This is a genomic window from Streptomyces sp. NPDC047917 (assembly GCF_043204345.1).
Classification (GTDB): domain Bacteria; phylum Actinomycetota; class Actinomycetes; order Streptomycetales; family Streptomycetaceae; genus Streptomyces; species Streptomyces sanglieri.
Genome location: NZ_JBIDCA010000001.1, coordinates 173,014 through 230,412, shown reverse-complemented (window position 1 = coordinate 230,412; position 57,399 = coordinate 173,014). Strand labels below are relative to the sequence as shown.

Below are 57,399 nucleotides of genomic sequence, written 5' to 3'. Positions count from 1 at the left end.
TGTCGTCCTCGATCCGGACGCCGATGCCCCGATACTCCTCCGGCACGGTCAGATCGTCGGTCTGGAAGTACAGACCGGGCTCGACCGTGAGGCAGACGCCCGGCTCCAGCGTGCCGTTGACGTACGCCTCGGTGCGCGCGGCGGCGCAGTCGTGGACGTCCATGCCGAGCATGTGGCCGGTGCCGTGCAGCGTCCAGCGGCGCTGGAGGCCCAGCTCCAGGACCTCGTCCACGGTCAGGTCGCCCAGCAGGCCCCACTCGACGAGCTTCTCGGTGAGCACCCGCTGCGCGGCGTCGTGGAAGTCGCGGAAGCCGGCGCCGGGCTTGACGGCGGCGATGCCCGCCTCCTGCGCCTCGTACACCGCGTCGTAGATCTTCCGCTGCAGCGGCGTGAACGTGCCGTTGATCGGAAGGGTGCGGGTCACATCGGCGGTGTAGAGGTCGTCGGTCTCCACGCCGGCGTCGAGCAGCAGCAGCTCGCCGGAGCGCACCGGTCCGTCGTTGCGCACCCAGTGCAGGGTGGTGGCGTGCGGGCCGGCCGCGCAGATCGAGCCGTAGCCGATGTCGTTGCCCTCGATGCGGGCACGCAGGAAGAAGGTGCCCTCGATGTAGCGCTCGCTGGTCGCCTCGGCCCGGTCGAGGACCTTGACGACGTCCTCGAAGCCGCGCGCGGTGGCGTCGCAGGCCTTCTCCAGCTCGGAGATCTCGAAGGCGTCCTTGACCAGCCGGGCCTCGGACAGGTGGACGCGCAGTTCCTCGTCGCGCTCCGCGGTGACCTTGTCGGTCAGCGCGGCCTCGATGCCGGCGTCGTGACCGCGGACGTTGCGGACCGGGCCGGTGGCCTCGGTCAGCGCGGCGGGGAGCTCGCGCACGTCCTTCGCGGGGATGCCCAGCAGCTGCTCGGCCTCGGCGAGGGAGTGGCGGCGGCCGACCCACAGCTCGCCCTGGCCGTCGAGCCAGAACTCACCGTTCTCGCGGTTGGAGCGCGGCAGCAGGTGGACGGTCGCCTCGTGACCGTTCTCGGTCGGCTCCAGGACGAGGACGCCGTCCTGGGTCTGGTCACCGGTGAGGTACGCGTACTCGGTGGAGGCGCGGAAGGCGTACTCGGTGTCATTGGAGCGGGTCTTCAGGTTGCCCGCGGGAATGACCAGTCGCTCACCGGGGAAACGCGCGGAGAGCGCGGCGCGGCGGGCGGCCGTGTGTGCGGCCTGGGCGATCGGTTCGAGGCCGTGCAGCTCGGTATCGGCCCAACCGGACTTCATGTTCGCGGCGAGTTCATCGGAGACGCCCGGGTACAGGCCGTTCTTCCGCTGCTTGACCGTCTCTTCTTCCTCGGTCTCCGGGTTCTCCGGGGTGAGCTCCTCAGCCACGATTTGTCTCTCCTTGATACGACACTGGACCCCGACCATCGTACGGGCGTACGGAAGGGGGCACAGGGCCGGAAGACCTGTTACACGGCTGGAGCGTGCGGGGAGCGGGACCCGGTGGCGCTCAGTCGAACCGCGCGGCCAGTACGACCACGTCCTCGGAGCCGCCGTTCCGGTCGCGAGCGCCGCCGCTCCGGTCGGGCCCGTCCGGCAGCACGGTGTGCAGCACATGGTCGGCGACGGCTGAGGCGTCGTGGCGCATCGCCTTGGGTACGGACGCGGCGGCCGAGTGGAGCCGCGCGAACGCCCGGTCCGTCGAGTCGCCGGTGCGGCGCAGCAGCCCGTCGGTGTAGAACAGCACGGTCTCGCCGGGCGCCGGGGTGATCTGCACGCTGGGCGCCTCCCAGCAGGCGAGCATGCCCAGCGGCGCGGAGACCGAGGTCTCGACGAATTCGGTGCGCCGGTCACTGATCACGAGCGGTGGGGCGTGGCCCGCGCCGGCCAGCAGGATCTTGCGCTCGGTCGGCTCGCAGTAGGCGAACAGCGCGGTCGCGGTACGGGCCGGTTCGGTCAGCCGCAGCAGCAGCTCCAGATCGGAGAGCACGGCGACGGGATCCTCGCCCTCCATCACCGCGTACGCCCGCAGACCGGACCGCAGCCGCCCCATGGCGGCCAGCGCGCTCGGCCCGGAGCCGCTCACCGAGCCCACGGCGAGACCGAGCGCCCCCTCGGGCAGGGCGAGCGCGTCGTACCAGTCGCCGCCGCCCCGCGCCGCCCTGCGATGGCGGGCGGCCAGCTGCACGCCGGGGACCCGGGGCAGCCGGCTGGGCAGCAGCTCCTCCGTGAGGGTGGCGACATCGGCCCTGGCCCGCTCCAGTTCCAGCAGCCGGGCCAGGTGCTCGCCGGCGTATCCGGCGTAGAGGCCGACGAGATGGCGCCGGCGTTCCAGGGGTTCGGCGGGTTCGTCGTACAGCCAGACGGCGGCACCGAGCCTGCCGGTCGCCCCGGCGGTGATCGGTACGGCGTAACTGGCGGCGTATCCGAGCCGCGCGGCGACGTCGCGGCGGCGGGCGTCCAGGCCGGGGTCGCCCAGCAGATCGGGGGTGGTCAGCGTGTCCTCGGCGTCCGGGAGCCCTTCCAGGATCCGGCCGTAGGAGGTGGCGGTGCGCGGAACGGTCTCGATCTGTCCGAGCTCGGCGTGGGCGAGGCCGAGGCCGATGGTGCTCACGGGGCCGCGGCGGTCGGACGGTTCGAAGACGACCAGGCCGCGGCGGGCGCCGACCAGGGCGGCTCCGGCGTCCAGCAGTTCGTGGAGGGCGTCGTCGAGCGTGCCGGTTCCGGCCAGCCGCTCGGTGAGTTCGTGCAGCGTGGTGAGGTCGGAGATCCAGCCGGCGAGCCGGTCCTGGATGAAGGCTCCGGGTGCGGAGGTCGCTTCGGACAGAGGCCCGGCAGTGTGCGTTGAAACCGGAACTGTGGGATCGATTCCAGCCACTTTCGGCAGGTGTGGGGCGCTCATGGATTCCGGCTTTCCGACCAGTGCTTTCTGTCGAATAGCATCGCAAACCCCCATGTCATTCTGCGCCGCTATCAGTGCATCCGCATGTACACGTAGCACCACATGTACACGCACAAGTGAGGCGATGTCCAGCATTGTCCCCACGGGATTTATGGTGTCCGGACGGCTGTAAAGTTGGCCAAAAAATGCACCCGAAGGCAACTATTTGCGGTCGACTGGGCGTGCTCGAACAGGGGGTGTTCTCGGGGTGAAGTCCCGGAGGGAGCGTCATTTCGGGCATGCTGGGTACGTAATCGATGAAGGCCAGGGGCAGTTCTGACCGCCCCGGAACCCGGCAGCGGGCCCGGACGTCCTCTCCAGTGACGGCCACGCCCCCACCCCCGAGTGGCGGGGTTTGCACCTCGGCACGGCAGGCGCGATGTGCGCGCCGTTCCTCGCCGCGCTTGTCCGGACCGATCCGTCCGGACCCGTCTCGCACCTGCTCGACTCGGCTCGGCCATGCTCGGTACCGACGTCCCACCCGTACCGCAGATTTGAAGAGCATGTACGCACAGTGAAGTGATGTACACGTACGGCAACTCACACGTGGTGTGATGTGGACCCTCGGCGTTCAACGGAAAGGAACGAGCGCTCATGCGCGAGATCCTCGGAAGGCGACGCAGGCTCCGGCTCCGGCGCAGGGGAAGGCCTGCCCGGCTCGACGCGGCCCTGACCTGTGCCACGGCATGGCGGTGGCCCGTGCTCCCCGGAGTGGGACTGGAGGCGGCCGGCGGTCGCGGTGACCGTGGCCGCGGCTGCGCCTGTCCCGATCCCGAGTGCGCCGTGCCCGGCGCACACCCCTTCGACCCCGGTCTCCTCGCGGCGACCACCGACGAGCGCATGGTGCGCTGGTGGTGGACCAACCGGCCCACCGCCCCGATCCTCCTGGCCACCGGCGGACGTGCCCCGTGCGCGCTGAGCCTGCCGGCCGTGGCCGCCGCCCGGGCGCTGGTCGAGCTGGACCGGATGGGGGTGCGGCTGGGGCCCGTGGTGGCGACGCCGACGCGGTGGTCGCTGATGGTCGCCCCGTACAGCCTGGAACGGCTCGGTGAGCTGCTGCACGCCCAGGACTGGGTGCCCAGCTCGCTGCGTTTCCACGGCGAGGGCGGCTACCTCGTCGTCCCGCCGTCCGAGGTGGGGGCGGGGCAGGTGCGCTGGGAGCGGGCCCCGGCATCGGACGAGCCGTGGCTGCCGGACGTGGGGACGGTGCTGGACGCGCTGGTCGAGGCGAGCAGCGGCGCCCCGGACGGCGGCAGCCGGCTCGCGTACTGACGGGGCGGGGCGCCGGGCATCGAGGTGCCGGGGTATCGGGCGCCGAGGCGTCGGGGTGCCGAGCTGCCAGGGCGTCGGGGTGCCGGGGCGTCGGGGTGAGTCGCGTCGGCCCCGGCTTTCCGTCCGGATATCCGGCGGGCCGTCAGATACTCATGTGAAGCCGACGGATGAGGCCCGGCGATATCCGGGTGGCCGGATTCCTGGTGATGTATGCGGCCGGCCAGGTCTATGCCACGCAATTGCAAAGTCCGCGGGGCCCGCCGTCGCAAAGACCGACGGCGGAAGGCTTTCTGATGGCCTTTCCGGAACGCCCCGGACCGGAAAGCTCGAATATTCATTCGAGTGTTTCTGGTGTGACCGGAGGTGACAGTGGTATTTGTGGAGATCGTCCGCCCCTGGAATCCACCGCCGGTATCCGTCTCCGGTATTCGGCGCCGGTGCCCGGCATCTGTCCGAGACCGATCGGTCCTCGCGGGGGCTCGTCCCTCCCGTGCCGCCGGTCCGTACGTGCGCAGACCCGTGGCCGGCAAGGCGGGGCGTGGGGGTGCGTCGGCGTGGGAGCGGCCGCAGGCGCGGGGCGTGAACCGTGTGCTCGATGAGCCGGGGCGTATCGACGAGGGGTTTCTGCGCGGGCTCGTGCGCCGCGGTGCGCGCTGTGCGCCGTACCCGGAAATGAGGATGCCCGATCGCTGGCGACGGGGGATGCACCAGCGACCGGGCTTCTAGAACGGTAACAAGAGATCTGCCGTTCGCAAATTCGATCTCGCGTATTCGGACAGGGATTTACCTGTCAGTACGGGGAGTTGTGACGCGAGTCACCTACCGGGCCGGTCGGGCCCGGGGCTCGTCACCGTCAGCTGAGAGTCACCTGGCGGTTGGTGAGTCCACCGCGCGCCCGTCGCTCTTCCGCGGTGAGCGGTGCGTCCGAGGCGAGTGCCTCGGTCAGCCGCTCCGCGAACTCCGCCGCGGGCTTCTCGCACTCCTCGGCCCCCATCGCGCTCGGCAGGTCCCAGACCGGGACCATCAGCCCGTGCGCCCGGAAGGAGCCGACCAGCCTGGTGCCCTCGCCCAGCGAGGAGGCGCCGGCGGCGTGCAGCCGGGCGAGCGCGTCGAGCAGCTGCTCCTCGGCGTGCGGCATGATCCAGCGGAGGTGGTTCTTCTCCGGGGTCTCGCACCAGTAGGCGGCGTCCACACCGGCGAGCCGCGTCGTCGGGATCGCCGCCCCGTTCGCGCGCTCCAGGGAGGCGGACACCTCGGGCGCGGCGTTCTCCGCGTCCGGAACCCAGAACTCGAAGCCGGAGTGGACGGCGGGCTCGAACGCCGCGGCCGGGTCGAGCACGTCCTGCAGCCGCGGACCGTCGGCCGGCACGCGCTGCGCGGCCACGGGCGAACCGGGCTCGGCGGTCAGTGCCCGCAGCAGGGTGTCCGCGAGGTCACGGCTGAGGTCGCCGGACGGGGTGTCGTTCTGCAGGGCGAGCAGCACCGAGCCGTCGTCGCGACGGAGCGCCGGCCAGGCCATCGGCAGGACGGTCGCGAGCGTCACCGAGGGCACGCCCTCGGGCAGCCCGTCCTTCAGCGCCAGCGCCACCGTGGCGGCGGGCACCAGTTCGCGCAGCGCGACCCAGTCGCACTCGCCGGCCAGCCCCTCGAACGGGCGGTGGACGAGCTCGGTCACGGCCTGGGCGGCGGCGCGGCCGTGACACGCCTTGTAGCGGCGGCCCGAACCGCACGGGCAGGGCTCGCGAGCCCCGACCACCGGGATCTCGCCGTCCTTGAGTTGCTGCTTCCCGGCCTTGGTCTGAGGGCGCTTCTTGGCCATGGTGGGCTTTCTCCCGATTGCGACAGTGCGGTCTGGGCCGCGAGCCTAGCCGTCCCTGTCGCGTCCGGGACACACGCGCCCGCGCGCCCATGGGTCCGCCGGCGCCGGCATCAGCGCCGGAGCGGATGACGGAGGAGGCGGCGGAGCGAGTGACGGAGCGAGTGGCGGAACGTCAGCCCACGTCGTCGAAGGCGTCCGCGAATTCCAGCGCGTCGAGCCCCGAAACGGCGGCTCCCGAAACGGTGGCCCCTGAAACGGCAGGCCCCGAGATGTTCCGCCCCGAGATGCCTGGCCCGGACGTCACCGGCCCCCCGGGCCGCTGCCCGTGTCCCTCGTTGACCAGGACCCAGACGGTCACTTCACCGGACGAGCTGTCGCGTACGCCCCACTCGTCGGCCAGCGCGCTGATGATGTTGAGCCCGCGGCCGCCACGCGCCGTGACCGACGGAGTGGCCGGAATCGGACGCGTCGGACCGCCGCCGTCCGTCACTTCGACGGTCAGCCCGCCCTTTCTGTCGACGCGCCATGCGGCGCGGACGTCGCCGTCACCCACATCCGTGTGCCGGCCCAGTGGCCTGCCGTGCCGGCAGGCATTGCTGAGCAGTTCGGAAAGAATCAGTACTGCATCGTCGACGACCGAATCCGACACCCCGTGACTGCGCAACTGCTCGCGCATCCGGTGCCGCGCCTGGCCCACGCCCGCAGGGCCATGGGGTACGGCCATGCTCGACGACGTGGGCACTTCCTGTGCCACCACCAACGCCACCCCCGAGACCTCCTTTGCCCCACGCCACGGAGTGGATGCCCCCCTGGACTGGACCGGAAACCGGCCAATGGACTGCCAGTGACGCACTCGTAACGATCGAATACGGTTCGAATGCGCCGGTGCACTCCGTGTGACTGGTGCTAGGAACGTCCGAGTTGTGCCAGAACCTGCTTCGGGCGGTTCGTGATGATCGCCTCGATGCCGAGATCGACGCAGCGTTCGACGTCCTCCGGCTCGTTCACCGTCCAGACGTGCACGCGGTGCCCCGCGCGGTGCAGTCGCTCGATGTAGCCGGGGTGATTGCGTACGATCCGCATCCCCGGCCCGGCGATGCGCGCCCCGGCGGGCAGCCGCCCGTCGCGCAGCCGCGGCGAGAGGAACTGCATCAGATACACGGTGGGCAGCGTGGGGGCCGCGGCCTGGACGCGGTACAGCGAGCGGGCCGAGAAGCTCATGACGCGTACCGGCGACGGGCCGTCGACCGGGGGCGTGTCGAGCTCGAAGTGCTTCAGCAGCTGCAACAGCCGCTCCTCGACCTGGCCCGCCCAGCGGGTGGGGTGCTTGGTCTCGACGGCCAGGTGGAGCGGGCGCCCGGCGGCCCGGGTCTCGACGACGAGTTCGAGCAGCCGCTCCAGGGTCAGCACGGAGGTGAGTTCACCCGGCACCGGGTCCCAGTCCGGGGACTCCGACTCCTCGCGGTCCTTCCAGGAGCCGAAATCGAGGGCCGCGAGCTCGGCGAGCTCCAGGGCCGAGACGGCGCCGCGGCCGTTGGAGGTGCGGTTCACCCGGCGGTCGTGCACGCATACGAGGTGACCGTCGGCGGTGAGCCGTACGTCGCACTCCAGGGCGTCGGCACCGTCCTCGATCGCCTTCCGGTACGCGGCGAGGGTGTGCTCGGGCGCGTCGTCGGACGCGCCCCGGTGAGCGACGACCTGGATGGGGCGGTCCGTGGGCTGCTGTCGTGCGTGGGTCACCGCGTCATCGTGTCACCGTCGGGCGACCGCTGTGCGCACGTTGCGCGACGGAAGCGCGTACCCCGGGGGCGCGGCCGCGGCGCACCCTGCGGTGCGTCTTGCACGGGGGGACCGTTTTGACCGATGTAAAGATTGGTGTGCGGATGCACAGGTCCTGCTTACAGTGGCCTGACGTGCCTTGGGAAAAGCTGTTACGGGACACGTACACAGCGGATCTCTTGCCGAAATTGATGTGGAACCGAGGAGTAAAGAGCTGTGAGCACAGAGAACGAGGGCAACGAGGGCACTGCGGCCGAGGCCGTTCCGTCCGTTCCGTCCGCACCTCCAGTGCCGGCCGACGCTCCTCAGGGGTCGCCCGGGAGCGCGCCCGGGTCCGCCCCCGTGGCCGGACAGCCCGCCGCGCCTCCCCACGAGCCGCACACGCCTCCCCCCAACCCCCACGCACCGCAGTCGGCCGCCGATGCCAATTGGCCGCCCCCGCCCCCGCCCGCCGTGCCCGCGTACGCCTCCCACGGTGCGGGCGCCGGCGGCCCGGCCTGGGGCGCGCCTCAGCCGTACGCCCCCGAAGCCCCGCGCAGACGCGGCATGGGCGGCCTCGTGGCGGCGGTGGCGGCCGCGGCGCTGATCGCCGGTGGCATCGGCGGCGGCATCGGCTACTGGGCGGCCGACCGCAACGGCTCCGGCTCGACCACGGTCTCGGCGTCGGCCAACCCGCAGGACCTCAAGCGCGACCCGGGTACGGTCGCGGGCGTGGCGTCCAAGGCGCTGCCCAGCGTGGTCACCATCGACGCGCAGGGCGGCGACGGCGAGGGCGGCACGGGCACCGGCTTCGTGTACGACAAGGAAGGCCACATCCTCACCAACAACCACGTGGTGGCCTCCGCGGCGGACAGCGGTCAGCTCACGGCGACGTTCTCCGACGGCAAGAAGTACGGCGCCGAGGTGGTCGGCCGGGCGAAGGGCTACGACGTCGCCGTGCTGAAGCTGAAGAACCCGCCGTCGGGGCTCACCCCGCTGTCCCTCGGCAACTCGGACCAGGTCGCGGTCGGCGATTCCACGATCGCGATCGGCGCCCCGTTCGGCCTGTCCAACACGGTCACCACGGGCATCATCAGCGCGAAGAACCGCCCGGTCGCCTCCGGTGACGGCTCCAGCGGCAGCAACTCGTACATGAGCGCCCTGCAGACCGACGCCTCGATCAACCCGGGCAACTCCGGCGGCCCGCTGCTCGATGCGCGCGGTGCGGTCATCGGCATCAACTCCGCGATCCAGTCGACCGGCAGCAGCGTCGGTCAGACCCAGGCGGGCTCCATCGGCCTCGGCTTCGCGATCCCGATCAACCAGGCGACGAACGTCGCCCAGCAGCTGATCAAGACCGGCAAGCCGGTCTACCCGGTGATCGGTGCCACGGTCGCCATGGACGAGAAGACCGGCGGCGCGGTCATCTCCGACCAGGGGGTGGGCGGTACGGAGGCTGTGTCGAAGGACGGCCCCGCGGACCGGGCCGGCCTCAAGGCGGGCGATGTCATCACGAAGTTCAACGACACCGCGATCGACAGCGGCCCGACCCTGATCGGCGAGATCTGGACCCACAAGCCCGGCGACCGGGTGACGCTGACCTACACGCGCGACGGCAGGACGGACACGGCCGAGGTCACCCTCGGCGAGCGCAACGGCGACAGCTGACCGGGGGCGGCCCTGCGCCGTACCACCCTCCGGTACGGCGGTACGGCCGTCCGTCGGCCGCCGGCCCCGGCAGCAGGTACCGGACGCCGGTACGTGCCTCAGCAGGTACCCGACGCCGGTACCTGCTGAGGCACGTACACCCGGAATCAATGAGCCGGTACGCTGTAGGCGCTCCGTCGCAGGTGGCCGGAGCAGGGGTGGGTTGCCCGAGCGGCCTAAGGGAACGGTCTTGAAAACCGTCGTGGCAGCGATGTCACCGTGGGTTCAAATCCCACACCCACCGCAGTGGTTGAGAGCCTCCGACCAGCAACATCGGTCGGAGGCTCTCCCGTTCCGGTCCGGCTGTGGTGCGGCTGTCCACCGGGCCGGCAGGGTCGCCATCGGTGCTTCTGGTCCGGTCGGTACACCCGGGCGGTGCTCATGGGGCGCTTCTGGGGCGCTTCTGAGGCGGCTCCTGGAGGCCGTGCGCTGCCGTCGTCGAACGCTGCCGTCGTCGTGAGCTGCCGTCGCCGAGCGCTCGCGCGCCCGGGCCCCAACTGAACCGTCCCGTCCCGCCTCGGCCCGGCACCGGCGGGGCGTGCCTTGCACGGGAACCCGCACCGGCGAGGCGTGCATTGCATGGCAACCCGGCACCGACGAGACGTACCCCGCACGGCGGCCCGGCATCGGCGAGACGTTCCCCGCGGGGCAGTTGGGCTCCGGAGCCTCGGCAAAACATGACCTACGGGTCTGAAACCGGCCACGGACGGTTCCGGACGGAGTGCGGGAGTTCGCGGGCCGTGGGGGCCGGGGGACGTTTATCCGCGGGATGTTCGCTGATCAGGGGCGTAGTCGTGGTGACGGGGGCGGACGATCGGGCGGCACGGGTGGATACCAGCCAATTACGTACCGGGCACTGGCCGAGAGTGAAGATTTTTGTCGCATGATGTGCCACCACACAGCGCTGCGTACTACTAGATTGTCAAAGCACCACGGGACCGATCATGGTCTGCCCTTCATCGTTCATCAGCTGTCATTCGGCAGCCAGTCACCACGTAGAACCCTGGTGAACACCATGTCCAGGCAGGCTTTCGGTCCGTTCCACCGCGCACGGCCGGGCTGACAGTGCTGGACGGTCGCGACGTTCGCAGTAGTACCTGACCTGATCCGGTTGTCCGGAGATCCCCACGTCCCCGGCCGAGAGTATGAGGCACGTTCTGTGAAGGTTCGTACGAGGCGGTCGGCCACCCTGCTCTCCGGGGGAGTGGCGGTGGTGCTGGTGCTGACGGGTTGCGGCTCCGAGGACCAGATCTGGCCTTTCGAGAGCAAGGACACGATGGTCGTCGGCATGTCCGACGGCATCCTGGCGACCGATCCGGCCGCGGGGTACGACCCCGGCTCCTGGCTGCTGTTCAACAACGTCTTCCAGTCGCTGCTGAGTTTCCCGCCCGGGGGTTCCATCCCGGTGCCGGAGGCCGCCGAGGAGTGCGGCTTCTCCGACGGCAGCAGGACCTACACCTGCACGTTGCGCGACGGGCTGAAGTTCAGCAACGGCAACAGCCTCACCTCGGCGGACGTCAAGTACTCCTTCGACCGGGCGATCAGGATCAACGACCCGGCGGGCCCCGCACCGCTGCTCTCCACCATCTCGTCGATCAGGACCCCGGACGACAAGACCGTCATATTCCGCCTCAAGGTGCCGGACGCGACATTCCCGAGCAAGATCGCATCGGGTGCCGGCTCCATCGTGGACCGCCAGGTCTATCCCAAGGACAGTCTGCTCGAAGGCGGCAAGACGGTCGGTTCCGGTCCTTACAAGCTGGATTCCATAGACAAGTCGAAAGCCGTCTTCTCGGTCTATTCCGGCTATCACGGAACCGCCGAGGTGAAGAACTCCGGCGTGACGATGAAGCTCTTCCAGGGGAACCAGCAGGCGCTCAAGACGGCTCTGGAGAAGGACGAGGTCGACATCGCGTATCGCGGCCTCACCGCCAAGACGATCGCCGCGCTCGACACTTCGCCCTCCGCGGAGAAGGACGGCCTCGACGTCGTCCAGGGCAGCAGCGCGGAAGTCCAGCACATGGTCTTCAACGTCAAGGACCCGGTGGTCGGCAAGCTCGCCGTACGCAAGGCCATCGCCTATCTCGTGGACCGTTACGCCCTGGTCAGCGAGGTCTACCAGTCCACGGCGACACCGCTCTACTCGATCGTCCCGGTCGGCGTCACCGGACACGGCAACTCCTTCTTCAACACGTACGGCGACAGCCCGCAGCCGCAGAAGGCGAAGGACACCCTGAGGGAGTCCGGCATCACCGACAAGGTGAAGCTCACCCTCTGGTCCACGCCGAGCCGTTACGGACCGGCCACCGACGACGAACTGCAGACCATCGCCGATCAGCTGAACAAGAGCGGTCTGTTCGAGGCCGGGATGAAGTCCGTCCCGTTCGACCAGTACGAAAAGGGCATCGCCGACGGAAAGTTCGGCATCTACGTCAAGGGCTGGGTGCCCGACTATCCCGACCCCGACAACTTCACCCAGCCGTTCTTCGGCGACGGGAATGTTCTGTCGAACAATTACGAGAACGGCGAAATAACCAAGCGGATCATCCCGCAGACCTCGTCCATGACCGACCGCGCGAGCACCCGGTCGTCGTTCATCAAGCTCCAGGACATCGTGGCGCGTCAGCTGCCGCTCCTGCCGCTCTGGCAGGGGAAGCAGTACGCGGTCGCCAACGAGAACGTCCGGGGCCTGCAGAACTGTCTGGACACGTCCACCGTCTTCCGGTTCTGGGAGCTCAGCACCGCGTCCTGATGCCGGATCGGGCGGGGCGGCACCGGATCGGGCGGGTCAACACCCGGACAGGCGGGCCGCGGACGCGATGGTGGCGCGGGCCTCGCGTTCGGTGAGGCCGGTAAGGACGGCGGCCCGGGTGAGGGCGTCCGCCAGGGCGTCGCCGTACCCGTCTTCGTAGGCGCGGCAGGCCGCCCAGAAGAGCCGTGTGTTGCGCCGGCCCTCGCGTGCCGCGAGGACGAAGCGGACCAGCCCGCGCCCCCGGTCCGGGTCCTCCGTGCTGTGCCGGCGGCGCGCCGGGGGTGTGAGCAGGCGCAGCAGCGCGCGGGGGCAGGGCGCCGGAGGCAGCCCGGCGGTACCCGGGGCGAGCCGGTAGCGGCCGTGCCGGGTGACCGAGCCGGGGCCCACCAGATAGCCACCGGTGCCCCGGATGTCGATGCCGGGGGCGAGGCGGCTCGCGGAGTTCGGTACGGGGACGCCGGGCGGGCCGGTCAGCCAGAGGTGCCGTCCGCCGCTCGGGGTGAGGACGGTGACGGTCGGCGGGATCGTGAACAGGTGGTGCAGGGCCAGCCGGCGCAGCGATACGGCGGAGTCGCCCTCGCCCGCGGGGGCGACGTCCAGGTCGATGCCGATGAGGTGGTGCGGCGGCCGGCCGCAGGCGATGCCGTAGCCGGTGGCCCAGGGGGCGGCGGCGAAGAGGGCCCGTACGGCCACGGGATCCGTGGTGGCGTCGTGGACGCCGTGCCCGGGAAGGCCGCACGCGCCCCGGCAGGGCGGCCGGCGGTCGTCGTTCCGGTGCGGGGAGGGCAGCGCGGGGAGCTTGCGGGCGGTCAGCGGGATGACGGGGAGCCCGCGCTCGGCGGCGGAGAGCGCATGGGCGAGGGCCAGGGTGGCGGTCTGCCGGTCAGTGATGGCCATGACTCTATTTTCGTTCAGGTGTTCGAAAAGAGGAAGGGGGCGTGGCGGCGGCGGGCCGGACGCCGAAACGCTCCTTCTCTTGGAGGGTGCGGGGCCGGGCGTCCCGGCGGCCGCCCCTCGGTGCCCCGGCGGGGCGCAGGCGGTGGTGAGCTGGGGTTTTTGGGGCGCGCAAAGGTTTATCGGCGCTTCCTCACGCCTGCGGGGGAATCGGGCCGCATGGGTGGTTCGCCTGGGATCCGGTGGGCAACTCTGGTGTCGCGACGTCGTGACCAACACCGGGGTGGTCGGCCAACTGCCTCGGAACAAGCCGTACTTCCGGTTCCTGGAGGAATTGACATGGCAAGCATCCGTACCGCTCGTGCCCTCGCCGCTGTTGCCGCCCTGCCCCTCGCCGCCGCGCTCTTCGGTGGTATGGCCCAGGCCGACAGCGGCTCGTTCGCGAACGACGGATCGAACGCGGCCGTCGCGACGGTCGTCGGCAGCGGTGTCGGCGGCAACAACTCCGGCAACTCGTCCACGTCCCAGCAGCAGGCCGTCGGCGCCGGGGCGTCGAACCAGAGCAACTCCGCGCAGGTGAACGGCTCCGGATTCACCGTGGTCGACCAGGACAACGACAACGTCGCGGTGAACTTCACCAACCTCTGGTGAGCCGTGGCCGGTCATGGGCCGGTCGGGGGGTCGGGCCAGGGTCGGCAGGACATGCAGCGGTCCGCGTGAGGGTGCTCCGGCACCTTCGCGCGGGCCGTTCCGCGTTGTGCGGCGAAGGCGGGCGAGGGGCGTCGGTGACCTTGACAGCGATATGGATCTGACGGACAGTCAGAAACCCTGATCCGTGAGCCCCGTGTCCGGGAGGCAGCCCGCCGTGCACCTCGCCCAGACGGAACGCCAGCAGCAGCTGCGCGCCGAACTACGCACGTACTTCCGCGAGGTGGTGCCCGGCAGGGACGCCGGCACCGCCCCGGGGGCCGAGGATCCGGACGGGCAGCGGCGGGTGCTGCGCAGGATCGGCGCCGACGGGATGCTCGGACTGGGCTGGCCCGTCGAGTACGGCGGCCAGGGTCGCGGCGCCGACGAGCAGTTCGTCTTCTTCGACGAGGCGTACCGGGCGGGGGCGCCCGTCTCGATGGTCACCCTCAACACCGTCGGCCCGACGCTGATGAAGTACGGGACCGATGAGCAGAAGGCGTACTTCCTGCCCAGGATCCTCAGCGGAGAACTCGTCTTCGCCATCGGCTACAGCGAGCCGGAGGCCGGTACGGATCTCGCCTCGATGCGCACCAGGGCGGTGCGGGACCGCGGGGACGCCGGCCCCGACGGCGGCCACTGGGTGATCGACGGGCAGAAGATCTTCACCAGCAACGCCCAGAACGCGGACTGGATCTGGCTCGCCTGCCGTACGGATCCCGAGGCGCCCAAGCACCGGGGCATCTCGATCGTCCTCGTCCCGACCGACTCCCCCGGCTTCTCCTGGACGCCGATCGAGACGGTGGGCGGGCTCACCACGACGGCCACCTACTACGACGGGATCCGGGTGCCCGCCACCAACCTGGTGGGTCCGGAGCACGGCGGCTGGGGGCTCATCACCAACCAGCTGAACCACGAGCGGGTGGCCCTCGCCGCGATCGGGATGCAGGCCGAGGACTTCTACGGGGCGGCCCTCGCCCATGCCCGTACCCCCGACCCCGTGACGGGCGGGCGCCCGGCCGACGAGCCGTGGGTGCGCGGCCGGCTGGCCGAGGCGTACGCCCGGCTCGCGGCGACGCGCCTGCTCAACTGGCGTCTGGTGGGGGAGGTCGGGGCGGGTTCACCGGCCCCGGGCGAGGCGAGCGGTGTGAAGTTCGCGGGCACCGAGAGCGCCGTCGAGGTGTACCGGATGTGCCAGGAGATCACCGGCGAGGCAGGCATGGTGCGGGGCGGTTCGCCCGGCGCCTTCGGGGACGGGGAGCTGGAGCGGATGAACCGGGCGGCGCAGATCAACACCTTCGGGGGCGGGGTGAGCGAGGTGCAGCGGGAGATCGTCGCGACGATGCGGCTCGGCATGAAGCGGGCCCGGCGGTGACGGCCGGGACGGCGGCGCCCGAGGGCCCGGACGAGCTGTACGGGCGGCTCAAGGAGTTCGAGGGCCGGCCGGCCGCGACCGCGGGCACCGGCAAGGACCCGGTCAACGAGCCGATGATCAGGCACTGGTGCGAGGCGATGGGCGACACCGGTACCGCGTACCGAGGTCCGGACGCGATCGCTCCGCCGACGATGCTCCAGGCGTGGACGATGGGCGGGCTGTCGGGGCACACCGACCGCTCCGCGGCGTACGAGGAACTCTTCGGCCTGCTCGACGGAGCGGGATACACCTCGGTGGTCGCGACCGACTGCGAGCAGGAGTACCTGCGGCCGCTGCGGCCCGGGGACCTGATCACCTTCGACGCGGTCATCGAATCGGTCTCGCAGCGCAAGACCACCAAGCTCGGTACGGGCTATTTCGTCACCACGCGCATGGACGTCCGGGCGGACGGCGAACCCGCCGGGACGCACCGCTTCCGGATCCTCAAGTACACCCCGGCGGCGAAGCGGGCGGCCCGCGGCGGCCGGAAAACACGCCCGCGGCCGGTGGTCAACCGGGACAACGCCGGGTTCTGGCAGGGCGTCGCCGAGCACCGGCTGCTGATCCAGCGGTGCACCGGGTGCGGCACCCTGCGCTTCCCCTGGCTGCCCGGCTGCAACGCGTGCGGCGGCCAGGAGTGGGACACGGTCGGGGCGAGCGGCGAGGGCACCGTCTTCAGCCATGTGGTGATGCACCACCCGCCCTTCCCCGCCTTCGCCACCGACGGGGCGGGCGGACCGTACGCGGTGGCGCTGATCGAGCTGGCCGAGGGGGTGCGGATGGTCGCCAATGTCATCGGGGTGCCGTACGACAAGGTGCGGCCGGGAATGCCGCTGCGGCTGGAGTTCCTGCGTACGGACCCCGATCTGGAACTTCCGGTCTTCCGGGGAGGCGAGGGCTGAGATGGATTTCGCACCCACCGAGGAGCAGGGCGCGGCGCAGGGGCTCGCGGCGCGGATCTTCGGCGATCTGTCGACGCCGGAGCGGCTGGCCGTGGCCGGCACGGGCACGGACGCCGAGCTGTGGAAGGAGCTCTGCGCGGCCGGGCTGACCGCGGCCGTCGAGGAGACCGGGCTGCTCGGCCTGGTGCTCCTGCTGGAGGAGCAGGGCCGCACGACGGCCCAGGTGCCGTTCGCGGCGAGCTGTGTGTACGGGCTGCTGGCGGTGGCCCGGCACGGTACGGACGAACAGCGGGAGCGGCTGCTGCCCGCGCTGCGGGACGGCACGGCCGTCGCCACCGGGGCCTTCCCGGCACGCGGCGGGATACGGGCGGACGGTACGGACACCGACGGCACCGGGCGGCTGAGCGGCAGCGTGCCGTACGTGCCGTGGCTGCGGGACGCCGGGCTCGTCCTCGTACCGGACCGGGAGGCGCGGCTGTGGATCGTACGGACCGGTGATCCCGGTGTGCTGACCGAGCCGGTGGAGACCACGGCGCCCTGGTCGGCGGCGCGGCTCGCCCTGGACGGGGCGGCCGGGGAGCGGCTCGGCGGCGCCGGGGCGTACGGGGCGGTGCTGGCGGTGGCCCGGACGGCGTTCGCCGGATTGCAGGCCGGGGTGTGCGCCGGTTCACTGGCCCGCGCCGTCGCGCATGTGAACACCCGGGAGCAGTTCGGGCGCCCGCTCTCCACCAAGCAGGCGGTGCTGCTGCGCGCCGCCGACGCCCACATGGACACCGAGGCGATCCGGGTCACCGCGTACGAGGCGGCCTGGCGGTACGACACGGGACTGCCGTACGGACCGCAGGCACTGACCGCCGCCTGGTGGGCCTCGGAGGCCGGGAAACGGGTGGTGCACGCCGGGCAGCATCTGCACGGCGGCACGGGCGCGGACCTCGACCACCCGGTGCACCGCCACTTCCTCTGGGGGCGGCAGCTCGACGCCTATCTGGGCTGCGGCGGCGAAGTGCTTCAGGAACTCGGCGACTCGCTGGTGAAGGAGGGCACGGAGTGAAGGTGAAGGCCGGTGACGAACTCGCGCCGCTGGAGATCGCGGTGACCCGCACCCTGATCGTGGCGGGCGCGATCGCCTCCCGCGACTACCAGGACGTGCACCACGACGCGGAGCTGGCCCGGGAGAAGGGATCCCCGGACATCTTCATGAACATCCTGACGACCAACGGCCTGGTCGGCAGGTACGTCACCGACCGGCTGGGCCCCTCGGCCGTGCTCCGCCGGGTCGCCATCAGGCTGGGCGCGCCCAACTACCCCGGGGACACCATGGTGCTGAGCGGCACGGTCACCGCCGTCGCGGACGACGGGACCGCCGAGGTGGCCGTCGTCGGCTCCAACGGCCTCGGCAGGCATGTCACCGGCACGGTGACCGTCGGCGTACCGCAGGGGGCGGCATGAGTGTGCGCAGGGCCGATTCGCTCGGCGGCAGGGCGGCGGTCGTGGGGATCGGCGCGACCGAGTTCTCCAAGGACTCCGGGCGCAGCGAGCTGAAGCTGGCCGTCGAGGCGGTGCGGGCCGCCCTCGACGACGCCGGGCTGACCCCCGCCGACGTGGACGGGCTCGTCACCTTCACCATGGACACCAGCCCGGAGATCACCGTCGCCCAGGCGGCCGGGATCGGTGAGCTGTCGTTCTTCTCCCGCATCCATTACGGAGGCGGGGCGGCCTGCGCCACCGTCCAGCAGGCGGCGATGGCCGTGGCGAGCGGGGTGGCCGACGTAGTGGTCTGCTACCGCGCGTTCAACGAGCGCTCGGGGCGCAGATTCGGCTCCGGCGTGCAGCAGCGTGAGCCCACCGCGGAAGGCACGGCGCTCGGCTGGAACCTGCCCTTCGGGCTGCTCACCCCGGCCTCCTGGGTCGCCATGGCCGCCCAGCGCTATCTGCACGCCCACGGGCTGACGCCGGACGTCTTCGGCCATGTCGCGGTGACCGACCGCCGCCATGCCGCCCGGAACCCGGCGGCGTACTTCTACGGGAAGCCGATCACCCTGGCCGACCACGCCGCGTCGCGGTGGATCGTCGAACCGCTGCGGCTGCTCGACTGCTGCCAGGAGACCGACGGCGGGCAGGCGATCGTCGTCACCAGCGCCGAACGGGCCCGGGACCTGCGGCGGCCGCCCGCCGTGATCGTGGCGGCCGCGCAGGGGGCCGGCCGGGCGCAGGAGCAGATGACGAGCTTCTACCGCGACGACCTGACCGGCCTGCCGGAGATGGGAGTGGTCGCCCGGCAGCTCTGGCGCAGCTCGGGACTGAGAGCCTCCGACATCGACGTGGGGATCCTCTACGACCACTTCACCCCCTTCGTCCTGATGCAGCTGGAGGAGTTCGGCTTCTGCGCGCCGGGCGAGGCGGCCGGCTTCGTCGCGGCGGACGCGCTGCCGCTGAACACGCACGGGGGCCAGCTGGGGGAGGCGTATCTGCACGGCATGAACGGCATCGCGGAGGCGGTCCGGCAGATCCGCGGCTCGTCGGTGAACCAGGTGCCCGGGACGGCCCGGACCCTGGTCACGGCGGGCACCGGCGTGCCCACCTCCGGGCTGATCCTCGGCACGGACGACTGAGCGCGCCCCGGCCCCGGCGCGGCGTCCGCGACATCAGGTGAGGCCCCTGAGCCCCGCTCCTGCGCGGCGTCCGCGGCGGGCGCGGCATCAGGGGACGCCCCTGAGCCCCGGAGACCACGACTCCACCTACAGGAGGTGGAGCAGGCCCTACCCCTACACCCTGAGGCGGACGCGCTTTCGGGACCTGGGGCCGATCCCCCGGAGCAGTGCCCGCTTCTAGCGTGGAGACATGACCACGCCAGTCTGCACGGGCAGCTCCGGGGGAGCCGCCGGCACCGGACACGCGCCGCACACGCCGTACCCGGTACACACGTCGCACACCTCGCACACCACCGGGCACGGCTCACACGGCCTGCAGGCACCGCACGCCCCGCGGGCCGCACGCGCCGCGTACACCGCGCGGACGCCGTACGCCCCGTACGCCCCGTACCCATCGTTCTCCTCGTTCGTCCGCGCGAGAGGCCCCGTGCTGCTGCGGGCCGCGCGCTCGCTCACCGCCAATCCGAGCGATGCCGAGGACCTGCTGCAGACCGCGCTCACCAAGACGTACGTCGCCTGGGAGCGGATCGAGGACCACCGGGCGCTCGACGGCTATGTCCGCCGGGCCCTGCTGAACACCCGGACCTCGCAGTGGCGCAAGCGCAAGGTCGACGAGTTCGCCTGCGACGAGCTGCCCGAGCAGGAGGCCGCCCCGGCCCCCGACCCGGCCGAACAGCAGTCGCTGCACGACGCGATGTGGCGGGCCGTGCTGAAGCTGCCGGACCGGCAGCGGGCGATGGTGGTGCTGCGCTACTACGAGGACCTGAGCGAAGCCCAGACGGCCGAGGTGCTCGGGGTCTCCGTCGGCACCGTGAAGAGCGCGGTCTCGCGGGCGCTCGGCAAACTCAGGGAAGACCCGGAGCTGGCTCCGGTGCGCTGACCCGGGGACGGCGGCACACCGGCGACCGCGCCTGATTTTGCCGAACGACACCGATTCGTACTCTCGGAGCTAGTGACATACCAAGCGGTATGTGGGCAGAATCAAGCCAATCTACTGCCGCGTAGCGCCCACCGGGAGGACGCCGTGCTGAGCACCATGCAGGACGTACCGCTGACTGTCACCCGCATCCTGAACCATGGGATGACCATCCACGGGAAGGCACAGGTCACGACCTGGACCGGCGAACCCGAGCCGCAGCGGCGCAGCTTCGCCGAGATAGGCCGGCGCGCGACGCGGCTCGCGAACGCGCTGCGCGACGAGCTCGGTGTGGTCGCGGACCAGCGGGTGAGCACCCTCATGTGGAACAACGCCGAGCATGTCGAGGCGTATCTCGCGGTCCCCTCGATGGGCGCGGTGCTCCACACGCTCAACCTCCGGCTTCCGGCCGAGCAACTGGTCTGGATCGTCGCTCACGCCGACGACAAGGTCGTCATCGTCAACGGCTCCCTGCTGCCGATGCTCGCGCCGCTCCTCCCCCGGCTGCCCTCGATCGAGCACGTGGTCGTCGCGGGCCCCGGCGACCGCTCGCTCCTGGCCGGGGCGGCGCCCCGGGTGCACGACTACGAGGAGCTGATCGCCGGCCGCCCCACCCGCTACGACTGGCCCGAGCTGGACGAACGCCAGGCCGCCGTCATGTGCTACACCTCCGGCACCACCGGCGAACCCAAGGGCGTCGTCTACTCCCACCGCTCCATCTACCTGCACTCCATGCAGGTCAACATGGCCGAATCGATGTCCCTGACCGACCACGACACCACGCTGGTGGTCGTCCCCCAATTCCATGTGAACGCCTGGGGGCTGCCACACGCGGCGTTCATGTCCGGCGTCAGCATGCTCATGCCGGACCGGTTCCTGCAGCCCGCCCCGCTCGCCGAGATGATCGAGCGCGTGCGGCCGACGCACGCCGCCGCCGTCCCCACCATCTGGCAGGCACTGCTCGCCGAGGTCACCGCCAATCCGCGCGACCTCAGCTCCATGGCCCGCGTCATCATCGGCGGCGCCGCCTGTCCGCCCTCCCTCATGGCGGCCTACGACAAGCTCGGCGTCCGCCTCTGCCATGCCTGGGGGATGACGGAGACCTCGCCGCTCGGCACCATCGCCCAGCCGCCCGCCGGACTGACCGAGGAGGAGAGCTGGCCCTACCGCACCACCCAGGGCCGCTTCTCGGCCGGAGTGGAGGCACGGCTGGTCGGCCCCGGCGGCGAGCACCTGCCGTGGGACAACGAGTCGGCCGGTGAGCTGGAGGTGCGCGGCCCCTGGATCGCCGGGTCCTACTACGGAGGCAGGGAGGGCGAGACGCTGCGCCCCGAGGACAAGTTCAGCGAGGACGGCTGGCTGAAGACCGGTGACGTCGGTGTGATCAGCGAGGACGGCTTCCTCACGCTCACCGACCGGGCCAAGGACGTCATCAAGTCCGGTGGAGAATGGATCTCCAGCGTTTCACTGGAGAACGCCCTCATGGCGCACCCGGACGTGGCCGAGGCGGCGGTCGTCGCCGTCCCGGACGAGAAGTGGGGCGAGCGCCCGCTGGCGACCGTGGTCCTCAAGGACGGCGCGAGCGCCGACTACGAGTCGCTGAAGGACTTCCTCGCCACGTCCGGCATCGCCAAGTGGCAGCTGCCGGAGCGCTGGACGGTCATCGCGGCCGTGCCGAAGACCAGCGTCGGCAAGTTCGACAAGAAGGTGATCCGCAGGCAGTACGCGGAGGGCGAGCTGGACATCACCCAACTCTGAGCCGAGGGCCGCGGACACGGCGAGGGCGGTACGGGAGACTCCCGTGCCGCCCTCGCCGTGTACCGGTTTCTCAGTTCGTACCGATCTTCGCCAGCAGGTCGACGATGCGGGCCTGGACCTCTTCGCTCGTGGACCGCTCGGCGAGGAAGAGCACGGTCTCGCCCGAGCTGAGCTTCGGCAGCTCCGGCCCGTGCATGCCGGCGGAGGTGTAGACGACCAGCGGGGTCCGGTTCAACTGGCCGTTGGCGCGCAGCCAGTCGACGATGCCGGCCCGGCGGCGGCGCACCTGCATCAGGTCCATCACCACGAGGTTGGGCCGCATCCGGGTGGCGAGCGTCACCGCCTCGCTGTCCGTGGAGGCCCGCGCCACCTGCATGCCCCGGCGCTCCAGGGTCTCCGTCAGCGCCAGCGCGATCTCCTCGTGCTCCTCGATCAGCATCACCCGGGGCGGATGCTGTTCGCTGTCGCGCGGGGCGAGCGCCTTGAGGAGCACGGCGGGGTCGGCGCCGTACGCCGCCTCCCGCGAGGCCTGCCCCAGGCCCGCGGTCACCAGCACCGGGACCTCGGCCGCCACCGCCGCCTGACGCAGCGACTGGAGGGCCTTGCGGGTGATCGGACCGGTCAGCGGATCGACGAACAGCGCGGCGGGGAACGCCGCGATCTGGGCGTCGACCTCCTCGCGCGAGTGCACGATCACCGGCCGGTAGCCGCGGTCGCTCAGCGCCTGCTGGGTGGAGACATCGGGCGCGGGCCAGACGAGCAGCCGGCGCGGGTTGTCCAGCGGCTCCGGGGGCAGCTCGTCGTCGACGGGCTGCGGCAAGGGGCGGTTGGCGACCTCAACCGCGCCGCCGGGACCGTCCAGCGGCTCCGGCCCCTCGGCGCCCTCGTCGGGCGCCCCTATCGCGTACGAACGCCCCTCGGCCTCCGGCGCGGAACGCAGCGGGCCCTGCGCGGGGACGGACGGGGCCGACGCCGACGCGGCGGCCTGCGGGGTGCGCTCGCCCTCGGGCGGCGCGGCGAGCTTGCGGCGCCGCCCGGCACCGCCGAGCGTCTGGTTCTGCTGGTGCGCGATGTGCTGGGCGAACGGCACGCCCTGCCCGAGCGTCCGCACGCTGAACGCGCGCCCCTGCGTCGAGTCCGACGACCCGCCGGGCATCGGAGCCTCCGCGGGCAGCGGCTGACTACGCGCGTCCGCCAGGGGCGCGATGCTCCGCGCATGTCCTTCCGCGCCTTCCGCGCCTTCCGCGCCTTCCGCGCCCTCCGGGCCCTCCGCGCTCTCCGCCGGGTCCGCCGCGACCGCCGCGGTGCCCGTGGCGTGCGTGGTCCGCCCGGCCGTGAGCGGCTCCGCGCCCTCGGCGGGCAGGTCTTCGGTCTGCTCGGGCCGCTCGGCCCGCTGCGGGACCTCGGGGTGGCGGGCCCGGCGACGGCCGGTCGGGACGGGATGCGGCTGGGGCGGGGTGTGGTCGTCGCCCGGCGCGACGCGCGCGGAGTCGTGGCGACCCGGCAGCGAGGCGTCGGCGTCCACGTCCGGGGCCGCCGGGGCCGCCGGGGAACGGTCGGCTTCAGCGGGCGGCAGGGCGAACGCGGTACGGGGCCCTGCGGGCTCGGCCTGGGCGGCCCGTTCCTGGGTGGCCGCCAGCGCCCGCCGGGCCCGCCGCCCGGACGGCTGGGACGCCTGCGCCGGTACCGGTGAAGCGCCGGCCGAGCCGGAATCCGGACCCTGGGCCGGTGCAGGAACCTGAGCCGCGTCCGGATCCGAAGCGGAGGCGGGCAGCGCCAGCTGGCTCTGCCCCTGGTTCTGGCTCTCGGCACCCTGACGCGCGCGGTGTCCGCCCGCAGGTACCGGCACGCCCTGCGGAGGCACGGTCGGGCCGAGCCGAGGCCGGCCGCCGCCCTGCGCGCCTTCCGCCGCCGTCACCACGGAACCTTCGGACGGCGCGGACGGTTCGGCCGGTGCCGAGGCCGCAGGAAGCGCCAACGCCTGCCCGAAAGGCCCGGGAGACTCGGGAGATCCGGCAGCCGGAGCCCGCCCGGGTTCCGGCTGCCGCGCACCGGTCTCGGCCGGGCTCGGCCGGCCCCGCCTGCGCCCCGAACCCTCACTGCGCGCGCTCTCCGCGATCTGGGCCGCGTCCGGCACCACGGGCTCACGGCGCGCCCGCCGCCGCCCGGTCGGCTCGGCCGCCGCCGTGTCGCCGTCGGCCCCGGCACCCGCCCCGGAACCGCCCACCGGGCTCTCCAGGAACGCGTCCGTGGACGCCCGCCGCGCGCGTCGCCGCCCGCCGCCCGGCTGCTGCCCGGTCTCCGGCCCGCCCGGTTCGGCCACCGGTTCGGTCTCCGGCTCCGGCGCGGGCGCCGTCATCGTCCCCGAGCCGGCTCCCAACGGCACTTCGAGCACATACGCGCTGCCGCTCATCCCCGGCACCTCGTGCGTCTGGAGCACACCGCCGTGCGCCCGCACGATCCCGCGCACGATCGGCTCGTGCACCGGGTCTCCCCCGGCGAACGGTCCGCGCACCTCGATCCGTACGACCTCACCGCGCTGCGCCGCCGCGACGACGACCGTGGAGTCGACGTACCCGCCGCCGGGCACCACCCGGGCCTTGCCGGTGGAGTCGACCCCGGCCACATCCGCGACCAGGTGGGCGAGCGCGGTCACCAGCCGGGCCGCGTCCACCTCGGCCTCGATCGGCGGGGCGTGCACGGCGAACTGGGCGCGCCCGGGACCGATCAGCTCGACGGAGGCGTCGATACCGGCCGTCACGACCGAGTCGAGCAGCACGTTCGTCTTGACCAGCTTCTCGGAGCCGGCGTCCAGGCGCTGGTAGCCGAGGACGTTGTCGACGAGGGTGGTCATCCGGGCGTAGCCCGCGGCCAGATGGTGCAGGATCTGGTTGGCCTCGGGCCACAACTGCCCCGCCGGGTCGGCGGCGAGCGTCGAGAGTTCGCCGCGCAGCTCCTCCAGCGGGCCGCGCAGCGATTCGCCGAGCACGGCGGTGAGCTGGGTGTGCCGGTCGGTCAGCGCCGCCAGCCGGTCGGCCTGCGCCTCCAGCTCGGCCGCGTACCGCTCGGTCCGGTCGGCCAGCTCCGAGCTGTGCCGCTCCGTCAGCTCGGCGACCTCGGCGGTGTGGCTGTCGGTCAGTTCGGCGAGCTCGGCCCGGTGCTGCGCGCCGAGCTCCTCGTACGGCCTGCGGTCGGTGAACGTCATGACGGCGCCGACCAGCTGGTCGCCGTCCCGGACCGGCGCGGTGGTCAGGTCGACCGGCACCTGTGCGCCGCTCTTGGACCACAGGACCTGGCCGCGCACCCGGTGCTTGCGCCCGGACCTGAGGGTGTCGGCGAGCGGCGACTCCTCGTACGGGAACGGCTCGCCCTCCGCCCGGGAGTGCAGGATCAGCGGATGCAGCTCCTGGCCGCCCAGGTCGCTGGCGCGGAAGCCGAGGATCTGCGCGGCGGCGGGGTTGACCAGGACGACCCGGCCGTCGGTGTCCGTGCCGACGACACCCTCGGCCGCGGCCCGCAGGATCATCTCGGTCTGCCGCTGCGAACGGGCCAGTTCGGCCTCGGTGTCCACGGTGCCCGACAGGTCCCGCACGACGAGCATCAGCAGCTCGTCGCCCGTGTAGCCGCCGCTGTAGGTGCTCTGGAAGTCGTTGTACGCGGCCTGCCCGTCCTCCAGGCTGGCACTGGTGACCTCGACCGGGTACTCGGTGCCGTCGGTGCGCCGGGCGGTCATCCGGGTCGGCTTCGTACGGCTGCGGTCGACGGAGGCGTCGGCCCGGCGCATCGAGCCCGGGATCAGCTTGGAGTCGAACTCCGGCAGCAGGTCCAGCAGCCCGCGCCCGACGAGCGCGGTGCCCGGCGTCTCGAACATTTCCAGCGCGATGGTGTTGGCGTTGACGACCGTGCCGTTGCAGTTGACGAGCAGCAGCCCGTCGGGGAGTGCATCGAGTATGGCTGCGAGGCGAGCAGCGCCTCGGGATGGCCTGCTGCTCACGACGACGCTTCCTCCCTGGTTACCGCACCTTGCCGACAGCGGGCCCCATCTTGCCCCTCGGGCCGCGGGCTGTCACTGGAGGAGTCTAAAGGCAGCGAAGGGGCGAGGGGCTGCGGATGAGGGGGAGCTCTCACCAAGGTTCTGTGCATACGGTGTACGACTCCGCCCCGTCTCCGCCTCGTCATGTGTCGTCGACGCGCCCCGGCCGGGGCACGATCCCCTGCTCACGGGGTACGCCCGGTCCGCCGGGACGCGCCCCGGCCACCGGGCCGGCCCGGCCCCGCCCGGTCATCGGACGTTGGGGAGCACCGGGATCAGATTGTTCCAGCGGGAGATCTCGCAGCCGTTGGTCCGGCTGAAGGACGAGTCGATGTGCCGCCCCCGCCAGGTCCCGGTGACCCGGGCGGTGGCCGGCCCCCCGGACTGCTGGGTGCACAGCGCGTCCGCGGGCACCGGGGCGAACGGGTCCTTGCCCCCGTCCGCCGACTCGTCCAGTCGGCCGCAGGCCTGCTCCGCCACCGGGTGACTGCCGCCCGCCGGCGCGCACCGCAGCTCGAAGCTCCCCTCGGCCACGGAGTCCTCCGTACCCGAGACGGTGATCGTCAGCCGGGTGCCGGCGTCGTCCTGGAGCACGGGCAGCGGCAGCGGGAGGGGGCCGGTGGCCGCGCCCGCGGCCGGGGCGACGGCGGACAGCGCGGCGAGGGAGGCGACGGCGGTGAGGGCGAGGCGGCGCAACATTGCGGGCTCCTGTGCTCGTGCACTGCGGCGGAAGTGCCGGTGGGACGGACGGAAGGACAGAAGGCGGCGCCTCCGACATCACTAACGCTCCGCACGCCACGGCGTTGCGCAACCCCAGGCGCTTTGCCCTCGTGCCCGACTGCCTAGTACCGTAGGCAGCGATTGGTGACGCACCGCTCAGTTGTGTCATCATCTGCACGCACCACTCGCGCTTGCGCGGGGTGTGCATGGAGGCGTCGCCTAGTCCGGTCTATGGCGCCGCACTGCTAATGCGGTTTGGGTCTTAAAGCCCATCGAGGGTTCAAATCCCTCCGCCTCCGCTCTCTGACCAGGGAGTTCAGCCCGTTTCGGCTGAACTCCCTGAGTCGTTTCCGGAGCCGCCGCGGCGACCGGCGGCAGCCCCCCGGCTACTTCCGGGTGGCGCAGGGGTCGCAGCAGGAGGGGGCCGGCCCGACGCAGATGGTGACGGCGTCGGTGTTGTTCCCGGTGTCGGGATCCTTTTCCTCGGCGGTGGCGGTGGCGGTGTTCACGACGGAGCCGGTCCGGGTGGCCTTGGCCCGCAGTACGAGGGTGGCCCCGGAGCCGACGGCCAGGGTGCCCACGGCCCACCGCCCGGTGGCCGGGTCGTAGCTCCCGGGGCCGTCGGCGGACAGGAGGACGAGACCGTCCGGGAGCCGGTCGGTGACGGTGACGCCGGTGGCCCGGTTCGGGCCGGCGTTGTGGACGGTGACGCGGTAGGTCACGGTCTGGCCGACGGTGACGGTGGTCGCGTCGGCTGCCTTGACCACGGCCAGGTCGGCGGCCGGATCGACCTGTGTGACCTGCTCGTTGGAGGTGGCCGTCAGCGGCTCCGGGGTATCGCCGAGGCGGTTCTCGTAGGAGGCGGTGGCGGTGTTCCTGAGCTGCCGGCCGCCGGCGGCCCGGTCGATGGTGACCCGGTACTCGGCGGTGGTTCCCCCGGGCAGGGTCTCGGTATTGGGCAGGCTCCCGCCTGCCGCGGTGGCGGTGTTGCCGAGGGCGAAGACGACCTTGTCGCCCTCGGCGTCGTAGTACGCCTGGTCGTCGTCCCGCGCATCGGTCTTCGGCCCGGCGTTCGGACCGTCGACGATGCGCAGGGAACCGGGCAGATACGTCGTGCCCGGCGGGACGACGTCGGTCAGAACGAGGTTCTCGGCCGCGCCGCCGCCCTCGTTCCTGGCGTTGACGCGGTAGGTGATGACGTCGCCCACCTCCAGCGGCCCCGTGGGAGCGGCGGTCTTGGTGAGCACCACGTAGGGGGCGGTGCCGAAGAAGATGCCGTCCAGGAAGTTGCCGATGCTCTGGTTGCCGCCGGCGGCGGAGACCGACCGGAAGGCGAACCGCGTCCGTGTCTGCCCGTCCGGGACGATGTAGGTGCCGGTGTAGTGGCCCCAGGCGGTGGTGCCGTCGGTGAAGCGTCTCTGCTGGACCGTTGCGCCCGGCGCGCCGATGTCCAGGGCCATGGTGTCGTCCCCCTGGCGGCCGCGGTGGTACAGCCGCCAGTACAGCTTCGTGCCGGGCGTGGTGGGCAGGTCCTGGTAGAGCGTGGAGACCTGATTGGCGTTGAGCTCGGCGAACTGGCTGCCGTCGGCCGCCGGTACTCCGTTGAAGCCCGTGCGCCACAGTTCGATCCGGTGGTCGGTGGCGGTGGTGAGCCAGCCCGGGACCCGCTTGGGCGCCTGCGTCTGCGAGGAGTCCGGCAGGATCTCCACACCGGAGACGACGGGTTGTTCGAAACTGCCGTTGGCCAGGGTGACCCGGAGCGGAGCAGGAGGTGTGGACACGGTTCTTCCCCTCAAGTCGTCGCTGCTGGAACGCACCGCCCTCCGGCCGCACAACTGCGCGCCGTGGCGGAGCCGGTGCAGCCAGTAGCGCAGCGCATCCGGGTGATCGCGTAAAGCGACGGGCGGGGCGGTTCGGCCAACCCGGCGCGGCGGGTTTGCGCGCCTCGCTCGCGGCCGGCTCCCGCCGCTCCGTTCCCCGCGCCGCCGTCACCGCGCCACGTCCGTCGCACCCGCCACGTGATCCCCTGCCGCCCACCCCCGTCATGACCGGAAGCCCGCGCTGAGCCCGGTGCGCCGACCCCTGTTCGGGGTGAATCGGGCACCGACGGAGTTGACGCTTCCGGCGCCGCGGCGGCGACCGCGTGAACGTCCGTGGAGAGGGGCGCCGCTGACACGCGCCCCGGCGCCCGGTCCGCCGGCGCGCGACCACCGGCCACATGCGGACCCACCTCGTCCGCCGCCCGCCGCACGGGGGTGCGGCGACCCGCTCACACAACCGCCGAACACGGTGTTTCCGCAGGCCGGGGCAGGTGGGGCTAATGGATTTCGCGCTACGGCGCAGGTCATGTAATGTTGTTCTCGCAACGCCGACCGGGGAGAAAAAAACCGGGAAGCACAAGCACTCGTAGCTTAACGGATAGAGCATCTGACTACGGATCAGAAGGTTGCAGGTTCGAATCCTGCCGAGTGCACACAGGTGAGAGGCCCGGACGAAAGTCCGGGCCTCTTGCGTTGTCGGGGCGTACAGCAGCGAAGTACAGCAACCGCCCCGACTGCCAGTAGTCGCGTCAGCCGGTGGCGCCGCCCATGGCGTCGGACAGCTTGCCGATCGCGGTACGCACCTCCTCCTCGCTCGCCTCGGCGTGGGCCTCCATCGTCATGGCGATCTGCGAGTGGCGAAGGATCCGCTGCACCACCTTCGGGTGGACTTTGAGAGCGACCAGGAGCGAGCTGCGCGTGTGCCGGGTGTTCCGGAGCGGGATCGCACGGACGCCGGCTCGACGGGCCTGCAGCGCGAACATCTGGGTCAGGTTCCCCGGCTCGATGGGCGTGCCGTACTTCGTGGTGAAGACGAGCCCGCGGCTGTCCTGCCACAGCTCTCCGGCCGCCTTCCGGTCCCCGGTCTGTTGAGCTCGCCGCATCCGGGGCGCCTTGAGGCAGACGGCGGGGAGGGGAAGGAAGCCGTCCGACTCCTCGGTCTTGGTCTCCCGGTGCAGGATCTGCCGCCCTGCCCGCTGGATCTGGTGGTCCACGTACAGCTCGCCGGTCTCGAAGTCGACGGACTTCCACGTCAGGCCCAGCACCTCCCCGCGCCACAGGCCGAGCGTCCAGCACGAGAACCCAGGCTGCAAAGAGGTGGTCATCGCGAGCAGCAGCGTCCGCGAGGAACTGGCCGGCCTCAGCAACAGACCACGGCTTGATCCGGCGGCGACGGGGTTCTCGGCACCTTCACGAGCGAGGCGACGTTCTTCTGCGACCGCATGCGTCAGGGCAGCGCGCAGAGCATCCCGGGATGCCTGGATCACCCGGCGGGACGAGTACGACTTGCAGCAGTCGCCGACCGCGCAGCACTGGCAGACGGTGCCCAGCTTTGTCAGCCACTCGCGTACATCCCGGACGGGGAGTCTGTCGAGCCGCTTGGAGCCGAGGTGAGGGGCGATGAGGCAGGAGTACTCCGCGAGAGGGCTTCCCATTGCCTTCACTAGGGCTGTCCCGCAATGACCGCTCATAGCTCCGGGAACGGCGGGGTTTCGTCCATCACCTGCAACAGCTTCCGAGCAGGTGTCGCCTCCTCCGGCCGTACGGAGGAGGCGACACCCTTGATGACTGACCGGCCTGCGTACACGGCTGCCCTTGAGGCTGCCTCCCAGCCGGGTTGCTGCTGGTAGCTCGCGTCGTGCTCGCGGTCCTGCGCCGCCGCCGCAGCGGCGGAGTGCCACTGGTCGGTCCGGCAGATGCTTCCCAACAGATCCAACAACTCGGCCTTGCGAGCCACGTGCGCGGACCCGACCAGTTCAAGAAGGAACGGCACCGTGGGAGCTGTCGCCTCGCCAACGACGAATCCCAGCGCACAGATGGCGTCGCCCAGGTCATCGATGGCGGTGCGGGCCGTGTCCTCATCCCCATATGCGATCCGGGACAGCAGAGGGGGGATACTGCCGGCCGCGGCGCCTGTCGCGTCGCGCAGTTCTCCCCAGCGGACCCCGGAGACGCTCCTCAACAGACTGCCCACGTCCTGCTCCTCATCAGATTGTCGTGCCGGCCCCGGCGGTGCCTTGAGCATGGTGCAGCCATGGGTGAGGCCCTGGCCAGGCGGCCCGTGACGGAGTGGTGCTACAGGACCCTGGCTTGGCGTCATGATCTTGCTGTGACTGGATCGATCACGGCGTCGGCCTCGTTCTGGGCGGCCCCGTTCGCTGGGCTGAGCCCGCGCTGTTTCGACAAGCTGGTGACCGCGCTGCGCAGTGAAGGGGCCGATGAGCGGCGGCGGGGTCGGCCGTGAGGGCTGCCGCTGGAGGACCGAGTGCTGCTGGTCACGACGTACTGGCGGACGAACTTGACGCTGCGCCAGCTTGCCCCGCTGTTGGGGGTATCGAAGTCTGCGGCCGACCGCGTCATCAGACACCTCGGGCCCTTGCTTGCGCTCCAGCCGCGCAAGCGGTTCCGCAAGAACACTGTGTTGGTCGTGGACGGAAGCCTGGTCCCCACACGCGACCACACGGTGGCCGAGCAGTCGAAGAACTATCGATACTCCACGAATCACCAGGTCGTCATCGACGCCGACACCCGCCTCGTCGTGGTGGTCGGCCAGCCCCTGCCCGGCAACCGCAATGACTGCAAGGCATGGGAGTCGTCCGGCGCGAAAGCCGCCGTCGGCCGCACCATTGTGGTCGCCGACGGTGGCTACCGGTGCACCGGTCTGGTCATCCCGCACCGTCGCGAACGCGGGCAGAGCGAACTGCCCGCCTGGAAGGAAGAACACAACGCCTCCCACCGCCAGGTCCGTGCCCGCGTCGAGCACGCCTTCGCCCGGATGAAAGTCTGGAAGGTCCTTCGCGACTGCCGATTGAAGGGCGACGGTGTCCACCACGCTATGAGCGGCATCGCTCGCCTGCACAACCTCAGATGGACAAGCGGACCGAACACCGGCCGGCCTCACCCGCACCCGCTCGAAGATCCTTTACGGGACAAGCCTTGGACGGGAAGGTTTCAGTTGCTGTTTGGTCTCTCTCCTTCTCAAGGCACAGGGATGTCGAGCGGCACGTCAACCCGCAAGGCCCGTTCGCAGCCGAGGATGGCCGTGCGGCAGCGAAGTGCCGCAACCCCAGCAACCACCCCCGCCAGTCATCGCCTCTCCTGGGCCTCGCAGCACCTGGTATGACCACCGCTGACCGATCCGGCTACAGCTACGGATCAGAAGGTTGCAGGTTCGAATCCTGCCGAGTGCACAGCACACCAGAGGCCCCCAGGAGAAATCCTGGGGGCCTCTGGCTTTTGTGCTCGGGGTCTGGGTGAACAGCCGTGCCGGAGTGGGGCCGGATGCTTCCGCCGATGTGCCGCCCCGTCCCGAACGGGGCGGACGGACACGTCGGTCAGGCGGCGATGCCGGCGGTCGGCCGGGGCGTGGCGGCCAGGCGGCGGGACCGTACGGCCAGGATGATCATGACTGCCGGGATCAGGAGGTCGTTGACGAGGACTCCGCCGGTGTTGCCGGGGGCGTGGTCTCCGTTGGCGAACCACTGGTAGACGTGGCCGGCCAGGGCTCCCCAGAGGAACATTCCGCCGCCGAGTCCGATGGTGATGCGCTCGCGGGCGGAGGCCGAGGCGGCCCGGAAGCCCATGACGGCCAGCCCGAGGTTGGCGAAGGCGATCTCGAACATGAAGGGCGTCCGGTCGAAGCCGATCGCGGTGGCCATGACGTCCGGGAAGGCGAGGAACGCGACCGTCATCCACAGGCTGCCGCAGCCGAAGGCGCCGATGGCCCACCAGCGCTGCCAGGTCTCCAGCGCCTGCTGGGGTGACTGGGCGTGGCGGGTCCGCACGAAGGCTCCGGCGGCCGGCACCAGGATCCAGACCAGGGGGAACGCGGACTGGGCGAGATAGGAGAAGGTGTCCATGACTTCAGTCTTACCTAGTTAATATTAACAAGTCAATGATGCGGTAGGGTGGTGGTGTGGACGACGGACTCGCAGACCTGCTGCACCGAGTGGTCATGCTGCTGGGCGAAGCGGCGCGACAGCGCAACGACGACCCCGGCGGTCTGACGTACAGCCAGATACGGCTTCTGGGGACGCTGGAGGACATCGAGCCGGTGACGCAGCATCGGCTGGCACAGGCGCTGTCGGTGTCGGACCCGGCGATCAGCCGGTCGCTGCGTCCGCTCGAAGCGGGTGGCCTGGTGCAGATCACCATCGACCCCGAACACGCGCGGCGGCGGCTGGTCCGCCTCACGGAGGCCGGCCGGGACGCCTTCCACACCGCCGGAAAGCCGCTCTACGACGAGCTCCGCGCCGGGCTTGTCGCGGCCGGGTTCCCCTACGAGCGCTACCTCGAAGACACCCTCCGGCTGGCCGAGTTCCTCGCATCCGAATGAGGGTGCCTCTACGTGTCGAGGGCGATGGTGGTGGAGATGGGCTGGCGGTGCACCGGGCTGCGGTGGCCGGATGCGCAGGGCCCGCCCGTGCTGGGCTGGCGGCGGGGCGGATCCGTACGGGGGAGTGCGCTCGCCCACGGGACGGAGTTCGGGTTCCGGGCCGAGGGGGAGCGCGGGTGCGTCGGGGCGCGCGGGAACGTGTGTCCGGTGCGGGCCGTGGTGTCGGGGCGGAGCACGGGGGCGCGGTGTCCGGAGTGCGCGCGGCTGGACCGGGCGCATTCGGTGGCCGCCGACACGATCGCCGACGACCCGAGGACGTACCGGGTGTATCTCGCCTGGTTCGGGCCGGGGATGGTGAAGGTCGGGATCACCGCCGAGCAGCGGGAAGCGGCGCGGCTGCGTGAGCAGGGCGCCGTGGTGTTCAGCTGGCTGGGGCGGGGGCCGTTGATGGCGTGCCGGCGGACCGAGGAGCTGTTGCGGTCGGCGCTCGGGGTGCCGGACCGGATTCCGTACGCGAGGAAGCGGGCCGTGCGCGGGGTGTTGCCGGGGGCGGCCGAGCGCCGTGCCGAGGTGGCGGAGCTGTACGGGCGGGCCGTGGCGCTGGAGGGGGCCGGGTGGCCCCGGTCGCTGGAGCGGCTGCCGTTCGTGGCGGTCGATCACGCCGGGGTGTTCGGGCTCGACGGCGCGGTGGAGGTGGACCGGGCCGTCACCGGGCTGGTGGCCGGGGGTGTGGTCGCGGGGCGGCTGGTGGCGGCGGCCGGTCCCGATCTGCATCTGGCGACGGCGGCGGACGGGGTCGTGGTGCTGGACACCCGGCTGATGACCGGGTGGGAGCTGGTGGCGGCGGACCCGCGGGCCGGGGTGGGGGTGCCGGTGACGGACCTCGGGGGCGGTGGCGTGCAGGACGGGCTGTTCTGAGATCGTCGGAGGCGTCCGGACGGTGAGAGGGGCTCGGGATGAGCGCAACGAGTGGTGACGCCGACGACGTCGTACGGTTCTGGCAGCGGCTGGGGCTGCCCGGGATCATCGATGTCCACACCCACTTCATGCCAGAACGGGTGCTCAGCAAGGTCTGGGCGTACTTCGACTCGGCGGGGCCGCTGACCGGGATGGAGTGGCCGATCGCCTACCGGCACGACGAGGACGAACGCCTCGCGCTGCTGCGTTCGTTCGGCGTGCTCCGGTTCACCTCGATGCTCTACCCGCACAAGGCCGGGATGGCCGCCTGGCTGAACGGCTGGGCCGCCGACTTCGCCCGCCGGGTGCCGGACTGTCTGCACACCGCGACGTTCTTCCCGGAGGAGGGCGTGGAGCGGTATGTGCGCGAGGCCGTCGAGGCGGGCGCGCGGGTCTTCAAGTCGCACGTCCAGGTGGGCGGGTACGACGTCAACGACCCGCTGCTCGATCCGGTCTGGGGGCTGCTCGCGGAGGCCGGGATCCCGGTGGTGACGCACTGCGGCTCGGGGCCGGCGCCCGGCAGGCACACCGGTCCGGAGCCGGTCGGCCGGCTGCTCGCCCGGCATCCCCGGCTGCGGCTGATCGTGGCGCACATGGGGATGCCGGAGTACGCGGAGTTCCTGGCGCTCGCGGAGGCGTACCGGGAGGTGCGGCTCGACACGACGATGGCGTTCACGGACTTCACGGAGGACTTCAGTCCGTTCCCGCCGGACGGACGGGGGCGGCTCGCGGCGCTCGGGGACCGGATCCTGCTGGGCACGGACTTCCCGAACATCCCGTACCCGTACGCCCATCAACTGCACGCGCTGGAACGGCTGGAGCTGGGGGACGACTGGCTGCGGGCGGTCTGTCACGGGAACGCGAGCGCCTTGTTCGGCCCGGGCCGGCCGCCGTCGCCGGGCCGGCCCTTTTCTCAGGGAATTCACAGAAACGGGTAAGGGCCCTTTCAGGGGAGCCTCACAGGGTTGGGGCATGACGACGACGACCTCGCCCCAGGGGCGTACCGAACTGCTGAGGGCGGACCGCACCCCGGTCCGTGTGCTGGTGGTGGACGACGAGGCCCCCCTCGCCGAACTGCTGTCCATGGCCCTGCGCTACGAGGGCTGGGAGGTGCGCAGCGCCGGGGACGGTGCCGGGGCCGTCCGGATGGCGCGTTCCTTCCGGCCCGACGTGGTGATCCTCGATGTGATGCTGCCCGACACGGACGGGTTCGCCGTGCTCGGCAGGCTGCGGCGGGAGCTCGCCGAGGTGCCCGTACTGTTCCTGACCGCGCGCGACGCGGTGGAGGACCGGATCGCCGGTCTCACGGCGGGCGGCGACGACTACGTCACCAAGCCGTTCAGCCTGGAGGAGGTCGTGGCGCGGCTGCGCGGGCTGATCCGGCGCTCGGGCACGGCGGCGGTGCGCAGCGAGTCGACGCTCGTCGTCGGCGATCTGATGCTCGACGAGGACAGCCACGAGGTCGGCCGGGGCGGTACGTCCATCCACCTCACCGCGACCGAGTTCGAGCTGCTGCGGTTCCTGATGCGCAATCCGCGCCGGGTGCTGAGCAAGGCGCAGATCCTCGACCGGGTGTGGAACTACGATTTCGGCGGACAGGCGAACGTCGTCGAGCTGTACATCTCGTATCTGCGCAAGAAGATCGACGCCGGGCGCTCACCGATGATCCACACCCGGCGTGGGGCGGGATACCTCATCAAGCCCGGTGAGTAGGCGCCCCCGCAGGTGGCGGGGGCCGTGGACGCTGCGGACCCGGCTGGTGGTCTCGGCGGTCACCCTGATCGCCGTCGTCGCCGCGGTCATCGGGACGGTCACCACCATCGCCTTCCACAGCTACATGTACGGCAAGCTCGACGACCAGCTGCACACCGTCGCCGTGCGGGCCGCGAAGCCGCCCGGCGGGGGCCCGATGCCCGGCGGCGGGGTGCCGCAGAGCCTCGACCCGCTGGCCTTCGTCGACTCCCGCGGACTGCCCGTCGGCGCCTTCGGCGCGGTGCTGGAGGACGGCGCGGTCGGCGAGTCGCGCGTGGTCGTGGCGAGCACCACCGCACCGGGGCCCGGCTCCGAGGACAGCGGACAGCCGATGACCGCCGCCCAGCGCGGGGCACTGGCGGCGGCGGACCTCTCCGTCGGGGAGGAGCCGCGCACCGTCGACCTGCCGGGGCTCGGGGCCAACCGGGTCGAGGCCGTCACCGACCCGCACGGCGCCACCGTCCTGGTCGGTCTGCCCGCCGCCGAGGTGGGCTCCGCGATCACCACCCTGCTCCTCGTCGAGGTCTGCGTCACCGGCGCCGGGCTGATCGCGGCCGTGATCGCCGGCGCCGCCATGGTCGGCGTCGCGCTGCGACCGCTGCGCCGGGTCGCCGCGACCGCGACCAGGGTCTCCGAACTCCCGCTGCACAGCGGCGAGGTGGCCCTGCTGGAACGGGTTCCGCAGGCCCAGGCCGATCCGCGTACCGAGGTCGGCCAGGTGGGCGCGGCGCTCAACCGGATGCTGGGGCACGTCGGTTCGGCGCTGGAGGCCCGCCAGGAGAGCGAGACCCGGGTCCGCCAGTTCGTCGCGGACGCCAGCCATGAGCTGCGCACCCCGCTCGCCTCGATCCGCGGATACGCCGAACTGACCCGGCGCGGCCACGAGGAGACCGGCCCCGACACCCGGCACGCCCTGGGGCGGATCGAGTCCGAGGCGGAGCGGATGACGGGCATGGTGGAGGATCTGCTGCTGCTCGCCCGGCTGGACGCCGGACGCCCGCTCGGCCTGGAGAGCACCGATCTCTCCCCGGTCGTCGTCGACGCGCTGAGCGATGCCCGTGCCGCCGGCGACAGCGGCCACCACTGGCGCCTCGAACTGCCGGACGAGCCCGCGACCGTGCACGGTGATCCGCCCCGGCTCCACCAGGTGCTGGTCAACCTGCTGGCGAACGCCCGTACCCACACCCCGCCCGGCACCACCGTCACGGTCCGGGTGCGGTGCGCGGCCGGCCGGCCGTGGGTGACGCTGGAGGTCCAGGACGACGGGCCCGGCATTCCGCCGGAGCTGCTGCCGCACGTCTTCGAGCGGTTCGCCCGCGGGGACGCCTCGCGCTCGCGCAACGCCGGGTCCACCGGGCTCGGGCTCGCCATAGTGCAGGCCGTCGTCGCCGCGCACGGCGGCCGGGCCGAGGTGGACTCGGTGCCGGGACGCACGGTGTTCGCCGTCCATCTGCCCGCGGAGGCCGCGGCCGGTCCGTGCGCGCAGCAGACCGGTCCGTACGCGCAGCCCGCGGGCTCGTTCGCGCAGTAGACCGGCTCGCGCGCACAGCAGGCCGGGCCGTACTCCCGCAGACCGGTCGGTACTCCCCGCAGACCGGCTCGCACTCCCCCGCGGACCGGGCCGTACTCACAGCCGGGGGACAGGTTCAGCACACCGGTGTGACAGCGGGGTTGGCGAGTGTCGGTCACATGCGAACCGACACTCCCTGGGGCACCCTGCCGGCCCGGGACCACCTCCTCGCCGGAGCGGTCGATGCGGCGGGTGCACCCGTACTCGATGTGGTGGTACCCGTCTACAACGAGGAGAAGGACCTCGAACCGTGTGTGCTGCGCCTGCACGACCATCTGGCGCGCACCTTTCCGTACAGCTTCCGGATCACCGTCGCGGACAACGCCAGCACCGACCGGACGCCGGAGGTGGCGGCCCGGCTCGCGGCTGCGCTGCCCCGGGTGCGGTCGTACCGGCTGGAGGAGAAGGGCCGGGGGCGGGCGCTGCGCACTGTCTGGTCCCATTCGGACGCGCCGGTCCTGGCCTACATGGACGTCGATCTGTCCACCGACCTCAACGCGCTGCTGCCGCTGGTCGCCCCGCTGATCTCGGGCCACTCCGACCTGGCCATCGGCTCCCGGCTGAGCCGTGGTTCGCGGGTGGTGCGGGGGTCGAAGCGGGAGTTCGTCTCGCGCGCCTACAACCTCATTCTCCGCTCGTCGCTGGCCGCCCGGTTCAGCGACGCGCAGTGCGGGTTCAAGGCCGTACGGCGCGATGTCGCGGAGCGGCTGCTGCCGATGGTGGAGGACTCGGGGTGGTTCTTCGACACCGAGCTGCTGGTGCTCGCCGAGCGTGCCGGGCTGCGTATCCACGAGGTGCCGGTCGACTGGATCGACGACCCCGACTCCACCGTCCACATCGTGCGGACGGCGACCGAGGACCTGAAGGGCGTGTGGCGGGTGGGGCGGGCGCTGACGGTCGGCGCACTGCCGCTGGACCGGCTGGCCCGGCCCTTCGGGGACGATCCGCGTGACCGTGCCCTGAGCGGGGTACCGGGTGGACTGGCCCGTCAGCTCGTCGGGTTCTGCGTCGTCGGCGCCCTCTCCACGCTCGTCTACCTCGCCCTGTACTCGCTGTTCCGGCTGGGCTTCGGCCCGCAGCTCGCCAACGGGGGCGCGCTGCTGGTGTCGGCCGTCGCCAACACGGCGGCCAACCGGCGGCTCACGTTCGGCGTACGGGGCCGGGGCGGAGCCGTCCGCCATCAGGCACAGGGCCTGGTCGTCTTCGCCATCGGCCTCGCCCTGACCAGCGGATCACTGGCCGCGCTGGGGGCGGCGTCCGGATCCCCGTCGCACGGCACGGAGCTCGCCGTGCTGATCGCGGCCAACCTCGCGGCGACCGTGCTGCGGTTCCTGCTCTTCCGCGCCTGGGTCTTCCCGGACCGGGCGGACCGGAGCCGCGAGGTGTACGAGGACGGCCCGGCCGCGGCCGCTCCTGCGGTCGGGCACGCCGAGGACGGTCCGATCGCGGCCGCCCCTGCGGCCGGGCATGCCGAGGACGGCCCGGCCGCGGCCGCTCCTGCGGTCGGGCATGCCGAGGACGGTCCGGCCGCGGCCGCTCCTGCGGTCGGGCATGCCGAGGACGGTCCGGCCGCGGCCGCCCCTGCGGCCGGGCACGCCGATGACACTCACCACGAACTGGGGAACGTCCGATGACCACGTTGCATCCCGACCACCTTCCGGCCCCGCCGGGCCCGCCGGCACCCGCGCCGGCCGGCGCTCCGGTCCACGGACGCCCGAACAGCTCCCCGGCGCACCGCATCCTGCGGGGCAGGCCGGAGGACCCGCGCTGGGCACGGCCGGCGTTCCTCGTGCTGCTGCTGGTCATCGCGGGCGCGTACCTGTGGAACCTCAGTGCCTCCGGCTACGCCAACTCCTTCTACTCCGCCGCCGCGCAGGCGGGCAGCCGCAGCTGGAAGGCCTTCTTCTTCGGCTCGCTGGACGCGGCCAACGCCATCACCGTCGACAAGCCGCCGGCCTCCCTCTGGCCGATGGCCCTGTCGGTGCGCGTCCTCGGCCTCAACTCCTGGGCGATCCTGCTCCCGCAGGTGCTGATGGGGGTGGCCACGGCCGGAGTGCTGTACGCGGCCGTGCGCCGCCGCTTCAACGCCGTCGCCGGGCTGATCGCGATGGTGGTGTTCGCGCTCACGCCGGTGGCCGCGCTGATGTTCCGCTTCAACAACCCGGACGCGCTGCTGGCGTTGCTGATGACCGTCACGGTCTACTGCGTGCTGCGCGCACTGGAGGGCGGCCGCACCAAGTGGCTGCTGTGGGCGGGGGTCGCGGTCGGGTTCGCGTTCCTGGCGAAGACCCTGCAGGCGTTCCTGATCCTGCCGCCGCTGGCCGTGCTGTACGCGCTGTGCGCGCCGGTTCCGGTACGCCGACGGCTCGGCCAGCTCGGACTCTCGGCCCTCGTGACGGTCGTCGCGGGTGGCTGGTGGGTCGCGATCGTCGAACTGTGGCCCGCCTCGTCCCGCCCGTACATCGGCGGATCGCAGAACAACTCCTTCCTTGAACTGACCTTCGGCTACAACGGCCTGGGCCGGATCAACGGCGACGAGACCGGCAGCGTCGGGGGCGGGGGCGGTCCGGGCGGCGGGTCCGGCGGCCAGTGGGGCGAGACCGGCATCGGCCGGATGTTCAACTCCGAGATCGGCGGCCAGATCTCCTGGCTGCTGCCCGCCGCACTGATCCTGCTGGTCGCGGGCGTCTGGCTGACCTGGCGGGCGAAGCGCACCGACACGGCCCGTGCGGCGTTCCTCGCCTGGGGCGGCTCGTTGCTGATGACGGCGGTCGTCTTCAGCTTCATGGCCGGCATCTTCCACCAGTACTACACGGTGGCCCTCGCCCCGTACATCGCGGCGCTGATCGGCATGGGCGCGACGGTCCTGTGGGAGGAGCGGTCCCGCTGGTGGGCGGGCGCCACGCTCGGCGGCGCGGTCGTCGTGACGGCGTACTGGTCGTACGTGCTGCTGGGCCGGACCACGGGCTACCTGCCGTGGCTGCGCACGGCCGTGCTCGTCGCCGGGATCGCCGGCGCGCTGGGGCTGCTGCTCGCGTTTCGGACGGGGCGCCGGGTGGCGTTCGTCGCCGTGGTCCTGGGCTTCGCCGCGTCGCTGGCCGGGCCGACCGCGTACGCCGTGAGCACGTTGAACACCGGGCACCAGGGCTCGATCGTCACGGCCGGCCCGTCCGGGGGTGGCATGGGCGGCCCCGGCGGCGGTGGCCGCGGTGGTGGTCCGGGCGGCGGGATGCGATTCCCGGGGCAGGGCGGTCAGCAGGGCAATCAGCAGGGCGGCGGCATGGGCGGGCCCCCGACCGGCACCCCGCCCGGCCAGGGCCAGGGCCAAGGCCAGGGCCAGGGCCAAGGCCAGGGCCAAGGCCAGGGCCAGGGCCAAGGCCAGGGCCAGGGCCAGGGCCAGGGACAAGGCCGAGGCCAGGCGAACGGTCTGCCCGGCACCTCGCAGAACGGGCAGCAGCCCGGTGCGATGCCCGGCATGGGCACGGGCACGGGCACGGGCGAGGGCTTCGGCGAAGGCGGCGGAGGCGGCGGCATGGGCGGACTGCTCAACGGCGCGTCCGTCGGCACCGAGGCCAAGAAGCTCCTGGAGAAGAACGCCGGGGACTACACCTGGGCCGCCGCGGCCATCGGCTCGCAGAACGCCGCGAGCTACCAACTCGCCACCGGTGACCCGGTGATGGCGATCGGCGGCTTCAACGGAAGCGACCCGTCCCCGACGCTCGCCCGGTTCAAGCAGTACGTCGAGGACGGCCGGATCCACTACTTCATCTCCGGTGGCATGGGCGGGGGCGGCGGCATGGGCGGCGGCAACGGCACCTCCTCGCAGATCTCCTCCTGGGTGGAGGCGAACTTCAAGAAGGTCACGGCCGGCAGCGCCACCTTCTACGACCTGACCCAGCCGGAGAAGAACGGCTGAGAGCCCGGGGCGGGGCTCAGCGCCGCAGCAACAGGTCCGCGACAACAGGGCGGTGGTCCGAGGCGAGCGTCTCGGCCACCGCCGCGTCGCGTACCCGCACGGTGTCCCTCGACACCGCCACGTAGTCGATCCGCTGCACCGGATCCTGCGCCGGGTACGTGGGACCGCCGGGCTCCACGTCGTCGAGCTCCCGCCACAGCGGGGCGAGTTCGGGCGCGGCCGGCGCCGCGTTGAAGTCGCCGAGCAGAACCTGCCGCACCGGCCGCCGCTCCGACTCCCGGTCCTCGGCCATGATCCGGCGGGTGTCGGCCACCTGGGCGATCCGCACGGACGGGTCGCCCCGGTAGTCGAGGTGCGTCGCGTACACGTGCACGGGCAGCCCCTTCACCCGTACCACCACCTCACCGAAGCCGGGCGCGGGCGCCGGGGCCGGGTTCGGGTCCTGGGTGGAGAGCCGGGTGATGTCGTGGTTCTCGGCGCTCACGATCGGGTACCGGGACAGCACCGCGACGCCGAACTCCCGCTTCGGCGCGCCCGGCGTCACCGGGTCGAGGCGGTAGATCGGGGCGAACGACACCCGCATGCCCAGCCGTTCGGCCAGCTCACCGGCCAGGTCGCGCCACTGGCTGCGGTCGCCCCAGTGGACGTCGACCTCCTGGAGCCCGATCACATCGGCGTCCAGCGAGCGCAGTTCGGCGGTCTGCCGGTCGAGATCGAAGACGTTGTCCATGCCGGCGCCCGCATGGATGTTGTACGTGGCCACGCGCAGCGGAACCGGGTGCCCGTGCCCCTGGCCGGCCGCCGCTGCGGGCGGCACCAGGGCGGTCACCGACAGCCCTGCCGCGACGAGCACTTCCACCGTACGACGACGCAGTGACATACCACTCCAGCCCTTGTCGGATCAGCGGCGAGCACGGTACCGCGGGTAAATGTGTTGTACGCCGTACAGGGCTGACTATACGGTGTACGACGCTTGCTACTCGTACACCGTATAAGGGATCAGGAGTCCGTATGACGGCGACCGCCGCCGAGCAGAACCACCTCTCGTCGCCGAGCCATCCGCAACGCTGGCTGATCCTCGGCGTCATCTGTCTCGCCCAGCTCACGGTGCTGCTCGACAACACCGTCCTCAACGTCGCGATCCCCTCCCTCACCCGGGAGCTGGACGCCTCCACCGCCGATGTGCAGTGGATGATCAACGCCTATTCGCTGGTCCAGTCGGGCCTGCTGCTCACGGCCGGCAGCTCCGCCGACCGCTACGGCCGCAAGAAGATGCTGATCACCGGGCTCGCCCTGTTCGGTATCGGCTCGCTGGTGGCCGGACTGGCCCAGACCTCCGTACAGCTGATCGCCGCCCGTGCGGGCATGGGCATCGGCGGTGCGCTGCTGATGACCACGACGCTCGCCGTCGTCGTGCAGATCTTCGACGAGACCGAACGCGTCAAGGCGATCGGCATCTGGTCGACCGTCAGCTCGCTCGGGTTCGCCGTCGGGCCGCTGGTCGGGGGAGTGATGCTCGACCACTTCTGGTGGGGCGCGATCTTCCTGATCAACATCCCGGTCGCGGTCGTCGGACTGGTCGCCGTGGCCCGGCTCGTACCGGAGTCCAGGAGCGCCGGCGGCGAGCGCCCCGACCTGCTCGGCGCCCTGCTCTCCACCATCGGCATGGCATCCGTCGTGTACGCGATCATCTCCGGCCCGGGGCACGGCTGGACGTCGGGCCAGGTGCTGCTGACCGCCTTCGTCGGGGTCGCCGTCCTCACCGGATTCGTGCTGTGGGAGCTGCACATCCCGCACCCGATGCTGGACATGCACTTCTTCCGGAACCAGAAGTTCATCGGGGCGGTCGCGGGCGCGATCCTGGTCGCCTTCGGGATGGGCGGCTCGCTCTTCCTGCTCACCCAGCAGCTCCAGTTCGTGCTCGGCTACGAGCCGTTGGAGGCCGGTCTGCGCACGGCCCCGCTGGCGCTGAGCGTCGTCGCGCTCAACCTCACCGGCCTGGGCGCCAGGCTGGTGCCCAAACTGGGTACGCCGGTCACCATCGCGTCCGGGATGGGCCTGCTGGCCGCGGGCCTGGCCGCGATCGCGCTGCTCGGCGGCGACGGCTACGGCGGCATGCTGCTCGGCCTGGTCGTGATGGGCGCGGGCATCGCGCTCGCCATGCCCGCCATGGCCAACGCGATCATGAGCGCCATTCCGCCGGAGAAGGCCGGGGTGGGCGCCGGGGTCAACGGCACGCTCGCCGAGTTCGGCAACGGCCTGGGCGTCGCCGTCCTCGGCGCGGTGCTCAACTCGCGGTTCGCGGCCCTGGTGCCGGCGGCCGTCGGGGCGGCCTCGCTGCCCGCCGCGCTCGCCTCGGCGGGCGACGCCGGTGAGCGGGCCCGGATCACGGACGCCTTCGCCTCGGGCCTGGAGACCAGCCAGCTCTTCGGAGCGGTCGCGGTGCTGGTCGGCGGCCTGCTCGCCGCCGTGCTGCTGCGCCGCGCGGAGCGGACGGAATCCGCCCGTGCGGACTCCGCCGGGACCGCGGCGGCGGCATAGCATCGGGAGGGGCGCGCCGGACCGTAACGGATCCGCTCCGTGCACGGGTCACGCGTACGCGGCCGGTCCGCCCCGCCGGCAAGACGAGGAGAGTGCGCCATGGTGTCTGCGGCCGACCGCGTGAAGAACCCCGCCAGGACCAGCGTGTGGCTGGATCAGCGGACACCGTCGCGCACCCGCAAACCGGACCAGGCGGCGGGCCTGGACCGGGAACGGATCACGGCGACCTCGGTCCGGCTGCTGGACGCCGAGGGACTCGCCAAGTTCTCCATGCGCAGGCTCGCCGCCGAACTAGATGTCACCGCGATGTCCCTGTACTGGTACGTGGACACCAAGGACGACCTGCTGGAACTGGCCCTGGACTCGGTCTACAGGGAGTTCACGCCCCCGCGGGAGGACGCGCACTGGCACGACCGGCTGCGCGGGCTGGCCACCGAGTACCGGCAACTGCTCGTCCGGCATGTCTGGGTTTCCCCGCTCGCCGGGCACTTCCTCAACATCGGGCCGCACGCGATGCTGATGTCGTACGCCGTCCAGGACGTGATCCGGGCGACCGGCCTGCCGCTGGAACACCAGACCGGCGCGCTCTCCGCGGTCTTCCAGTTCGTGTACGGATTCGGCACGGTCGAGGGCCACTTCGCGCAGCGCAGCGCCGCCGCGGGGATCAGCCAGGAGCAGTACTACCAGCAGGCGATGACCACGATCCGCGACCAGCCTCATCTCAGCGACATCATGGAGTCCTCGCAGGAAGTGATGGACGCCCGCGGCGGCGACACGGTCGAGGAGATGCGCGACCGGGACTTCACCTTCGCCCTGGACCTGCTGATCGCGGGCATCGAGGCGATGCGGGACCGCTGAGGGGCGGTGCGGGACGGCTGAGGGGTGATGCGGGACCGCTGAGGGGCGGTGCGGGACGGCCGGGGGCGGTTCGACCGGCTCCGGCGATTCGATCACCTCGGCCGAACCGTCCACCTGGACCCACGGCCCGCCCACCCGTCGCCCGGCCACCGCCCCTCAACGAAGCGCTGCGCGCCGCCCCGCTCAATCTCGCCCGACAGCACGATCACACCGACCCGCGCGTCCCGCTTCGCGTTGCGGGTCTTGGCCTGCCCGGGGTTCCACGGCCGTGTCCGTCGCGATAGTGGGTGCCATGTCCGCAGACCACGGCGACGGTCACTCACCCCGCGCGGTGAGCGCGACGGCAGGGAATCACCCCGCACGCCGGCCGGGACGGCGGACTCCCGCCCCGCACGGCGACTACGACGGCGGACTCCCGCCCCGCGCGGCGACTACGACGGCAGCGACTCGCCCCGCGCGGCGACTACGACGGCAGCGACTCGCCCTGCACGGCCTGGATGTCGAGCTCCACCCGCAGCGTCGTGCCGATCGCGGAGATGCCCGCCTGCACCACCTGGTTGTAGTTCATGGCGAAGTCCTCGCGGCGCAGCTCCGCCGAGGCGTTGAAGGCCGCACGCACCCCGCCCCACGGGTCCGGGCCCGTGCCGAGGTAGCTCAGGTCCAGGTCGACCGGGCGTTCGACACCGTGCATCGACAGCCGGCCGTGGACGGTCCAGCGGTCGGGGCCGGCGGGGGTGATCCCGATGGAGCGGTACGTGATCTCGGGGAAGCGGTCCGAGTCGAGGAAGTCGGGCGACCGCAGGTGCTTGTCGCGCATTCCGTTGCCGGTGTCGATGCTCGCCGCGCTGATGACGGCGTCGACCCGGGACCGGTGGACCTCCTCGGAGATCTCGATCCGGCCGCTGAACTCGGTGAACCGGCCGCGCACGCTGGAGATCCCCAGGTGCTGCGCGACCGCGGCCACCGAGGAGTGTGCCGGGTCCAGCGACCAGGTGCCCGGCGGCGGCAGCTCCACGCCGCCCTGGCGGGCCAGCACCACCGTGCCGGCCTCGACCCGCCCGCTCGCCGTGACGAGGGCGGTGGAGGCGGCGGGTGCGTACCCGACCGCGGTGACGATCACGGTGTACGCGCCGGCCTGCAGCGGAGCGTCGGTCCGCACCGTGCCGTCCTCGTCCGCAGTGGCCCGCAGCACCTGCGCGCCGGTCATGTCGGTGACCGTCACGACCGCGTGCTGGACCGCCCAGCCGTCCCGCGTCCGTACCTGTGCGCGAAGTCCCATCGTGTTCTTTCTCCTTGCTCAACGACTCAATGAGTCGGGCCCCGGGGCGGGGACGGCAGGCCGTCCCCTGCCTGCCGTCCCCGCCGCCGGGGCCCATTTCCACCGACCGGTACAGCGTCTCCGCTAGAAACGCCGACCCGCCAGGGGTCTGTGGTGAGAACGCCGTGCAGCAGGCTTCACGGCGTCCGCGCCGCCTGCCGCAGGATCGTTCCTACTCGCCGGGGTGGGCGAGCTCGATGTCGTGGCCGTCGGCCCCGCGACCGGAGACCGTCAGCGCGCTCGCCACCGGGGGGTAGCCGGTCGCGATGACCGAGTACTCGCCCGAGTCCAGGTCGGTGAAGGCGTACGCCCCGTCCTCCCCGGTCGTCGAGGTGGCGACCACATTGCCCGCCGCGTCGACCAGCGTGACCCGGGCGTCCGGCAGCGGCCGCCGTGCGGAACCGGCCCGCACGACACCCTGCACCAGCGCACCGGACTGCAGCGCGGCCTCGATCCGGGTGACGCCCTGGCCGCCGATCTCCACCGGCAGCGCCAGCGGACGGAAGCCGGCGGCGTTCACCGCGACGGTCACCGAACCGGGGACCAGCTCGCCGAAGGTGAACTCGCCGGTCTCGCCGGACTTGCCGGTGGCCAGCACGTCGCCGCGCACATCGGTCACGATGACCATGGCGTCCTCCACCGGGGAGGAGGTCTCCGCGGCCCGTACGACACCGGCCAGTCCGCTCGTACCGGAGAGCAGGATGTCGTACGCGAGTGGCTCGGCACCGACGACCACCGTGGACGCCTGCGGCTGGAAGCCGTCGGCGGACGCGATCAGGACGTAGCTGCCGGAGCCCGGAGCGTCCAGGGCGTAGCTGCCGTCGGCCTGGGCGACGGAGCGCCCCAGCTGCCGGCCGGCCAGCGAGATCAGCGTGACGGCGGCCCGTGCGACGGGCGCGCCCTCGGCACCGCGCACCACACCGTGCACGGACGTGCCGTGCAGGGTGGCGGGGGCCTCCGGGACGTCGGCCGAGGTGGCCGTCGGCGTGGCCGTGACCGGGGCCGCTGCCGCGGGGACCGGTGCGTCGGCGATGGCGGCCGGAGCCTCGGCCGCTTCCACGGCCGGGGTCTCGGACGTGGCCGGGGCCTCGCTCGAAGCGCTGGTCTTCAGGGCGACCTCCTTGATGAAGATCGTGACCACGAAGGCGATCAGCGCGGCCGGAGCGGCGTACAGGAAGACATCGCCGACACCGTGCCCGTAGGCGCTCTCCACGACCGTACGGAACGGCTCGGGCAGCTTGTCCAGGTCGGGGATGCCCCCGCCGCCGGTACCGCCGTGGCCCATGGCAGCACCCTTGGGACCGAGGTCCGCGAGGCCGTCCTTGACGTAGTGGGTGACGCGGTTCGCCATGACGGCGCCCAGCGCCGAGACGCCGATCGCACCACCGAGGGAACGGAAGAAGGTGACGACGGAGCTGGCCGAGCCGAGGTCGGACGGAGCGACCTGGTTCTGCGTGGCGAGCACCAGGTTCTGCATCATCATGCCGATGCCGAGACCCATGACGGCCATGTAGACCGCGATGTGCCAGTACGTCGTGTCGTACCGGATGGTGCCGAGCAGCCCGAGACCGGCGGTGACCAGGAAGCCACCGCTGACCAGCCAGGCCTTCCAGCGGCCGGTCTTGGTGATGACCTGGCCGGAGACCGTCGAGGAGATGAACAGACCCGCGATCATCGGGATCGTCATGACGCCCGACATCGTCGGCGACTTGCCGCGCGCCAGCTGGAAGTACTGGCTGAAGAAGACGGTGCCCGCGAACATCGCGATACCGACGAACAGCGAGGCCAGCGAGGCCAGCGTGATGGTGCGGTTGCGGAAGAGGCGCAGCGGGATGATCGGCTCGGTGGCCTTGGACTCGACGGCTATGAAGATCCCGGCGAGCACGAGGGAACCGATGACCATCGCGGCGGTCTGCCAGGACAGCCAGTCGTACTTGTCGCCCGCGAAGGTCACCCAGACGAGCAGCAGCGACACGGCGGCGCTGATGAAGAACGCGCCCCACCAGTCGACCTTCACCTCACGCTTCACGACCGGGAGCTTCAGCGTCTTCTGGAGCACGACCAGCGCGATGACGGCGAACGGCACACCGACGTAGAAGCACCAGCGCCAGCCCATCCAGCTGGTGTCGGTGATGACACCGCCGAGCAGCGGGCCACCGACGGTGGCGACGGCGAACACCGCACCGATGTATCCGCTGTAGCGACCGCGCTCACGCGGGGCGATCATCGCCGCCATGACGATCTGCGCCAGGGCGGAGAGACCGCCGACGCCGATGCCCTGGACGACACGGCAGGCGATCAGCATGCCGCTGCTGGTCGACATACCGGCGACGACCGAGCCGGCGACGTAGATGACGAGGGCTATCTGGACCAGCAGCTTCTTGCTGAACAGGTCGGAGAGCTTGCCCCACAGGGGGGTGGTGGCGGTCATCGCCAGCAGCGAGGCCGTGACGACCCAGGTGTAGGCACTCTGGCCGCCGCCGAGGTCGGAGATGATCTCGGGCAGTGCGTTCGAGACGACGGTCGACGACAGGATGGCGACGAACATGCCGAGCATGAGCCCGGCCAGCGCCTCCATGATCTGCCGGTGTGTCATCGGCGCGCCGGACGCGGGATCCGGGGATCCCCCGTGCTTGGCGTGGCCGCCCCGCACACCGGCTGGTGTGGTCGTAGCCATTTAAGTCCTTGTCTTTGCTTCTGTTACACGGGTGTACGGGTGTGCGAGCCGTTGTCGCTGTCGGCATGCCGGGAGCGGCAGTCGCCGCTGTGCTTTCCGGGGCCGCACCCGCTGGGCCCGCGACAGGCGAAACTGTCGCGCAGCCGGGCCAACAGCGTGTTGAGCTGTCCGACCTCGTCGTCAGACCAGTCGGAGAGGTTGTGGGCGAACATCTCGGTGGTCCGCCGGTTCAGATCGCGGAGCACGTCGTGTCCGTCGGGGGTCAGCCGCAGGATGCGGGACCGCTTGTCCGCCGGATCAGGGGACCGCTCGATCCAGCCACGCTCGGCCACATGGGCGACATGACGGCTGGTCACCGACATGTCGACGTCCAGCAGCTCGGCCAGTCGGCTGATCCGCATCTCGCCGTGCTGCCTGAGAAGAGCCAGCACGGCGGCGGAACCGCCCGGACATTCGGCGGGCAGGATGCGGGCGAGACCTCTCTTGACGGCCCCTACGGCACTCAGTTGCCGGGCCAGTTCTTCGTACTGACTCCGTGCGGCCACGGGACCCCCAGACATCTCACCGGTTCATCTTGTTGCTTAGGGCAACCATAGAAGCCGTTGGTTGCTGCAGGCAAACGAAAGGGGGCTTGCAGAAGTAAAGGAAAGCAAAAGGCTGCGTACGGCTCCGGTCAAAGGTCCAGCGTGTGGCGTGCGGATGATGCGGGATGTGTCTCGCGCCACAGCCGGGGCGGATGGGGAGCAGTCCGGGGCGGCTCCGGCAGCGTGAGGAAACGGGCACGCCGAGTGCCCGGAGCGGGGTGTCGAACGCACCGGGGCGGGGGCGGGTGAGTCCTGGGGTGGGAGTGGGCGAGTGCCTGGGGTGGGGGTGGGCGAGTGCCTGGAGTGGGGGCGGCGAGTGTCCGGAGTGGGGTGGTGAGTGTCCGGAGCGCCGTCGGCAGATCCAGCCCGGGAGCTGGTCGACATGCCAAGTCCCGTTCGTGTGACCGGAGTTGTTGAAGGGCCCCGCGTTGCACCCCGCAAGTTCCCTGTACAGGCCCCCGGATGCGCACCCACGTACGCGCCTGACATGCATCCACGTACGCCCCACACACGCACCCACGCACGCACCCACGCACGCACCCACACGCGCACCGGGCACGTACCCGGGCGCCCCCGGAATCCGCCTCCCTGGCAGCCCGCCGACCCCACCCCACCGCAGTCCCCGACCACTTCCTCACCATTCCCGCGCCCCCGGCCTCGGCCCTTCGTCGACCCGGGGGTTGGGCCGCAACGCCGAGTTCGCTAGGGTCCTGGCACATGGCACACAACCCCCACGCCCCGCAGGGCCCCGAGGGCAACCACGACCCGGCCGGCAGCACCCAGATGTTCCGCGCCTTCGTCGACGAGGGCGAGCCGCAGCGTCGGCAGCAGCCGGCCGCCACCTCGTCCGGACCGCGCGTCGGGGTGATCGCCGCCGTCGTCGTGGTGATCGTCGCCCTCGGCGCGGTCGCCTGGCTCGCCCTGCGCTAGGGGCTGTCCCGCCAGGAATTGCGGGACAGCCCTTAGGGGCCTCCCGAACCTGTCCGGGGCCTGTCCGGCACCGCACGCTTCCACCCGTCACTACTTCAATACGGCGGTGACGTCCCGGGTCTCGACATGCATGCCCAGGGGCACCCGCCAGGCGTCCACACAGACGGTGTACGTCTCCGTCCGCGCCGCTCCCGCGCCGATCGGCGCGGGCAGCGGCCCGGTCGACTCGACGGTCGCCCAGTCGACCCCCAGCGCACCGATGACGTGCGTGGCGAAGGTGACAGTCCCCGACCGCACCGGCGATCCCCCGGTGTTCCGGAACTTCACGGTCACCTTCTCGCACCAGCGCTTGTCGGCCGCGGCCCGCACCGGTTCGCCCACCGCCAGGACGGCGGGCCCGGTGGTTGGCCCGGATCCGGGCGCGGACGGAGTCGAAGGCGCCGAGGGTTCGGACGACCCCCCTCCGGACCCCGTACCGTTCCCGTTCCCGTTTCCGCTGCCGCCGGTACCGTGCGCTCCCGACGATCCGGACGGTCGTCCCGGTCCGGGTGACCGGGGCGCTCCACCGGTCGCGGCGTTCCCGTCCCCGTGAGGCCCGCCGGCGCGGGCCGAGGCCCCCGGTGAGGCTCCATGGTCGCCGGAGCGGCCATCACCGCCACCACCGTCGCCGCTCCCGCCACCGCTGCCGTCGCCCACGCCGCCCCGGTCCAGCGGGACCAGCGTCACCTTCCCCGATGGCGGGACCGCCCCCGTCGGCGTTCTCCCGGAATCCGTTCCCGCCGCGCCGAGCGCCACGTAGCCCTCGTCCGTCGTGCCTCCGCCGCAGGCGGCCAGCACGCCACCCAGACACAGCGCGGCCGCCGAGGCGGCGATCACGGTGCCCCGGCGGCCGTTCGAACCGAGCATCTGACGTCGCATCGCGCCAGTGTGGCTGACGGTCCGTCAAATCGGAACCCTTGTGCTCCGGTACGGGAGTCCACGGTGGTCAGTCGGCGATGAGCCCTTCCCTGAGCTGCGCGAGCGTACGGGTCAGCAGGCGCGAGACGTGCATCTGCGAGATGCCGACCTCCTCGCCGATCTGCGACTGGGTCATGTTGGCGAAGAACCGCAGCATGATGATCTGGCGCTCGCGCGGCGGGAGCTTGGCCAGCAGCGGCTTGAGCGATTCGCGGTACTCGACGCCTTCCAGGGCCGAGTCCTCGTAGCCGAGCCGGTCCACGAGGGAGCCCTCGCCGCCGTCGTCCTCGGGCGAGGGCGAGTCCAGCGAGGAGGCGGTGTACGCGTTGCCGACGGCCAGACCGTCGACCACGTCCTCCTCGGAGACCCCGAGCGCCTTGGCCAGCTCGGGCACGGTCGGCGAGCGGTCGAGCTTCTGCGCGAGCTCGTCGCTGGTCTTGGTCAGCGCGAGCCGCAGCTCCTGGAGCCGGCGCGGGACGCGCACCGACCACGAGGTGTCGCGGAAGAAGCGCTTGATCTCCCCGACGACGGTCGGCATCGCGAAGGTCGGGAACTCGACGCCCCGCTCGCAGTCGAACCGGTCGATCGCCTTGATCAGGCCGATCGTGCCGACCTGGACGATGTCCTCCATCGGCTCGTTGCGGCTGCGGAACCGCGCCGCGGCGTAACGCACCAGCGGGAGGTTGAGCTCGATGAGTGTGTCCCGTACGTAGGCGCGCTCCGGGCTGTCCGTTCCATCGGGGCCGGGTGCCGGCCCCAGCGCGGCGAGGCGCAGGAACAGGGAGCGGGACAGAGTGCGGGTGTCGATGGCTTCCGACGAGCTGGTGAGCACAACGGGTGCGGGTTCGCTCTTCGTGAGCGTGAGCACCTTCGAGCTGCCCTGTTCTGCGGACATGCCACCCCCTTGAGGTCGCGGACGGTCGCGTTGAGCCGCGACCATCGGAGGAACGCAGCCTCCACCTGAATACCGGAGGCGAGGCCACGGCAAACGCGGTTCCCGCAGAATGTCACATGTCGGCAACACGCTGTAGTGACATGTCGACAAGTCTTTGTGGCGTCTGTGCAGTTAGCAGGGGGTGTGGGCCATTTGGGCGGCTGGAAACGGGACTTCCGACGATCTACCCGATCCGGTTAGGCCTCGATCCTGTTTGCGGATCGCAGTCGGGCGAAGCTGCGGGCCAGCAGTCTTGACACATGCATCTGGGAGACACCCAGCTCGGCACTGATCTGGGACTGCGTCAGATTGCTGTAGTAGCGCAGCAGGAGGATGCGCTGTTCACGCTCGGGCAGTTGTACGAGCAGATGCCGGACGAGGTCACGGTGCTCGACCCCGGCGAGGGCCGGGTCCTCGTAGCCGAGCCGGTCCAGCAGTCCGGGCAGCCCGTCGCCCTCCTGGGCGGCCTCCAGTGAGGTCGCGTGGTAGGAGCGCCCGGCCTCGATGCAGGCGAGCACCTCGTCCTCGGAGATCCTCAGGCGCTCGGCGATCTCCGCGGTGGTGGGTGAGCGGCCGTGAGCGGTCGTCAGGTCCTCGGTGGCGCCGGTGACCTGGACCCACAGCTCGTGCAGACGCCGGGGGACGTGGACGGTCCGTACGTTGTCCCGGAAGTACCGCTTGATCTCCCCGACGACGGTGGGCATCGCGAAGGTCGGGAACTGGACGCCGCGTTCGGGGTCGAACCGGTCGATGGCGTTGATCAGGCCGATCGTGCCGACCTGGACGACGTCCTCCATCGGCTCGTTGCGGCTGCGGAACCGCGCCGCGGCGTAACGCACCAGCGGAAGGTTCGCCTCGATGAGGGCCGCCCGGACCCGGCCGTGCTCGGGGGTCCCCGCCTCCAGGTTCTTGAGCTGGCCGAAGAGCACCTGGGTGAGCGCCCGGGTGTCCGCGCCCCGGGTTCTGGCGGGTGTCGTCGTACTGTCGGGCGCCTCGGTCTGGACGGACTGGGGAGGCACTTGAGGCGCTGTACTGGCCGGCACGATGAGGCCACCCCTTTGCGGTCAACTTCGGTCAACTCATCCGTCAAAAGCGGTCATAGCATCACAAGACATGTCCACTGTGTGCAAGCACCGTATAGCGTCGTGTTGGGTTCAACTTGGTTTAAACACCAAAAAAGCCCCTCACCGCATTGGTGAGGGGCCAGGTGGCCGTCCGGATCGAACCTGATTTCGGATCAACCGGATTAATCAGACCAACCGGATCAGAACGGATAGTCTGCGATCACCCAGGTGGCGAACTCACGCCACTGCCCGGCGGCGGCCTGGTGCGCGGGGTGCTCGATGTACCGCTTCAGGGCGTCCTGGTCGGCGACCGCGGAGTTGATGGCGAAGTCGTACGCGATCGGCCGGTCGGTGATGTTCCAGGCGCACTCCCAGAACGCGAGCTCGGGAATCTGCCCCTCCAGCTCCCGGAAGGCCTCCGCCCCGGCGACGACCCGCGGGTCGTCCCGCTCGACGCCGTCGTTCAGCTTGAACAGGACCAGATGGCGGATCACGGTGTACTCCTACTTCACGAGCTCGGACATGAAGTCTCCGACGCCCTGTGCGGCACTCGAAACGCCCTCGAACCCTACCTGGACGAGGTCCGCGGCCCGCTCCGGGGAGGTGATGATCGTGTACGCCACGAAGACGAATATCACGTAGAGAACTATCTTCTTCGCTTGTACCACAGCCCCCGCCTCCCCTTCGATCCTCTATTTCGATCTCCTGTGCAGTCGGGCGATTCTATCCGCACGCATGGCCGCATCCCCCGAAGGATCCCGACTACTCACGCGCCTTTTAAGGACCAAGGACCCGACGATCGAGGTCCTTTGCCGACCCGCACGGCCCCTGCGAGGGAGCAGCATGGAGGCGAGCCCGGCGGACGAGGCAGGAATCCGAAGGGCTCGGAACGGGCCCCCACTGTGGGGTCCTCGCCGCGGGCCACCCCCCTGACCGCGACGAGGACCGGCGGGCCCTGTTCTCACCGGGGGAAGCGGCTTGTCCCCCCGATGCCGCTTCCCCCGACCTGAACACGAATGCTCTGTGGCCCCGGACGACGCCCGCCGCGCCGGGGCCACCGCCGTGTGCCGGGTTTTCCGGGCCACTTCGCGCGACAGCCCCGCATGCGCGGGGACCACACAAGGACGGCGTGGTGGGCGTGGCCGGCGGAGGGAGCAACCCCGCATGCGCGGGGACCACCCGATCCCGCTGGGCATGTACGCGGACGGCGAGGGACCAACCCCGCATACGCGGGGACCACGAACTCAAGACGTACTCCCAGCTCGCAGGCGAGGGACCAACCCCGCATACGCGGGGACCACAGCCGTGCGCACCGTATGTCCCCAGGAACACAGGGACCAACCCCGCATGCGCGGGGACCACAGTTCCTGACCTGCTGGTTTATGGCGGGGGGAGCCTGTTTTTACTTACTTCTTGAGATTCGGACATTTCGCCACACGCTCGACTCGACCAGTTGTGCTTAAGTCCCGCGCGGGGATCAAAAGCCGGCGTCGGCTCCGGCGTGGCGGGCCCAATGATGCGCGAACGCCCTCCCGCCCTGCGTTTCCGCAGTTCAGGAGGGCGTCGATGGCGGTAGCGGAGGGATTTGAACCCTCGGTGAGTTTCCCCACACTCGCTTTCGAGGCGAGCTCCTTCGGCCGCTCGGACACGCTACCGAGAGAGAGCTTAGACCATCCCCCGCCGTGTACAGAAATCGGTTCTCAGGAGGTGCGGAACGAGGTGCGGAAGAAGGATGTCAGGAGGCTTGCGCACTCCTCCTCCAGGACGCCCTGGATGACCTCGGGGCGGTGGTTGAGGCGGCGGTCGCGTACGACGTCCCAGAGGGAGCCCGCCGCGCCGGCCTTCTCGTCGCGGGCGCCGTAGACCACCCGGTCCACGCGGGACTGGACCAGGGCGCCCGCGCACATGGTGCAGGGCTCCAGGGTGACCACCAGGGTGCAGCCGGTCAGCCGCCACCGGCCGAGTGCCGCCGCGGCCCTGCGGACGGCCAGGACCTCCGCGTGCGCGGTCGGGTCGTTGGTCGCCTCGCGTTCGTTGTGGCCCGTGGCGAGCAGGGCGCCGTCCGGGCCGAGTACGACGGCGCCGACCGGCACATCGCCGGCCCGCGCCGCCAGATCGGCCTCGGCCAGGGCACGGCGCATGTGCGCCCGCCACGGGTCTCTCACGGGGTCGTGCGGTGGTTCGCTCACCCGCGGACCCTAGCGGACGGTCTCCAGGACCTCGGCCGCGCCGAGCGCGTCCGCGATCTCCACCAGTGCGTCCGTGCGCAGCATCAGCAGCTCGGCCTCGGGGAGCCCGAGATCGGCCAGGACCCGGGTGTCGCCGAGCGGGCCCGCCGGTACGGCGTCGGCGTCGAAGCCGTCGTCATCGTTGTCGTCGGTGTCTGTGTCGGTGGTGTCGTTGTCGGGGGTGGTGTCCGGGTCGCCGTCCTCCGTGCCGTCGAGGCCGACGAGCTCTTCGAGGGCGGCGATCGTGTCCTCGGCCCCGGGTTCGCGGCCGAGCAGTTCGTCGGTGAGCAGGATCTCTCCGTACGAGGAACGGGCGGCGGCGGTGGCGTCCGAGACGAAGATTCGGGGGTCGTCCTCACCGTCCACCCGGACGACGCCGAACCAGGCGTCCTCCTGTTCGATGAAGACGAGCACCGTGTCCTCGTCCACCGAGGCTTCACGGGCCAGATCTGTCAGGTCGGACAGGGTCTCCACATCGTCGAGCTCCGTGTCGCTCGCTTCCCACCCGTCTTCGGTGCGCGCGAGCAGTGCGGCGAAGTACACCGTGACTCTCCCACTGGTCATAGGGGTGTTGGTCCGGCGGGAGGTCAGTCGGTGGTCCGGCTGTCCTGGGTCCCGCCCATCGGAATCGTGGCAGAAACGAGGGCTTTGCGAGAGGAGTTCGGCCGTTGAGTCGGCCATCAGTTCTGCCGGACGCCGCCACCAGGGGGATGCCGGGCACCGATATCGGGGACGCCGGGCAGCCGCCGGCTACCAGCGGAAGGTGCGCATGCGCATGGCCTGACGCATCCGGGCCGCCCTGGCGCGGCGCGGCTGCACCCGGTCGCGGAGGGCCTTCGCCTCGTGGAGCTCGCGCAGGAACTGGGCGCGCCGCCTGCGGCGTGCCGCGTCGGTCTCCTCCGGGTCCTGCTGGGCCCGGGCGTCCGCCGGGACCGGCGCGTCCGGCTGGTCCCGCTTCCGTTTTTCCCCGTCCGGCATCGGCTCATCACCCCAAGGCTGGGTCGGCATGCCCCCACCTTCCCCCCGAACATGCGGTTGATGCCAGCGCACGGGTGCGGGAGGCACGGTTACTGTTGAACCCATGCGGATCCACGTCGTCGACCACCCACTGGTCGCGCACAAACTCACCACCCTGCGCGACAGGCGCACCGACTCCCCGACCTTCCGGCGGCTCGCCGACGAGCTGGTCACCCTGCTCGCGTACGAGGCCACCCGGGATGTGCGCACCGAGCAGGTCGACATCGAGACCCCGGTCACGCCCACGACCGGGGTGAAGCTGTCGCACCCGCGGCCGCTGGTCGTGCCGATCCTGCGGGCCGGTCTCGGCATGCTCGACGGCATGGTGCGGCTGCTGCCGACCGCCGAGGTGGGCTTCCTGGGCATGATCCGCAACGAGGAGACGCTCCAGGCGGAGACGTACGCGACGCGGATGCCGGAGGACCTCTCGGGTCGCCAGGTGTACGTCCTTGACCCGATGCTGGCCACCGGCGGCACGCTGGTCGCGGCCATCCAGGAGCTGATCAAGCGCGGCGCGGACGACGTCACCGCGGTCGTGCTGCTCGCGGCGCCCGAGGGCGTCGAGGTGATGGAGCGCGAGCTGGCCGGTACGCCGGTCACCGTGGTCACCGCCTCGGTCGACGAGCGGCTCAACGAGAACGGCTACATCGTTCCGGGCCTCGGCGACGCGGGCGACCGGATGTACGGCACCGTCGACTAGTCGACCAGCAGGACTGTCCGGCCGGTCGAGGCCGGACCGGTACTACCAGTGCCCCGGTCGGGATTCCGTTTCCCGGCCGGGGCACTGTGCGATCGGTCTCCGGATCCGGTGGAGGGTGGCCGGGGCACGAGCCAGCGGTACGGGTCCGGGACGGGGGGCGAGGTGCACGTTCTGGGTGCCCTGCGGTGACCTCGTGCACCACACGTGCCCCAACTGCGGCGGCGAACCCGTGGCGTGCCCTCTCCGTCGGCCCCAGGGTCTTGGGCCCCCCGCACCTTCACCCGGACGAGGGGTGCCCGGAGTCGTCAGCAGGACGGTGCGGGAGCCGGCTTCGTCAGGGCGGCGAGGGCGGCGGCCGCGGACTGAGGCGTGCTGAACGTCTTGAACTTCGTACCGAGAATCAGATCGACGTCCGCCGTCCTGCGGGCGTCGGTCTTCGGTGTGGCGCCCGCCAACTGCGTGCCGAGGACCGGCAACGAGCCGTTCGTGGCAGACGGGGCGCCCAGCAGCACCCCGGGGCCGGGGACCTTCTTGTCGTACGCGGCCGGGGCGTTTCCCACCTTGCCGATGGCGAAGCCGCGCTTCTTCAGCTCGTCGGCCGCCTTCTTGGCGAGGCCGCTGCGCGGTGTCGCGTTGTAGACGTTGACGGTGATCTTCGCGGGCTTCGGCAGCACCTTCGCGGGCGCGGACGGCCTGGAGGTGGGGCAGTCCGTCTTGTGGTCCGCGGCGCTGGCCTCCCGGTCGCCGCCGGTGAAGACGTCGATGAGCTGCATCGTGCCCCATCCGGCCAGCCCTAGGGCGGCCACGGAGGCGGTGG

Annotated in this window: 46 protein-coding genes, 4 tRNA genes and 2 pseudogenes (2 of these 52 cut by a window edge); 26 read left to right on the top strand and 26 right to left on the bottom strand. The window is 71.4% G+C overall.

Annotated elements, in window-relative coordinates; all coding sequences use genetic code 11:
* Positions 1–1,369, bottom strand: the 5' portion of a protein-coding gene (locus ACGF8B_RS00970; RefSeq protein ID WP_392733580.1) for an aminopeptidase P family protein. The gene continues 95 nt to the left of window position 1, outside the view; 1,369 of the gene's 1,464 nt are visible here — the first part of the coding sequence; it begins with the start codon at positions 1,367–1,369; the stop codon falls past the left edge of the window.
* A gap of 121 nt (positions 1,370–1,490) precedes the next feature.
* Positions 1,491–3,017: a PP2C family protein-serine/threonine phosphatase gene (locus ACGF8B_RS00965; RefSeq protein WP_392734433.1), complete on the bottom strand. Its 1,527-nt coding sequence runs from the start codon at positions 3,015–3,017 to the stop codon at positions 1,491–1,493.
* A gap of 498 nt (positions 3,018–3,515) precedes the next feature.
* Between ACGF8B_RS00965 and ACGF8B_RS00960 the strand changes: the two genes are divergently transcribed.
* A complete protein-coding gene (locus tag ACGF8B_RS00960; protein ID WP_392733578.1) occupies positions 3,516–4,193 on the top strand; it encodes a bifunctional DNA primase/polymerase in 678 nt (225 codons plus the stop codon).
* Between the two features lie 853 nt (positions 4,194–5,046).
* On the opposite strand, the gene ACGF8B_RS00955 is transcribed toward ACGF8B_RS00960, so the two are convergent.
* The 3 genes from ACGF8B_RS00955 to ACGF8B_RS00945 form a co-directional block, all read right to left on the bottom strand.
* On the bottom strand, positions 5,047–6,012 hold the full coding sequence (locus ACGF8B_RS00955) for a DUF5926 family protein (RefSeq protein ID WP_392733576.1): 966 nt from the start codon (positions 6,010–6,012) through the stop codon (positions 5,047–5,049).
* 172 nt (positions 6,013–6,184) lie between these two features.
* Positions 6,185–6,865, bottom strand: a complete 681-nt coding sequence (locus tag ACGF8B_RS00950; protein ID WP_392733573.1) for an ATP-binding protein — start codon at positions 6,863–6,865, stop codon at positions 6,185–6,187.
* Positions 6,866–6,918: 53 nt separating this feature from the next.
* Positions 6,919–7,752 carry a glycerophosphodiester phosphodiesterase gene (locus tag ACGF8B_RS00945; RefSeq protein WP_392733572.1) on the bottom strand — a complete coding sequence of 278 codons (834 nt, stop codon included), beginning with the start codon at positions 7,750–7,752 and terminating at the stop codon, positions 6,919–6,921.
* 255 nt (positions 7,753–8,007) lie between these two features.
* Between ACGF8B_RS00945 and ACGF8B_RS00940 the strand changes: the two genes are divergently transcribed.
* From ACGF8B_RS00940 to ACGF8B_RS00930, 3 genes are all read left to right on the top strand, one after another.
* Entirely contained in the window at positions 8,008–9,438 is a 1,431-nt protein-coding gene (locus tag ACGF8B_RS00940; protein WP_392733570.1) for a S1C family serine protease, read from the top strand.
* Positions 9,439–9,634: 196 nt separating this feature from the next.
* Positions 9,635–9,721: transfer RNA gene (locus tag ACGF8B_RS00935), tRNA-Ser, on the top strand.
* Between the two features lie 915 nt (positions 9,722–10,636).
* Entirely contained in the window at positions 10,637–12,229 is a 1,593-nt protein-coding gene (locus ACGF8B_RS00930; RefSeq protein WP_392733568.1) for an ABC transporter substrate-binding protein, read from the top strand.
* A 36-nt stretch (positions 12,230–12,265) separates the two neighbouring features.
* Here the strand turns inward: ACGF8B_RS00930 and ACGF8B_RS00925 are convergent, their stop codons facing one another.
* Entirely contained in the window at positions 12,266–13,126 is an 861-nt protein-coding gene (locus tag ACGF8B_RS00925; protein ID WP_392733566.1) for a bifunctional DNA primase/polymerase, read from the bottom strand.
* Positions 13,127–13,462: 336 nt separating this feature from the next.
* On the opposite strand from ACGF8B_RS00925, the gene ACGF8B_RS00920 reads away from it, so the two are divergent.
* The 8 genes from ACGF8B_RS00920 (at position 13,463) to ACGF8B_RS00885 (ending at position 21,451) form a co-directional block, all read left to right on the top strand.
* Complete coding sequence (locus tag ACGF8B_RS00920; RefSeq protein ID WP_392733564.1) at positions 13,463–13,774, top strand: hypothetical protein; 312 nt, start codon at positions 13,463–13,465, stop codon at positions 13,772–13,774.
* Between the two features lie 214 nt (positions 13,775–13,988).
* Positions 13,989–15,185, top strand: coding sequence for an acyl-CoA dehydrogenase family protein (locus tag ACGF8B_RS00915; RefSeq protein WP_392734431.1), 1,197 nt, complete (start codon positions 13,989–13,991; stop codon positions 15,183–15,185).
* The gene (locus ACGF8B_RS00910; protein ID WP_392733562.1) at positions 15,182–16,126 is read left to right on the top strand and encodes a bifunctional MaoC family dehydratase N-terminal/OB-fold nucleic acid binding domain-containing protein; all 945 of its coding nucleotides are present in this window, start codon (positions 15,182–15,184) and stop codon (positions 16,124–16,126) included. The genes ACGF8B_RS00915 and ACGF8B_RS00910 overlap by 4 nt, the downstream gene beginning before the upstream one ends.
* A 1-nt stretch (position 16,127) precedes the next feature.
* The gene (locus ACGF8B_RS00905) at positions 16,128–17,177 is read left to right on the top strand and encodes an acyl-CoA dehydrogenase family protein (protein ID WP_392733560.1); all 1,050 of its coding nucleotides are present in this window, start codon (positions 16,128–16,130) and stop codon (positions 17,175–17,177) included.
* Between the two features lie 2 nt (positions 17,178–17,179).
* Positions 17,180–17,575 carry a MaoC family dehydratase gene (locus ACGF8B_RS00900; protein WP_317867550.1) on the top strand — a complete coding sequence of 132 codons (396 nt, stop codon included), beginning with the start codon at positions 17,180–17,182 and terminating at the stop codon, positions 17,573–17,575.
* The gene (locus ACGF8B_RS00895; RefSeq protein WP_392733558.1) at positions 17,572–18,738 is read left to right on the top strand and encodes a lipid-transfer protein; all 1,167 of its coding nucleotides are present in this window, start codon (positions 17,572–17,574) and stop codon (positions 18,736–18,738) included. Before ACGF8B_RS00900 ends, ACGF8B_RS00895 begins: the two co-directional genes overlap by 4 nt.
* Before the next feature lie 229 nt (positions 18,739–18,967).
* Entirely contained in the window at positions 18,968–19,657 is a 690-nt protein-coding gene (locus ACGF8B_RS00890) for a SigE family RNA polymerase sigma factor (RefSeq protein ID WP_392733556.1), read from the top strand.
* Between the two features lie 144 nt (positions 19,658–19,801).
* Positions 19,802–21,451, top strand: a complete 1,650-nt coding sequence (locus ACGF8B_RS00885) for a long-chain fatty acid--CoA ligase (protein ID WP_392733554.1) — start codon at positions 19,802–19,804, stop codon at positions 21,449–21,451.
* Between the two features lie 70 nt (positions 21,452–21,521).
* On the opposite strand, the gene ACGF8B_RS00880 is transcribed toward ACGF8B_RS00885, so the two are convergent.
* Together ACGF8B_RS00880 and ACGF8B_RS00875 are read right to left on the bottom strand one after the other, a co-directional pair.
* Positions 21,522–25,445: a PAS domain-containing protein gene (locus ACGF8B_RS00880; RefSeq protein WP_392733552.1), complete on the bottom strand. Its 3,924-nt coding sequence runs from the start codon at positions 25,443–25,445 to the stop codon at positions 21,522–21,524.
* 288 nt (positions 25,446–25,733) lie between these two features.
* Complete coding sequence (locus ACGF8B_RS00875; protein WP_392733550.1) at positions 25,734–26,183, bottom strand: SSI family serine proteinase inhibitor; 450 nt, start codon at positions 26,181–26,183, stop codon at positions 25,734–25,736.
* Between the two features lie 229 nt (positions 26,184–26,412).
* Between ACGF8B_RS00875 and ACGF8B_RS00870 the strand changes: the two genes are divergently transcribed.
* Positions 26,413–26,503 (top strand) — tRNA-Ser (locus tag ACGF8B_RS00870).
* Between the two features lie 87 nt (positions 26,504–26,590).
* Here the strand turns inward: ACGF8B_RS00870 and ACGF8B_RS00865 are convergent.
* On the bottom strand, positions 26,591–27,985 hold the full coding sequence (locus tag ACGF8B_RS00865) for a hypothetical protein (RefSeq protein WP_392733548.1): 1,395 nt from the start codon (positions 27,983–27,985) through the stop codon (positions 26,591–26,593).
* Between the two features lie 619 nt (positions 27,986–28,604).
* Here ACGF8B_RS00865 and ACGF8B_RS00860 point away from each other — a divergent pair.
* Positions 28,605–28,677: transfer RNA gene (locus ACGF8B_RS00860), tRNA-Arg, on the top strand.
* Positions 28,678–28,773: 96 nt separating this feature from the next.
* Here the strand turns inward: ACGF8B_RS00860 and ACGF8B_RS00855 are convergent.
* Positions 28,774–29,646: pseudogene (locus ACGF8B_RS00855) on the bottom strand (site-specific integrase); the annotation flags it as partial.
* A 65-nt stretch (positions 29,647–29,711) separates the two neighbouring features.
* A complete protein-coding gene (locus ACGF8B_RS00850; RefSeq protein WP_392733546.1) occupies positions 29,712–30,218 on the bottom strand; it encodes a hypothetical protein in 507 nt (168 codons plus the stop codon).
* Positions 30,219–30,353: 135 nt separating this feature from the next.
* Here ACGF8B_RS00850 and ACGF8B_RS00845 point away from each other — a divergent pair.
* Positions 30,354–31,109, top strand: a pseudogene (locus tag ACGF8B_RS00845) (transposase); the annotation flags it as partial.
* Positions 31,110–31,578: 469 nt separating this feature from the next.
* On the opposite strand, the gene ACGF8B_RS00840 reads toward ACGF8B_RS00845, so the two are convergent.
* On the bottom strand, positions 31,579–32,103 hold the full coding sequence (locus ACGF8B_RS00840; RefSeq protein WP_392733544.1) for a DUF6790 family protein: 525 nt from the start codon (positions 32,101–32,103) through the stop codon (positions 31,579–31,581).
* Between the two features lie 56 nt (positions 32,104–32,159).
* Between ACGF8B_RS00840 and ACGF8B_RS00835 the strand changes: the two genes are divergently transcribed.
* The 7 genes from ACGF8B_RS00835 to ACGF8B_RS00805 all read left to right on the top strand — a co-directional run bounded on the left by ACGF8B_RS00835 (position 32,160) and on the right by ACGF8B_RS00805 (position 40,774).
* Positions 32,160–32,579 carry a MarR family winged helix-turn-helix transcriptional regulator gene (locus ACGF8B_RS00835; RefSeq protein ID WP_392733542.1) on the top strand — a complete coding sequence of 140 codons (420 nt, stop codon included), beginning with the start codon at positions 32,160–32,162 and terminating at the stop codon, positions 32,577–32,579.
* A 36-nt stretch (positions 32,580–32,615) separates the two neighbouring features.
* Complete coding sequence (locus tag ACGF8B_RS00830; protein ID WP_392734429.1) at positions 32,616–33,497, top strand: DUF2797 domain-containing protein; 882 nt, start codon at positions 32,616–32,618, stop codon at positions 33,495–33,497.
* A 38-nt stretch (positions 33,498–33,535) separates the two neighbouring features.
* On the top strand, positions 33,536–34,474 hold the full coding sequence (locus ACGF8B_RS00825; RefSeq protein WP_392733540.1) for an amidohydrolase family protein: 939 nt from the start codon (positions 33,536–33,538) through the stop codon (positions 34,472–34,474).
* Positions 34,475–34,508: 34 nt separating this feature from the next.
* Complete coding sequence (locus tag ACGF8B_RS00820) at positions 34,509–35,249, top strand: response regulator transcription factor (protein ID WP_392733539.1); 741 nt, start codon at positions 34,509–34,511, stop codon at positions 35,247–35,249.
* Entirely contained in the window at positions 35,242–36,819 is a 1,578-nt protein-coding gene (locus ACGF8B_RS00815; RefSeq protein ID WP_392733537.1) for a sensor histidine kinase, read from the top strand. Before ACGF8B_RS00820 ends, ACGF8B_RS00815 begins: the two co-directional genes overlap by 8 nt.
* Positions 36,820–36,977: 158 nt before the next feature.
* Positions 36,978–38,492: a glycosyltransferase gene (locus ACGF8B_RS00810; protein ID WP_392733534.1), complete on the top strand. Its 1,515-nt coding sequence runs from the start codon at positions 36,978–36,980 to the stop codon at positions 38,490–38,492.
* Complete coding sequence (locus ACGF8B_RS00805) at positions 38,489–40,774, top strand: ArnT family glycosyltransferase (protein WP_392733532.1); 2,286 nt, start codon at positions 38,489–38,491, stop codon at positions 40,772–40,774. Before ACGF8B_RS00810 ends, ACGF8B_RS00805 begins: the two co-directional genes overlap by 4 nt.
* A 16-nt stretch (positions 40,775–40,790) precedes the next feature.
* Here the strand turns inward: ACGF8B_RS00805 and ACGF8B_RS00800 are convergent, their stop codons facing one another.
* Positions 40,791–41,654, bottom strand: a complete 864-nt coding sequence (locus ACGF8B_RS00800) for an endonuclease/exonuclease/phosphatase family protein (RefSeq protein ID WP_392733530.1) — start codon at positions 41,652–41,654, stop codon at positions 40,791–40,793.
* Between the two features lie 131 nt (positions 41,655–41,785).
* On the opposite strand from ACGF8B_RS00800, the gene ACGF8B_RS00795 reads away from it, so the two are divergent.
* Positions 41,786–43,315 (top strand): MFS transporter, encoded by a 1,530-nt coding sequence (locus ACGF8B_RS00795; protein WP_392733528.1) that lies wholly within the window; start codon positions 41,786–41,788, stop codon positions 43,313–43,315.
* A 99-nt stretch (positions 43,316–43,414) separates the two neighbouring features.
* Positions 43,415–44,173 (top strand): TetR/AcrR family transcriptional regulator, encoded by a 759-nt coding sequence (locus ACGF8B_RS00790; protein ID WP_392733526.1) that lies wholly within the window; start codon positions 43,415–43,417, stop codon positions 44,171–44,173.
* Positions 44,174–44,636: 463 nt separating this feature from the next.
* Here ACGF8B_RS00790 and ACGF8B_RS00785 read toward each other — a convergent pair whose 3' ends face one another.
* The 3 genes from ACGF8B_RS00785 to ACGF8B_RS00775 all read right to left on the bottom strand — a co-directional run bounded on the left by ACGF8B_RS00785 (position 44,637) and on the right by ACGF8B_RS00775 (position 48,713).
* Positions 44,637–45,452 carry a YceI family protein gene (locus ACGF8B_RS00785; protein ID WP_392733524.1) on the bottom strand — a complete coding sequence of 272 codons (816 nt, stop codon included), beginning with the start codon at positions 45,450–45,452 and terminating at the stop codon, positions 44,637–44,639.
* Between the two features lie 211 nt (positions 45,453–45,663).
* On the bottom strand, positions 45,664–48,168 hold the full coding sequence (locus ACGF8B_RS00780) for an MFS transporter (RefSeq protein WP_392733522.1): 2,505 nt from the start codon (positions 48,166–48,168) through the stop codon (positions 45,664–45,666).
* A 23-nt stretch (positions 48,169–48,191) separates the two neighbouring features.
* On the bottom strand, positions 48,192–48,713 hold the full coding sequence (locus ACGF8B_RS00775) for a MarR family winged helix-turn-helix transcriptional regulator (RefSeq protein ID WP_392733520.1): 522 nt from the start codon (positions 48,711–48,713) through the stop codon (positions 48,192–48,194).
* A 756-nt stretch (positions 48,714–49,469) separates the two neighbouring features.
* Between ACGF8B_RS00775 and ACGF8B_RS00770 the strand changes: the two genes are divergently transcribed.
* Positions 49,470–49,682 (top strand): hypothetical protein, encoded by a 213-nt coding sequence (locus ACGF8B_RS00770; RefSeq protein ID WP_342285256.1) that lies wholly within the window; start codon positions 49,470–49,472, stop codon positions 49,680–49,682.
* A 90-nt stretch (positions 49,683–49,772) separates the two neighbouring features.
* Here the strand turns inward: ACGF8B_RS00770 and ACGF8B_RS00765 are convergent, their stop codons facing one another.
* The 9 genes from ACGF8B_RS00765 to ACGF8B_RS00725 form a co-directional block, all read right to left on the bottom strand.
* The gene (locus ACGF8B_RS00765) at positions 49,773–50,063 is read right to left on the bottom strand and encodes a hypothetical protein (RefSeq protein WP_392733518.1); all 291 of its coding nucleotides are present in this window, start codon (positions 50,061–50,063) and stop codon (positions 49,773–49,775) included.
* 604 nt (positions 50,064–50,667) lie between these two features.
* The gene (locus ACGF8B_RS00760) at positions 50,668–51,534 is read right to left on the bottom strand and encodes an RNA polymerase sigma factor SigF (RefSeq protein ID WP_124719989.1); all 867 of its coding nucleotides are present in this window, start codon (positions 51,532–51,534) and stop codon (positions 50,668–50,670) included.
* A gap of 236 nt (positions 51,535–51,770) precedes the next feature.
* A complete protein-coding gene (locus ACGF8B_RS00755) occupies positions 51,771–52,616 on the bottom strand; it encodes an RNA polymerase sigma factor SigF (protein WP_124719990.1) in 846 nt (281 codons plus the stop codon).
* A 221-nt stretch (positions 52,617–52,837) separates the two neighbouring features.
* Positions 52,838–53,131: a Dabb family protein gene (locus ACGF8B_RS00750; protein WP_317866461.1), complete on the bottom strand. Its 294-nt coding sequence runs from the start codon at positions 53,129–53,131 to the stop codon at positions 52,838–52,840.
* 9 nt (positions 53,132–53,140) lie between these two features.
* The gene (locus ACGF8B_RS00745) at positions 53,141–53,275 is read right to left on the bottom strand and encodes a hypothetical protein (protein WP_259927668.1); all 135 of its coding nucleotides are present in this window, start codon (positions 53,273–53,275) and stop codon (positions 53,141–53,143) included.
* 929 nt (positions 53,276–54,204) lie between these two features.
* Positions 54,205–54,292, bottom strand: a tRNA-Ser gene (locus ACGF8B_RS00740).
* 45 nt (positions 54,293–54,337) lie between these two features.
* Positions 54,338–54,778 carry a tRNA adenosine(34) deaminase TadA gene (gene tadA, locus ACGF8B_RS00735; RefSeq protein WP_392734427.1) on the bottom strand — a complete coding sequence of 147 codons (441 nt, stop codon included), beginning with the start codon at positions 54,776–54,778 and terminating at the stop codon, positions 54,338–54,340.
* Between the two features lie 57 nt (positions 54,779–54,835).
* Entirely contained in the window at positions 54,836–55,408 is a 573-nt protein-coding gene (locus tag ACGF8B_RS00730; RefSeq protein ID WP_392734425.1) for a hypothetical protein, read from the bottom strand.
* Positions 55,409–55,615: 207 nt separating this feature from the next.
* On the bottom strand, positions 55,616–55,843 hold the full coding sequence (locus ACGF8B_RS00725; RefSeq protein WP_392734423.1) for a hypothetical protein: 228 nt from the start codon (positions 55,841–55,843) through the stop codon (positions 55,616–55,618).
* 103 nt (positions 55,844–55,946) lie between these two features.
* On the opposite strand from ACGF8B_RS00725, the gene upp reads away from it, so the two are divergent.
* Positions 55,947–56,582 (top strand): uracil phosphoribosyltransferase, encoded by a 636-nt coding sequence (gene upp, locus ACGF8B_RS00720; protein ID WP_124719993.1) that lies wholly within the window; start codon positions 55,947–55,949, stop codon positions 56,580–56,582.
* Between the two features lie 305 nt (positions 56,583–56,887).
* Here the strand turns inward: upp and ACGF8B_RS00715 are convergent, their stop codons facing one another.
* Positions 56,888–57,399 carry the 3' portion of a LytR C-terminal domain-containing protein gene (locus ACGF8B_RS00715; protein WP_392734421.1) on the bottom strand. Its footprint extends 82 nt past the window's final position, so only the last 512 of its 594 coding nucleotides appear in the window; its start codon lies beyond the right edge, outside the window — the gene reads right to left on this strand; it ends in the stop codon at positions 56,888–56,890.

Coding starts and splice junctions, on each gene's coding strand:
- ACGF8B_RS00965 (WP_392734433.1), bottom strand. CDS start 3,017: ATGCTGGACATCGCCTCACTTGTGCGTGTACATGTGGTGCTACGTGTA.
- ACGF8B_RS00960 (WP_392733578.1), top strand. CDS start 3,516: ATGCGCGAGATCCTCGGAAGGCGACGCAGGCTCCGGCTCCGGCGCAGG.
- ACGF8B_RS00955 (WP_392733576.1), bottom strand. CDS start 6,012: ATGGCCAAGAAGCGCCCTCAGACCAAGGCCGGGAAGCAGCAACTCAAG.
- ACGF8B_RS00925 (WP_392733566.1), bottom strand. CDS start 13,126: ATGGCCATCACTGACCGGCAGACCGCCACCCTGGCCCTCGCCCATGCG.
- ACGF8B_RS00920 (WP_392733564.1), top strand. CDS start 13,463: ATGGCAAGCATCCGTACCGCTCGTGCCCTCGCCGCTGTTGCCGCCCTG.
- ACGF8B_RS00905 (WP_392733560.1), top strand. CDS start 16,128: ATGGATTTCGCACCCACCGAGGAGCAGGGCGCGGCGCAGGGGCTCGCG.
- ACGF8B_RS00895 (WP_392733558.1), top strand. CDS start 17,572: ATGAGTGTGCGCAGGGCCGATTCGCTCGGCGGCAGGGCGGCGGTCGTG.
- ACGF8B_RS00890 (WP_392733556.1), top strand. CDS start 18,968: ATGACCACGCCAGTCTGCACGGGCAGCTCCGGGGGAGCCGCCGGCACC.
- ACGF8B_RS00875 (WP_392733550.1), bottom strand. CDS start 26,183: ATGTTGCGCCGCCTCGCCCTCACCGCCGTCGCCTCCCTCGCCGCGCTG.
- ACGF8B_RS00840 (WP_392733544.1), bottom strand. CDS start 32,103: ATGGACACCTTCTCCTATCTCGCCCAGTCCGCGTTCCCCCTGGTCTGG.
- ACGF8B_RS00830 (WP_392734429.1), top strand. CDS start 32,616: ATGGGCTGGCGGTGCACCGGGCTGCGGTGGCCGGATGCGCAGGGCCCG.
- ACGF8B_RS00825 (WP_392733540.1), top strand. CDS start 33,536: ATGAGCGCAACGAGTGGTGACGCCGACGACGTCGTACGGTTCTGGCAG.
- ACGF8B_RS00820 (WP_392733539.1), top strand. CDS start 34,509: ATGACGACGACGACCTCGCCCCAGGGGCGTACCGAACTGCTGAGGGCG.
- ACGF8B_RS00810 (WP_392733534.1), top strand. CDS start 36,978: ATGCGAACCGACACTCCCTGGGGCACCCTGCCGGCCCGGGACCACCTC.
- ACGF8B_RS00805 (WP_392733532.1), top strand. CDS start 38,489: ATGACCACGTTGCATCCCGACCACCTTCCGGCCCCGCCGGGCCCGCCG.
- ACGF8B_RS00800 (WP_392733530.1), bottom strand. CDS start 41,654: ATGTCACTGCGTCGTCGTACGGTGGAAGTGCTCGTCGCGGCAGGGCTG.
- ACGF8B_RS00795 (WP_392733528.1), top strand. CDS start 41,786: ATGACGGCGACCGCCGCCGAGCAGAACCACCTCTCGTCGCCGAGCCAT.
- ACGF8B_RS00790 (WP_392733526.1), top strand. CDS start 43,415: ATGGTGTCTGCGGCCGACCGCGTGAAGAACCCCGCCAGGACCAGCGTG.
- ACGF8B_RS00785 (WP_392733524.1), bottom strand. CDS start 45,452: ATGGGACTTCGCGCACAGGTACGGACGCGGGACGGCTGGGCGGTCCAG.
- ACGF8B_RS00780 (WP_392733522.1), bottom strand. CDS start 48,168: ATGGCTACGACCACACCAGCCGGTGTGCGGGGCGGCCACGCCAAGCAC.
- ACGF8B_RS00770 (WP_342285256.1), top strand. CDS start 49,470: ATGGCACACAACCCCCACGCCCCGCAGGGCCCCGAGGGCAACCACGAC.
- ACGF8B_RS00760 (WP_124719989.1), bottom strand. CDS start 51,534: ATGTCCGCAGAACAGGGCAGCTCGAAGGTGCTCACGCTCACGAAGAGC.
- tadA (WP_392734427.1), bottom strand. CDS start 54,778: ATGCGCCGTGCCCTGGCCGAGGCCGATCTGGCGGCGCGGGCCGGCGAT.
- ACGF8B_RS00725 (WP_392734423.1), bottom strand. CDS start 55,843: ATGCCGGACGGGGAAAAACGGAAGCGGGACCAGCCGGACGCGCCGGTC.
- upp (WP_124719993.1), top strand. CDS start 55,947: ATGCGGATCCACGTCGTCGACCACCCACTGGTCGCGCACAAACTCACC.